Source organism: Nonomuraea antri (assembly GCF_013283785.1).
GTDB classification, from domain to species: domain Bacteria; phylum Actinomycetota; class Actinomycetes; order Streptosporangiales; family Streptosporangiaceae; genus Nonomuraea; species Nonomuraea antri.
Genome location: NZ_JABCPZ010000054.1, coordinates 1 through 50,000, shown reverse-complemented (window position 1 = coordinate 50,000; position 50,000 = coordinate 1). Strand labels below are relative to the sequence as shown.

Here is a 50,000-nt window from a genome sequence, read left to right as displayed (position 1 = left end):
GTTCAAGTTCCTGTCAAATTGACCGGACTTGCTCGATCTGCGGGAATTAAGCCGCGCCCCGTTTCCGGGGCAACCCCTCTAACTTACCAGCCGCTCGACCGATTTGCGAACCGATCTCCAGACCCGCGAGCCACAAGGGATTACCGACATCTGCGACACAACACACCAAAGTCACCGGAGTGAAGGAGGAGGGTTGCGCCGCACCGCGTCGGCTTCTAAAGATTAGCAGCGCTCCCGACCACTCAGGACGCGTTCGTCAACCTTCAAGGCCACAAAACGATCACGCCCGAACATAGACTCCCCACGTGAGCAGCAACACGCCACCAGTGGCGAAGAAGGTTCCGACCGAGCGCACGCATCACGGCGACACCGTGATCGACGAGTACGCGTGGCTAGCCGACAAGGACGATCCCGACACGATCGCCTACCTGGAGGCGGAGAACGACTTTCTGAAACAGCAGACCGCTCACCTTTCAGAGCTGCAGGAGCAGGTCTTCCAGGAGATCAAGGGCCGCACGCAGGAGACCGACCTGTCCGTGCCCAGCCGCAAGGGCGCCTGGTGGTACTTCTCCCGTACCGAGGAAGGCAAGCAGTACGCGGTCTCCTGCAGAGTCCCCGCCCGCAGTGAACAGCCCCCGGAGATCAGGGCCGGCGAACGCCTCGACGAGGAGCAGGTCATCCTCGACGGCAACGAGCTGGCCGGTGACAGCCCGTTCTTCTCCATGGGCACCAGCTCCGTCACGCCCGACGGCACGATGCTGGCCTACTCCACCGACTTCAAGGGCGACGAGCGTTTCACGCTGAGGTTCAAGGACCTGCGGACCGGTGAGCTGCTCCCCGACGAGATCGAGGGCATCTTCTACGGCGGCGCGTGGTCGGCCGACGGCTCGACGTTCTTCTACACCCGCGTGGACGACGCCTGGCGCCCGTACCAGGTGTACCGCCACACCCTGGGCACCACCGAAGACGTGCTCGTCTACCAGGAGGACGACGAGCGCTACTGGGTCGGCATCGGCCTGACCCGCAGCGAGAAGTACCTCGTGCTGGGCGCGGGCAGCAAGATCACCAGCGAGGTACGGCTGCTCGACGCGCTGAACCCCACCGGCGAGTTCCGGCTCGTCCGCCCCAGGACGACCGGCGTCGAGTACGGCCTGGAGCACGCCGGCGACTTCTTCTACGTCCTGCACAACGAGAACGCCGAGAACTTCGAGCTGGCCACGGCCCCGCTCGACGATCCGGCCGCCTGGACCCCGCTGGTCGCGCACCGCGAGGACACCAGGCTGCTGGAGATCGACGCGTTCGCCGACCACGCGGTGGTCCACTTCCGCCGCGACGGGCTGACCGGGCTGCGCGTGCTGCCGTACCGGATGCGGCCGGAGACCGGCGCGCACGCGGCGACCGAGGCCGAGACGGCGGGCACGGTCTGGCGCGACCGCATCGAGGCGGCGACGGAGAACGCCTACGAGATCGACTTCCCCGAGCCGCTCTACGACGTCGGCCCCGCGGGCAACCCGGAGTTCGACACCAAGCGGCTCAGGCTGGGCTACACCAGCATGGTCACCCCGCCCAGCGTCTACGACTACGACCTGACCGCGCACGAGCTGATCCTGCTGAAGCAGCGTCCGGTGCTGGGCGGCTACGACGCGGGCGACTACGAGCAGTTCCGCGACTGGGCCACCGCCGAAGACGGCACCCGCGTGCCGATCTCACTGGTCAAGCGGAAGGACACGGCCAAGCCCGCGCCGACGCTCCTGTACGGCTACGGCAGCTACGAGTCCTCCATCGACCCGGGTTTCTCCGTGGCCAGGCTCTCGCTGCTCGACCGGGGCTTCATCTTCGCCGTCGCGCATGTCAGGGGCGGTGGCGAGATGGGCAGGCGCTGGTACGAGGACGGCAAGCTGACCAGGAAGCGCAACACGTTCACCGACTTCGTGGCGGCGGCCAGGCATCTCAAGCAGTCCGGCTGGAGCGAGCGCGTCATCGCCAGGGGCGGCTCGGCCGGCGGCCTGCTGATGGGCGCGGTGGCCAACCTGGCGCCGGAGGAGTTCGCCGGCGTGGTGGCCGAGGTGCCCTTCGTGGACGCGCTCAACACCATCCTCGACCCTTCGCTCCCGCTGACCGTGATCGAATGGGACGAGTGGGGCGATCCCCTGCACAACCCTGACGTCTACGCCTACATGAAGAGCTACACGCCCTACGAGAACGTGGAGGACGGCAGGCCGTACCCGCCGATTCTGGCCATCACCAGCCTGAACGACACGCGGGTGCTCTACCACGAGCCGGCCAAGTGGGTCGCCAGGCTGCGTGCCACGGCCGCCGGCGGGCCCTTCCTGCTGAAGACGGAGATGGGCGCGGGTCACGGCGGCCGCAGCGGCCGCTACGACGCCTGGCGCGAAGAGGCGTTCGCGCTTTCCTGGATCATCGAGAGAGGTACGTCATCATGACCTACGAGGCCGACGGCGGCCGCTACGAGCGGCAGCCGTACAACAGGAGTGGCCGCAGCGGGCTGCGGCTGCCGGCCGTCTCGCTGGGTCTGTGGCACAACTTCGGCGACAACCGGCCGATCGAGAACTCCCGCGCGATCCTGCGCCGGGCGTTCGACCTGGGTGTCACGCACTTCGACCTGGCCAACAACTACGGCGTGCCGTACGGCTCCGCGGAGCGGAACTTCGGCCGGATCTTCCACGAGGATTTCACGAAATATCGGGATGAGCTGGTCATCTCCACCAAGGCCGGCTACGACATGTGGCCAGGCCCGTACGGCGAATGGGGTTCGCGCAAGTACCTGCTGGCCAGCCTCGACCAGTCGCTGACCCGCATGGGCCTCGACTACGTCGACATCTTCTACAGCCACCGTCCCGACCCCGACACGCCGCTCGAAGAGACGATGGGCGCGCTGGACCGGGCGGTGCGCTCAGGCAAGGCGCTGTACGCAGGCATCTCCAACTACTCGGCCGAGCAGACCGCCCAGGCGGCCAGGATCATGCGCGAGCTGGGCACCCCGCTGCTCATCCACCAGCCGTCCTACTCCATGATCAACCGGTGGATCGAGGGCGGCCTGCTGGACGTGCTGGAGGAGGCGGGCATGGGCTGCATCGTGTTCTCGCCGCTGGCCCAGGGCCTGCTGACCGACCGCTACCTGAACGGCGTGCCCGCCGATTCGCGCGCGGCGACGAGCAGGTTCCTGAACGAGAGCCAGATCGACGTCGAGCTGGCCCGCGACCTGGACGAGATCGCCAGGGGCCGCGGTCAGACGCTGGCCCAGATGGCCCTGTCGTGGACGCTCAGAGACCCCAGGGTGACCAGCGTGCTGATCGGCGCGAGCAGCGTCAAGCAGCTGGAGGACAACGTGGCGTGCGTGGACGGCCCGGCCTTCACCGAGGACGAGCTGGACGCCATCGACAAGATCACCAGCCGGGCGAAGTGATCACAGGGCCTCGTGCCGCTGCAGATAGGTGAACGAGGCCCACCCCGGCAGCACCGGCAGCCAGAACGTGAGCAGCCGGTACAGCAGCACGGCCGAGGTGGCCACCGTCTTGTCCACCCCGGCCACGGTCAGTCCGAAGATGAGCGCGGTCTCGACCGCGCCCAGGCCGCCCGGTGTGGGCGCGGCCGAGCCGATCGCGTTGGCGGTCATGAAGACCACCGCCACGGCGGTGAAGCTGATGTCGTGGCCGAAGGCCGCCACGCAGGCGTCGAGGCAGGCCACGAACGACAGCGTGATCATCAGGGTCCCCACGGAACCCTCGATCATCTTGCGCGGCGACTGCAGCACGTCCAGCAGCCGTGGCAGCACGTTCGAGAACAGGCTGCGCAGGCGCTTGGTGATCATCCGGCGCAGCGGCGGCACCCCGAGCACCACCACGACCAGCACCGCCACCGACAGCAGCGCCAGCACCAGCCCGCGCGACGGTGTGAACGAGGTCGTCGTGTTCGACCCGGTGATGTAGGCGAACAGCAGCAGCAGCCCGATGTGGAAGACCATCATGACGAGCTGCGAGGCGCCCACGCTGGCCACCGCGAGGCCCGGCCTGATGCCGCGTTTTTGCAGGTATCGGGTGTTGATGGCGACGCCGCCCACCGCCGCGGGCGCGACCAGCTTCACGAACGAGGCGGCGAACTGCACCATGACGGTCCGCCAGAGCGGCAGGTGCTCGGGCACGAACCCGCGCAGCATGAGCGCCGCCGCCACGAAGCTCAGGAACGAGGCCGCCAGCGCCAGGCCGGCCCACGCCCAGTTGGCCGTGGTGACCACCTTCACCACGTCCACCTCGCTGAGCTGGGACAACACGATGTACGCGGCGAACGCGCCGGCGATGATCGTGATCAGCGTGCGCGGCCTGAACCGCTCCAGCCGCACCTCTTCGACCTTGCCCTGCGGCTTGAGCGCGACGATCTGCTCGCGTATTCCCGCCAGCAGGGTCTTGTCCCGGCCGAGCGCCGACCTGGTCTCCCTGGTCAGCGCGATGCGCTGGAGCAGCGGCAGCGCGTTGGCCAGCGCGTCGGGCCCGAGCACGGCCGCCGCGGCGCGTACCGAACGCTCCGGGCCGACCCGCAGTGCCAGGTAGGTGACCAGCTGGGCGACGTCGAGCCAGAGCAGCAGGTCGCCGGCGGCGATCTCGCCGCTGCGCGCGTCCATGAGGATGACCCGGCCGGCCCGGTCGAGGTGGATGCTGTCGCCGGTCAGCCGCCGGTGCGCCAGGCGCTGCATCTGCAGCAGCGCGACCTGTTCCCAGATCTGGGCCAGCAGCTCGTCCGTGACGTCCTTGTCTGGCACCTCGTCGAGCGGGCGGGTCTCGATGTGCTCGTAGGCCAGCAGCGCGGCCTCGGTGCCGATCTCGCTGGTGCCCAGCAGCCGGGGCGTGCTCGCGCCGGCGGCCTGCGCGGCGTAGGCCATGAGCGCTTCGCGCTCCAGCTCGGCGCGCAGCGACCTGATCGCCCTGCGCCTGGTCTCGGAGGTGAGTCTCAGCCGCCGCCACAGCCGGTACGGCAGCCCCGCCACCTGCCTGTCGCGGTCGAGCACGGTGACGTCGAGCCCGCTGCCGTCCTTGAGCCCGATGGCGTAGCGGCGGCTGCCCTGGTGGTCGTCCTCGATCCGCCTGGCCGTGACCGGCGAGAACGACAGCTTGCGCAGCGCCGCCACCACGCTGCTGCCCGGCGGCCTGGTGTTCGGGCTGCCGACGCCGTACAGGGTGGCGTAGCCGAAGGCCATGCCGACCAGCACGGTCACGATGGCGCTCGGCAGGGTGATCTGCCTGCCGGAGAAGTAGGCCAGGATGTACAGGGCGATGGTGGTCCACATGAGCATGCGCCAGGTGGGCCGGCGCGAGATGCGTACCGCGGTGGCGTACGCGATCACCGAGGTGAGCAGCGTGTTCAGCGGCTCGATCGCGCGGCCGCCGGTGAGCAGCTGCTGCAGGTCCTCGACGTTGCCCGCAACGATCCACTGCCCGAGCAGGAACGAGCCGGCCATGCCGACGATGGCCGCGATGAGCCCTTCCGCCACGCGCAGCCCGTCGCGGTGGAAGACGCGTTCGACGGCGAAGGCGGCGGGCACGATGAGCACGGCCGCGCCGCCGAGGAAGGCGGCGATGTTGCTGATCCAGGGGACGAACCGAGTGCCCTGGGTGACGTCCGCCTCCAGGCCGTTGAGTGTCTGCTTGGCCACCAGCGCGAGCAGGACGACGCCGGCGAGCACGGCCAGCGTCGCCATGAATCGCAGCAGGTCGGAGGGGCGGCGCAGGCGCTGGGGCAGCAGCGGTTCGACTACGTAGACGTCGCCGTCCGAGCGTGACTCGGCCACGGTGGGATCCCCTTTCGAGAGGTCCTCCGTGTCATCGCGTTCCCTGATTTCGGCCACTGACAGTGATTCTGCACCTTCCCGGCCGCAGCGTACGATCTTTCGTCTCCAGTGTCCCGAATCGTCACCTCAGTCATCGCACCGGGTAAGGACTCGACCAGCTTTGACGTGCCCGCGCGTGGCCGATCCGAAGCGTTGGGACATTCAAGACATGCTCACTCACGCGCTGCTGTTGCTGACCCTTGTCGCACCCGATGCCCGGCTGATCGACACGATCTCGGTGGACGCCGTGATGGGCCACCTCCGGGCCTTCCAGTCCATCGCCGACCGGCACGGGGGCAACCGGGCCGCCGGGCTGCCCGGTTACGACGCGTCGGCCGATTACGTCGCGGCCAGGCTGCGCGAGGCAGGCTACACGGTGGAGCTCCAACCGTTCACCTTCGAGTTCTTCCGCGAGATCAGGCCGGCACTGCTGAAGGGCCGGCGGGCCTTCAAAGGGGTGACGACGCTGCGGTTCTCCGGCAGCGGCGACGTGACGGGACGGCCGGTCGGCGCGGGTGACGGCTGCCAGGCCGCCGACTTCGGGCGCGCGGCGCGCCGCGCGGTGGGCGTCGTGTCGCGCGGTTCGTGCTCGTTCCGGGTGAAGGCCGAGCACGCGGCGCGGGCCGGCGTGGCGGCGCTGGTCGTGGCGAACCAGCGGGGCGAGCAGGGCACGTTCAAGGGTTCGCTGGTCGTGCCGCAGCGGCTGCCGGTGGTGGGCGTGAGCCACGAGGCCGGCCGGCAGGTGCTCAGGCAGGGCGGGGTCAGGGTGGTGACGCGTACCCGTACCGATCGGCGGACCACGCGCAACGTGATCGCGCAGACGGCCGCGACGAGCCCGGGCCGGGTGGTGATGGCCGGGGCGCATCTGGACTCGGTGCCCGAGGGCCCCGGCATCAACGACAACGCCAGCGGCTCGGCGGCGCTGCTCGAACTGGCGATCAGGCTGGGCCGTACGACGCCGGAGCGGCCGGTGCGCTTCGCCTGGTGGGGCGCGGAGGAGCAGGGGCTGATCGGGTCGAAGCACTACGTGGCGCGGCTGAGCGAGCGGCAACGCGAGCGGATCGAGGTGTACCTGAACTTCGACATGATCGGCTCGCCCAACCACACCTACGCCATCTTCGACGGGGACGACTCGGACAAGAAGGGCGCCAAGGCCGGTCCGCCCGGTTCGGCCAGGGCCGAGCGGTACTTCCAGCGCTACTTCGACGCGCGCGGCCTGCCGCACCACGGCACCGACTTCAAGGGCAACTCGGACTACGACCCGTTCCTCAAGGCGGGCATCGCGGTGGGCGGCCTGTTCACCGGGGCCGGCGATCTCAAGACGGCCGAGGAGGCCAGGCGGTACGGCGGCACCGCCGGCCGGGCGAAGGACCCGTGCTACCACGAGGCCTGCGACAAGCTGGCCAACGTGAACGAGAAGGTGCTCGAAGCGACGTCCAACGCGATGGCCCACGTGGTCTCGAAGTACGCCTGGCCCCGCACATAAGCTGGAGGACATGTCGGGTGAACTTCGGGTTTTGGGGGCATGTCCGCTGGACTGCCCGGACACCTGCTCCTGGGTCGTCACGGTCGAGGACGGCCAGGCCGTCAAGATGCGCGGCAACCCCGACCATCCGTACACGCGCGGCGCGCTCTGCGTGAAGGTCAACCGCTACCTGGAGCACACGCGCTCCGACGACCGCATCCTGTACCCGATGCGCCGCGTCGGCCCCAAGGGCTCGGGCCGCTTCGAGCGCATCACCTGGGACGAGGCGCTCGACGAGATCTCCACGCGGCTGCGCGCCATCGTCGACGAGCACGGCGGCGAGGCGATCTGGCCCTACCTGGGCACCGGCTCGCTGGGTTACCTGCAGGGCTGCGAGGGCGTGGCCGGGCGCAGGTTCTGGAACGTGCTCGGCGCCTCCAAGCACTGGCTGAACATCTGCTCGGCGGCCGGCAGCTCGGGCCTGTTCAGGACCCAGGGCACCGCGGGCGGCATGGACCCGGAGAACTTCGCCCAGGCCAAGCTCATCCTGCTGTGGGGCACGAACACGCTGACCAGCGGGCACCACCTGTGGAAGTTCATCCAGGACGGCCGGGCCGCGGGCGCGTACGTGGTGGCCATCGACCCGATCCGCACCAGGACCGCCGACCAGGCCGACCAGCACCTGGCGATCAGGCCGGGCACGGACGCGGCGCTCGCGCTCGGCCTGCTCAACGTGGTGCTGGCGGAGAACGCCCAGGACGAGGAGTACCTGGCCGCGCACACCGAGGGCTGGGAAGAGTTCCGCGAGGAGATACTGAACCACCCGGTGGAGCGGGTGGCCGAGATCACCGGCATCCCCGCCGCGGACATCCACAGCCTGGGGATGCGGCTCGCGCACACCCGTCCGACCGCGATCCGGGCCACGATGGGCATCCAGCGGCACGAGGGCGGCGGCACCGCGATGCGGACGATCGCCGCCATCCCCGGCGTCACCGGCGACTGGCGGCACCCGGGCGGCGGCGTCGCGTACTCCACCAGCGGCCACGTGCGCCTGAACATCGACATGCGCGACGACCTGCTGGCCAAGCCGGTACGCACGCTGGTCATGACCAAGCTGGCGTCCCAGCTGGACGACGTGAAGTGCCTGTGGGTGTACGCGGCCAACCCGATGGCCTCCACCTCCGACACCAACCGCATCAGGCGGCAGCTGGCCAGGGAAGACCTGTTCACGGTGGTCATGGAGCAGTTCCCGACCGACACGGTCGACTACGCCGACATCGTGCTGCCCGCCACCATGCAGACCGAGCACGCCGACCTGCACGCCGGCTACGGGCACATGTACCTGCTGTGGAACGAGCCCGCGGTGCCGCCGCCGGGCGAGTGCCTGTCGACCACCGAGACGTTCCGGCGGCTGGCCGCGCACATGGGGATGACCGAGCCGTCGCTGTTCGCCTCGGACCTGGAGCTGGCCGAGGACCTGCTGTCCGGCGATCACCCGTCGCTGGCGGGCATCACGCTGGACCGGCTGCGCAAGGAGGGCTGGGTGCGGATGAGCTATCCGGAGCCGTTCGCGCCCTTCGCCGACGGTTTCCCGACGCCGTCGGGGCGGATGCGGTTCCCGCGGGCGGGACAGGCGTACGTGCCGTCGATGACCGCCCGCGAGGCGCGTCCGGGGGCGTTGACGCTGATCACCCCGGCCTCGCACACGTTCCTCAACTCCACCTTCGGCAACAACCCGGAGCTGCGCCGGCGGGCCAAGGACCCGGTGGTGCTGGTCAACCCGGCCGACGCGGCCGCGCGCGGCTTGGAGTCCGGCCGCCGGGTGCGCGTGCACAACGCCGGCGGCGAGTTCCTGGCCGACGTCGAGGTCAGCGACCGGGTGGCGCCCGGCGTGGTGGCCTCGCCGAAGGGCCGCTGGCCCAAGCTCAGCCCGGGCGGCGCCAACGCCAACGCGGTCGTCGCCGAGCGCGACGCGGACATGGGCAAGGGGCCCGTCTACCACGACAACTGGGTCGAGCTCAGCCCTTGTGACGGTCCATGAACGTGACGATCCTGTCGAGCACCGCGGGCCCGTGCGGGCTGCCGAACAGGACGGAGGCGTGCATGCTCTCGCCCTCGACGACCATCACCTCGTGCGCCGGTGACTTCGACGCGGCCGCGTCGGCGTCGCGCAGGTCGTCGGCGCCGCCGTAGGAGTCGTGCTCGCTGCCGACCTGCAGCAGCGGGACGGTGAGCTTCGCCGCGTCGGCCGCGTCGATCTCGCCGGAGAGTGCCACCACCCCGGCCACGTTGTCGAGCTCAAGCGCGGCGGTGGCCGCCACGGTGGCGCCGATCGAGCCGCCCATGAGGAACACCCGCTCGACGCCCTTCTCCTTGCCCAGGCGTTCGGCCATGTCCAGGGTGGTGTCCAGGGGCGACATGGTGGACGTCCTGGCGTACAGCAGCACCCGGTAGCCGGCCGCGACCAGGCGGTCTGAGATCGGCCGCCAGGAGCAGACGTTGCCGCGCCGCTCGTAGGTGATGACGACGCCGACCGCGCCCTTGCCGGCGATCACGCCGGGCAGGTCGTCGCCGTGGGTGAAGATCTTCCCGTCCGCCTCGGTGAAGCAGCCGGAGACGTTCGGGCCGGTGGGGACCGGTTTCTGCGTCGGCTGCGTCGGCGGGGTGCTCGTCGCCGGAGAGGTCGAGGACTGGGCGGGGCTCGCCGCCGCGTTCGTTCCAGCCGTGCCCCCGCAACCGGCCAGCGCCGCCACGAGCCCCAGTAAACCCACGATCTTCCGCATACCCAGCCCTTCTCTTCCACTATGTCTAAACTGACATAGCCGTAGGCACAATACCCTTGGCAGGACCATGACCTCAACGCTGGGATTCGCGATACTCGCGGTACTCGCCCGCGGCCCGCGCACCGGATACGACCTCGCGGCGGTGATGCGCCGTCCGGTCAGCTACTTCTGGACGGCCGGGCACAGCCAGATCCACACCGAGCTGCAGAAACTCCGGGCCGCCCGGCTGATCGACTACGAGACCGAGCACGGGCCGGGCCCGCAGGACAAGAAGATCTACCGCCTCACCGACGACGGCCGCGAGGCGCTGCGCGACTGGGTCACCGAGCCGCCGCGCGAGCGGCCCGAGCGCGACGAGCTGGTGCTGAAGACGTACGCGGCGTGGCTGGCCGAACCCGGGCTGGTCAGGCGCATGTTCGCCGACCAGCTCGCCAGGCACGAGGAGCGGCTGGCCCAGTACGAGCGTGACGCGGCGTCCTTCGGCAGCCCGCCCGCCTTCGGCGACCCCGGGTTCGGCAACTACGCGACGCTGCGCTGCGGCCTGAGCTACGAGCGGCATCGGGCCGACTGGTGCAGATGGATGATCGCCCAGCTGGGCGACGGCGGGTGAAGCCTCAGAGCGCCAGCTTGTATCCCTCGTGGGAGGCGACGAAGCCGAGCGAGTCGTAGAAGCGGTGCGCGTCCGTGCGTGACTTGTCCGAGGTGAGCTGCACCATCGCGCACCCGCGTGCGCGGGCCCTGTCGATGCCCCACGCGATCATCTTGCGGCCCAGCCCCTCGCCGCGGTGCGCGGCGGAGACCCTGACGGCCTCGATCTGGCAGCGCTCGGCACCCAGCCGCGAGAGCCCGGCCAGGTAGGTGAGCTGCATCGTGCCCACCACCTTGCCGTCGCGCTCGGCCACGATCAGCTCGTCGTAGGGGTCGGTGTCGATCCGCTCGAACGCGGCCAGGTAGCGCTCGTCGTTCGGATCGCCCTCACGGGCGGCGCCGAGCGGGTCGTCGGCCAGCATCGCCACGATCGCCGGCACGTCCTGCGCCCTGGCCCGGCGGAACAGCAGCGACAACACGTAGTGCGACTCCATGAGCTCCGGGTTGGACGGCAGCGCCATCACCTGGCCGCTGGGCAGGAAGCCCCGGCTCGCGTACAGCGCCCGCGCGGCCAGGTTCCTGTCCACCGCCCAGAGCTCGACCTCCTCGGCCCCGGCCGCCCGCGCCACGTCGACGGCGGCGTCGAGCAGGCGCGCGCCCAGGCCGCGTCCTCTGGCCTCGGGGGCGACCCACATGGACACCAGGTGGCCCCTGCCGTGCTCGAACAGCACGCAGGCCAGGCCGAGATCGGCCTTGGTGTCCTGATCGGCGGCCACCAGCCAGGTGCTGCTCAGCCGCTCCGCCCACTTCTCCGGCGGGAACGCGCTCTCCTTGTCATGGGTGGACGCGAAGGCGTCCGGCGAATCGAGCAGCGCCCGGAGACGGATGTCGCGCAGCCGCTCCCCTTCGTCCGCGTTCAGCCGCACTATGTCGATTTCCTGCATGCCCGAATCATGTCAGGGACGGGTCGGAGACCCGTCCCTCGCCCGTGCGTCCGTCCTAGCAGCCGGCCCAGCCGACGTAGGTGATCGGCCAGTTGACCGTCGTCCACGAGGTCTGGCCGATGGCCACACAGGGTCCGGTGACCAGGATGGGGCCGGTGTAGTGCCGCGCGCGCACGACCACCATGTGCCGGCCCGTGCCGGAGGTGCAGAGGCTGGACGCCCAGTTCGAGCCCTGCTGCGTGGTGCAGCCGGAGGGGGCGGCCATGGCGGGGCCGGAGTTGAGCGCGACGACGCTCAGGCCGAGTGCGGCGATGCTGGACAGGGTGGCGATACGACGACGAAGACTCATGTTGCGTCTCCCAGGGGGGCATGGGATTTTTTTAGGAAAGTTTCCTAAAAAAAAGGGTAGATCGCGGCCCTGCGAAGGTCAACATCCCGGCGGGCACCCCGGCGCACCGGATAGGGGAACAGTCAGGGTCCGTCCCCGATGCTCTCCGGGGGTCCCAAAAGGCACCATGAGGACATGAACGAAATCAGTCGACGCGATGAGGTCTCGCTGTCCGGCGCCGCGCTTCGCGGCGCTCCGTGGAAGGCGGCCGCCGTCGGCGGCGGCGTGGTGACCGTGGCCAGTTTCGGCATGGGGCTGATCACCGGAGGCGGTGACCTGCCGTGGGCCCTGGGGCTGGGCATCAGCTTGTTCGCCCTGATCGCCGCCATCGGCGCGGTGGCCAAGCCGCACGAGGGCGACCGGGTGACCAGGCAGGCCCGCGTGTGGTCGCTGAAGCACCCGTGGAAGTTCGCGCTGCTGCCCGCGGGCATCACGGCGGTGCTGGACTACCCGGTGCAGCTCGTGCTCGACCACGAAGGCGTGTTCGGCTCCGGGGTGCAGGCGCTGTGGCACGGCGCGCTGGTCTACGTGATCGCCGCCATCCTGACCCTCACCATGCAGGGGCGGGCCAAGTCCGCCCGCTGAGACCCCGCCGCCCGGGAGGCGGCGGGGCCAGGCGGGTTCACGGCCGGCTCATAACCGGCTCACGGCTGGGATCACGGCTGGGCGGCCGCGGTCCGCTCCGCCTCGCTGCGGCACACGCAGAACTCGTTGCCCTCGGGGTCGTTCATGACCACCCAGCCGGAGCCGTCGGGGAGCCGGCGGTCGTCGACCACGCTCGCGCCCATCCCGGTCAGCCGCTCGACCTCCTCGTTACGGGTGCGTCCCTCGGTGCCGTTGACGTCCAGGTGCACCCGGTTCTTCACGGACTTGCCCTCGGGCACGCGGATGAACAGCAGGAACGGGTCGTGCGGAGTACGCAGCATGACCTCGTCGTCGCCCGGCTTGTCGCCTTCGCCCAGCGGCCATCCGGTGGCCCTGCTCCACCAGGTGGCGATCTCGTACGGGTCGGCGGCGTCCAGGGTGACGGCATGAATCTCGATCATCCCGCCACCCAATCGCGACACCACCAAAGACGTCAAGCTAGTGTGCGCCCGCGAGGTTGAGCCCGACGACCCCGGCCAGGATCAGCGCGATCGAGGCGACCCGCACCGGCGACACGTCGTCGCCCATCGCGATCATGCCGAGCACGGCCGTGCCGACGGCGCCGATGCCCGTCCAGACGGCGTAGGCGGTGCCGACCTCCAGCGATTTGAGCGCGTACGAGAGCAGGCCGAAGCTGAGCACGGCGGTCACGCCGAACGACACCGACCACCACACGTGGGTGAAGCCGTTGCTGAGCTTGAGCGAGAGCGCCATGGCGACCTCGAAGAGGCCGGCCAGCACGAGAACGATCCAGGCCATGGTGAACTCCAAAGACGAGGCGAACTAGGTCCGTGCGTCGTCTTTGCCTGCCGGGTACGGCGCGTCTCGTCCGGGAGCCTGGGCTCGTCTACGAGAACGCGCCCCTCGCACCGATCATTCCCACCACACCGTGACCCACCGGTCGCGCGGGACCGGCCACATGCCGAGCTCCTGCGCGGTGGCCGCGACCTCCGCCGCCCGCGCGGGGTCGAGGCAGATGCGACGGCACGCGCTGGCGGCCAGCTCCTCCAGCGACGTGAAACGTTCCAGCGGCGCCTCACGCTCCTCCACCCGCACCGCGAAGCCCAGCGCGGCGGCCAGCGCCACGCAGTCCTCCGCGATGGGCCTGACCGGCCTGCTCACCCCGTGGAAGTGCTGCCACAGCGGCGTCATCCAGCTCATCGGGTGCCGGTGCGGCAGTTCGAGCACCACTCTGCCCCGGGTGCGCGCGTCCAGCGCGCGCAGGAACTCGGCCAGGTCGGGGACGTTGTACACGACGTGCGCGGCGATGGTCACGTCGACCACGGGCACCTGGTCGGCCACGTCGGGCCAGCGGCCCTCGACGGCGGTGACCGGGACCCCCAGTTTCTCGGCCCTGATGACCAGCCCGTCGAGCATGGCCGCCGAGGTGTCGACCGCGTACAGGTGGCCGATGCGCCCGCGCAGCGGCAGCGAGGCGGCCCCTGGGCCCGAGCCGACGTCGAGCAGCGTGCCCTGGTCGGGCAGCGCCTCGGCGAGCCTGGACATGGTGGGGCCGTCGTCGGGCTCGGACAACGCCCGGTCGGTACGCGTGCCGAACCGCTCGGGCGAATGACTCCAGGGATCGGCGGGCGCGGCGGCCACGATCTCCGGCGGAATCGCCCAGGATTCCAGTCGCTCCCGCCAGCGGGCGGCCAGCTCTTCGGCGTCCATGGAGACGAGCATGCCATGCATATCCATGGTTACCCGCGGGTAGCATTCCTAGTAAGGTTACTCGCCAGTACTAATGACCTCGGTTCAAGGAGATCCGCACTCATGGGCCACTTCAAGAGCAACGTGCGCGACCTGGAGTTCAACCTCTTCGAGGTGTTCGGGCGACGCGAGATCCTCGGCGCCGGGCCGTTCGCTGAAGTCGACGAGGACGTCGCACGCAGCATCCTGGACGAGGTCAACAGGCTCTCCACCGGAGTGCTCGCCGATTCGTTCGAGGAAGGCGACCGCACCCCGCCCGTCTTCGACGCCGCGACCAGCACGGTCAAGGTGCCCGAAGGCTTCAAGAAGTCGTTCAAGGCGCTGGTCGACGGCGGCTGGGCGCACCTCGACCTGCCCGCCGAGCTGGGCGGCCCGGGCATCCCGCGCAGCCTGGCCTGGGCCACGGCCGAGCTGGTGCTCGGCGCCAACCCCGCGCTGTACATGTACGCCGCGGGCCCCAACTTCGCCTACACGCTGTGGAAGGTGGGCACCGACGCCCAGAAGCGCTTCGCCGAACTGGCGATCGAGCGCAACTGGGGCGCCACGATGGTGCTGACCGAGCCCGACGCCGGCTCCGACGTGGGCGCCGGCCGGGCCAAGGCGGTACGGCAGCCGGACGGCACCTGGCACATCGAGGGCGTCAAGCGCTTCATCACCAGCGCCGAGCACGACATGGCCGAGAACATCTTCCACCTCGTGCTGGCCCGCCCCGAGGGCCACGGCCCCGGCACCAAGGGCCTGTCGATGTTCCTGGTGCCCAAGTTCCACGTGGACCTGGAGACCGGCGAACTGGGCGAGCGCAACGGCGTCTACGTCACCAACGTCGAGAAGAAGATGGGCCTGAAGGTCTCCACGACCTGCGAGCTCACCTTCGGCGACAAGCACCCGGCCGTCGGCTGGCTGGTCGGCGACGTGCACGAGGGCATCAAGCAGATGTTCATGGTGATCGAGCACGCCCGCATGATGGTCGGCACCAAGGCCATCGCCACGCTGTCCACCGGCTACCTGAACGCGCTGGAGTACGCCAAGTCCCGCGAGCAGGGCGCCGACCTGACCAAGATGATGGACAAGAGCGCCCCGCGCGTCACCATCACCCACCACCCGGACGTGCGCCGCGAGCTGATGCTGCAGAAGGCGTACGCCGAGGGCATGCGCGCTCTGGTGCTCTACACCGCCACCTTCCAGGACGCCATCCAGCTCGACCCGGAGGACCGGCACGCGCACGCGATGAACGACCTGCTGCTGCCGCTGGTCAAGGGCGTGGGCTCGGAGCGTTCGTACGAGTTGCTCTCGCGCTCGCTGCAGACCCTGGGCGGCTCCGGCTACCTGCAGGAATACCCGATCGAGCAGTACATCAGGGACGCGAAGATCGACTCGCTCTACGAGGGCACGACCGCGATCCAGGGCCTGGACCTGTTCTTCCGCAAGATCCTGCGCAACCAGGGCGCGGCCGTCGGCACGCTGCTGACCGAGATCAACGAGTTCGCCGCCTCCGAGGCGGGCAACGGCCGGCTCAAGGAGGAGCGCAAGCTGCTCGCCGAGGCCGCCGCCGAGGTCAAGGTCATGGGCGACACGATGGCCGGCTGGGCGCTCGGCTCGATGGAGAAGCCGGACGAGGTGTACAAGGTCGGGCTCAACACCACCAGGTTCCTGCTCGCGCTGGGCGACCTGGTGATCGGCTGGCTGCTGCTGCGTCAGGCCGAGGTCGCGCTGGCCCGGCTGGCCGAGCAGGAGGACCCGTTCTACCAGGGCAAGGTCGGCGCCGCGTCGTTCTTCGCCACCACGGTGCTGCCCAGGCTGGCCGCCGAGCGGCGCGTCCTGGCCGCCACCGGGCTGGACCTGATGGAACTGCCGGAAGAGGCCTTCTGACGCACACCCGAAACGCCCGTTCCCGATGGGAGCGGGCGTTTCGTCGTCCGGGGCGTGATGCCGGCGGTACGTTCGCCGCATGAGCTCTTCTCACCACGATCATCCGCTGCCTCCGCCGCGCGTGGAGGAGGTCTCCGACGGCGTCTACGCCTACATCCAGCCCGACGGGAGCTGGTGGATCAACAACACCGGCTTCCTCGCCGGCCGCCGCGGCGTGATCTGCATCGACGCCTGCTCGACCGAACGCCGTACCAGGGCGCTGCGCGAGGCCGTCGGCAAGGTCAGCGACCGGCCGATCACCACGCTGATCAACACCCATCACCACGGTGACCACACCTTCGGCAACTACCTGTTCCCCGAGGCCACCATCGTGGGGCACGAGGAGGTGCGGGAACGCATCCTGGCCGAGGGCATCCCCGACTACCGGTCCGCCTGGTCGGCCGAGGTGGAGTGGGGCGCGCTGCAGGCCGTGCCGCCGTTCCTCACCTACACCGACGGCATCACCGTGCACAGCGACGAGCTGCGCTGCGAGGTCAGGTACATCGGCCACCCCGCCCACACCACCGGCGACTCGATCGTCTGGATCCCCGAGCGGCGGCTGCTGTTCGCCGGGGACCTGGTGTTCAACGGCGGCACCCCGTTCGTGCTGATGGGCTCGGTGTCCGGGGCGATCGAGGCGCTGGGCACGCTCAGGGAGCTGGGCGCTCAGACGGTCGTGCCCGGGCACGGCGAGGTGTGCGGGCCCGAGGTCTTCGACCGGGTCGAGGGCTACCTGCGTTTCGTGCTGGAGACCGCCGAGCGCGGCCGGGCCGCCGGGCTGACCCCGCTGGACGCCGCCGGGGAGACCGACCTGGGCGAATGGGGCACGCTGCTCGACTCAGAACGCATCGTCGGCAACCTCCACCGCGCCTACGCCGAGCTCGACGGACGTCCGCCCGGCGCGCCGATCGACCTGGCCGCGGCCGTGCTCGACATGATCGCCTTCAACGGCGGCCGGCCGCTGTCGTGCCTGGCGTGAAAGGCCGGGGGTGTGATCGCCGATAGCCGGGTATGACCGTGGGCATACTCGCCGTTTGCCTGGAGGTCGTCATGGGTGTCGGGGTCAGCATCTTCTTCCTCACGCTCGGCGCCATCCTGAGATTCGCCATCGAGCCCGACGTGTTCGGCAAGAGCGTGCACATGGACGTGATCGGCCTGATTTTCATGATCGTCGGTGGTGTGGGCATCGTGCTGAGCGTCGTGCTGGCCCCCAGGCGGGGCCGCACCTCCGACGACAGGCTGATGCACCGCGAGAACAACCCGCCGGAAATCTGACGCCGATCGCTCGGAAGGGTCTGCCGGGAGCGGGCAATCACAGGTGTCCGTGTTCCCAGGCAAAGGAGACCCTTGCGTGCTCGCACCTCCTGACGGGCCCGTCGTCGAGCCCGAACGGTTCGCCACCGTCTTCGACGCGCATTACGAGGAGATCCGGCGCTACCTCGGCCGGCGTCTCGACCTCGACATCGCCGAGGACCTCGCCGCCGAGACGTTCCTCATCGCCTTCCGCCGCCGCTCCTCCTTCGACGCCGCTCAGGGCGGCGTCCGAGCCTGGCTGTACGGCATCGCCACCAACCTGGTCCACCGGCACCGCCGGGCCGAGGTACGCCGCTACCGCGCCCTGGCCAGGACCGGGCCGCCACCCGACGACGACGGCCACGACCAGCGGGTCGTCGAACGGGTCGCGGCCGGGGTCACCGTCCAGCGCCTGTCCGCCGCGCTGGCCGGGCTGTCACCGGGCGAGCGCGACGTGGTGCTGCTCGTCGCGTACGGCGATCTGACCTACGACGAGGTCGCCGCGGCGCTCGGCGTCGCCTACGGCACCGTCGCCTCCCGGCTGAGCCGGGCCAGGACCAAGCTGCGCAACACGCTGGGAGTTGAGGTGTGATGAAGGAGTTCCAGCTCATCGACGACGTGATGCCGGACGTGCCGCCCGCGGGGCACGCCACGATGGCGGCGGCCAGGGCCAGGGCACTCGGCTCGCCGAGCCGCCGCTCCCGGCTGCCCAGGGGGCGGCTGCTGCTGGCCGCGGCTGCGGTCGTCCTGGTGGCGGCCGGCGGCCTGATCGCGCTTCCCAGGCTGGGCGGCGAGACCGACACCACCGTCATGACCGAGCCCGGGCCCGCCGCGCTGCTGGAGACCGTGGCGGACCGCCTGGCCGCCCGGCCACCGGCCACGGGGGCCTGGTGGCGGCGCGAGACGCTGGAGGTGTACCGCAGCCGCCCGGACGGCGCCGGCTACACCGTCGAGCAGCGGGCCAGGGAGGTCGTGTGGCGCGACGGCCGCGGCCGCGAGCGCAGGGAGCGCACCACCCTGTCCGTCCGTCCGCTCACCCCGGCCGACGAGCAGGCGTGGCGGGCGGCGGGCGCGCCGTCGCTGTGCCGGGCCGACCAGGACTGCCGGCTGGGCAAGACGCGGGTGCTGCCGCTGACCCAGGGCGCCGGATACCCGGTGGGACCGATCGCGCAGCTCCCGACCGAGCCCACGGCGCTCAAGGCGGCGCTGCTGAAGGTGTATCCGGAGGGCGCGCCGGAGAGCCAGGACAGCTTCATGTGGAACCTGTACAAGTGGCTGCTGCTCGACACCGACATCACCCCGGGCACCAGGGGCGCCGTCTACCGGCTGATGGCCGCCATCCCCGGGACCCAGGTGGCCGACGGGGTCGCGACCGTGGAGGGCCGCGTCGGGCTCGCGCTGCTGGAACCGCGCGAACCCGTTCGCCAGCAGATCATCATCGACAGGGACAGCGGGGACCTGCTGGCCGTGCAGGACGTCCTGGTCAAGCCCGACCCGCGGATGAAGGAGGTCGACGTCGGCCAGGTGTATCAGTCGTACCTGGTCACGCGGGCCGAGTGGACCGCGGAAGGCCCTAAAGACTGAGCTGGACGGCCGCCCTGGAGGCCAGGATCGGCTTGATGTGCTCCGCGATCACCGCCTGGTGCTGGGGGTGATCGCGGTAGGCCAGGAAGTCGTCCACGCTGTCGCAGTCGGCGACCACGGCGAAGTCGTGGTTGCCCGGGGTGATGCCCGCGTCGGGACCCACCGTGTACGCGCGGAGCTGCGGGATCGCGGCGGGGAGCTTGCGCAGCTCGGTCGCGACCGCGGCCTTCTGCTCGGCGGTGGCGTCTTCGGTCCAGGTGAACAGGACGACGTGGCGAATCATGCGATCAGCTTAGCGACGCCGTACTCGCGTTCCGGTCTGGACATCCCGGCGGTTCCATGGTTATTCTCAGATCGAGACTTACTCAATCCGAGAAAGACTGATGATGGAAGACTTCCTCTCCACCTACGACCCGCACGACTACGCGCCGGTGGCCGTGACGGTCGACGTGGTCGCCCTGACCATCAGGGACCGCCGCCTGCACGTGCTCATCGTCGAGCGCGGCGTGCCGCCCTACGAGGGGGCGTGGGCGCTGCCCGGCGGGTTCATCAGGCCCGAGGAAGACCTGACCGCGGCGGCGGTGCGCGAGCTGGCCGAGGAGACCGGGCTCGACGCGCGTCCGTCCCACATCGAGCAGCTCGCCAGCTACGGCGACCCCGGCAGGGACCCGCGCATGCGCGTGGTGTCGATCTCCTACCTCGCCTTCGCCCCCGACCTGCCCGACCCGAGCGCAGGCACGGACGCCGCCTCTGCGGTCTGGCTGCCGGTCGACGAGCTGCCGCCGCTGGCCTTCGACCACGCCCGCATCCTGGCCGACGGGGTCGAGCGGGCCCGCTCGAAGCTGGAGTACACCCCGCTGGCCACGGCCTTCGCCGGTGAGCTGTTCACCATCACCGACCTGCGGCTGATCTACGAGACCGTCTGGGGCACGCCGCTGCACGCGGGCAACTTCCACCGCAAGGTGCTGTCGGTGCCCGGCTTCGTCGAGGGCACCGGCGAGACCACCGAGACCGGCGGGCCGAGGGGCGGCCCGCGCGCCAAGCTCTACCGCGCCGGCGACGCCCGCCTGCTCCACCCGGCCCTGCTGCGGCCCGCCCGTGAGGAGGAGATCCGGTGAGCCCGGCTCCTGGCCGCGACCCGACGAACGTGACGACCCGGGCTGAAGCCGAGGCGATCGTCGTCGGGGCTCGATCGGCCGTCGAAGTGTTCGGCACCGGCTCCCCCACGAGCGTCTACCGGCGGCTGGCCCGGCTGCTCCACCCCGACCTCGGGCCGGGGTGCGAGGAGGCGTTCGGGCGGCTGGTGTCGCTGTGGGAGGCCTACAACCGGGGCCAGCTGGTCGGCGGATACCGGATCGGGCCGCCGCTGCACGCGGGCGGCACGGCCATGCTCTACCCGGCCACGTCCGCCCGGGCGGGCGGCACGTACGGCACGGGCGACATGTACGACGCGGTGCTCAAGGTGGCGCGCGACCCCGCGGACAACCACCTGCTCACCGCGGAGGCCGCCGCGCTCAGGACGATCGCCACGCACGGCGACCCGCGCTTCCTGCCGTACGTCCCCCGGCTCGTCACCCACTTCAGGCACCGGACGGGCGGCACCACCAGGCAGGCCAACGTGATCAGCCGGGCGCCGGGCGGGTTCGTCCCGCTGACCCGGGTCACGCCCGGTCTCGACCCCCGCGACGCGGCCTGGATCTGGCGGCGGCTGCTGGTGGCCGCCGGTCTCGCGCATCGCGCCGGCACCACGCACGGCGCCATCGTGCCCCGTCACGTGCTCATCCATCCGATCGACCACGGGCTCGTCCTGGTCGACTGGTGCCGCGCCGGCGCCACCGACCAGGCAGACGACATCCGGCTGCTCACCCGGTGCGTGGCCGGCCTGATCGGCGACCATCCGCGCCCGATGGCCGCCTTCATCCACGGCTGCCTGCGGCGGCCGCCGTCCGACGCCTGGGCGCTGCTCGCCGAGCTCGACGATCTGCTCGGCGCGCTCTACGGGCCGCGTGTCTACCGGCCCCTGCACCTCTAGCCCCCATCACCTCTCAAGGAGGACATCATGGGCAGCGGAATCTGGTCCACCGACGTCTACGCCTCGGCCGCCGCCTACCGCGAGGCCGCCGGCATCAGCGCCTTCGCCTACAGCGAGAGCGGCGCCCGCACCACGCATCCCGACCTCGACCCGTACGGCGTCACGCGGGAGAGCCGCGACTCCGACGAGCATCCGAACTCGCTGGCCATCGCCGTGCTCTTCGACGTCACCGGCTCCATGCGGTACGTGCCGCGCGGGCTGCAGGCCAAGCTGCCCGACCTGCTCGGGCTGCTGCTGCGCCGCGGTTACGCGGTCGACCCGCAGATCATGTTCGGCGCGATCGGCGACGCCACCTGCGACAGGGCGCCGCTGCAGGTCGGCCAGTTCGAGTCCGACAACCGCATGGACGACCAGCTGGGCCGGATCCTGCTCGAAGGCGGGGGCGGCGGGCAGAAGCGGGAGTCGTACGAGCTGGCGATGTACTTCATGGCCAGGCACACCTCGATCGACTGCCACGAGAAGCGCGGCAAGCGCGGATACCTGTTCATGATCGGCGACGAGATGCCGTACCAGCAGGTGTCACGCAAGCAGGTCGAGCACCTGATCGGCGACCGGCTGCCCGGCCCCGTCGACCTCGCCGCCGTGGTCGCCGAGCTGACCAGGAAGTACGACGCGTACTACATCATGCCCGCAGAGACCATGCACGCCGGAGACCCCGAGGTGCTGGGGATCTGGCGGCGGCTGCTCGGCCAGAACGTGCTCGAACTCGACGACCTCGACGCGGTCAGCGAGACCATCGCGCTGACGGTCGGGCTCGGCGAGGACGCCATCGGCCTGGACGACGGCCTGGCCGACCTGGCGGACCTGGGCTCGACGGCCGGGGCGTCGGTGTCGAAGGCGCTGGCCAAGCTCGACCGGGGCCGGCTGGTGACCTCCGATCCGCTGCCCGGGCTCGACTGATGAACGACCACGTCATCGTCGTCGATCTCGGATACGGCGACGCGGGCAAGGGCACCGTCGTGGACTGGCTGTGCGCGACGCGGCCGGTCCACGCGGTGATCAGGTTCAACGGGGGCGCGCAGGCCGGGCACAACGTGGTGCTGCCCGACGGCAGGCACCACACGTTCGCCCAGTTCGGCTCGGGGACGCTGCGCGGCGTGCCGACGCACCTGTCACGCTTCTCCCTGGTCGACCCGCTGGCGCTGGCCGCCGAGGCGGCCCATCTGGCACGGATCGGGGTGCCCGATCCGCTCGGGCTGATCACCGTGGACCGCGACGCATTGCTCGTCACGCCGTACCACGTGGCGGCCGGACGGCGGCGGGAGCTGGAGCGCGGCGAGGGGCGGCACGGGTCCTGCGGCATGGGCATCGGGGAGACCATGGCGTACTGGCTCGCGCACGGCTCGCGCGCCCCCTTCGCCGGCGACCCGCCCCAGGTGCTGGCCGCCAAGCTGCGCGAGCTGCGTGACACGCTGGGCGTCACCGGGCCGCCGGTGGCGGACTGCCTGGCCGCCTACCGGACGTTCGCCGACCGCGTGCGCCTGACGGACGGCTCGCACACCGCGAAGCTGATCAACGCGGGGGCGATCGTCTTCGAGGGGGCGCAGGGGGTGCTGCTGGACGAGCGGCACGGGTTCCAGCCGCACACCACCTGGAGCACGACGACGTTCGCCAACGCGCTCGACCTGCTGGACGGGGCCGGGGCGGCGCGGCTGGGCGTGCTGCGCACGTACACGACCAGGCACGGGGCGGGCCCGCTGGTGACCGAGGACCCGGCGCTGCGCCTGCCCGAGCCGCACAACGTGGCCGGGCCGTGGCAGGGGCCGTTCCGGCTCGGGCACTTCGACGCCGTCGCACACCGGTACGCGCTGCGGGTGGCGGGCGGGGTGGACGGGCTGGCGCTGACACACCTGGACGCGCCGGTGTCGCGGATGTGCGTCGCCTACGACGCGGAACCGTCGTTTCATGAGCCGGATGTCACCGAGCGGCTGTCGCGGGCGCGGCCGATCTACCGCGACGGCGTGACCGACTGGACGTCCGCGGTGTCGGACGCGCTGGGCGTGCCGGTGTGGCTGGAGTCGCACGGGACGCAGGCCGGCGACAAGAAGGCGCTCGTGACCTGGTGAACGCCAGGCCGTGTGAGGAGCGCCGGGTCACCTGGTGGGTGAACGCCGGAAGGGGCGGACCCCTTCCGGCGTCGGGCCGTCAGCTCCAGGCGAGCATCCGGAGCGGGTCTTCCAGCATGGCGCCGACGTCACGCAGGAACAGCGACCCCAGCTCGCCGTCCACGATGCGGTGGTCGAACGACAGCGCCAGCGTGGTGACCTTGCGCACGGCCAGCTGGCCGTCCACCACCCACGGCATGTCCCGGACCTGGCCGAAGGCGAGGATCGCCGATTCGCCCGGGTTCAGGATGGGCGTGCCCGCGTCGACGCCGAAGACGCCGACGTTCGTGATCGTGAACGTGCCGCCCGCCATCTCGGCCGGCTGCGTGCGGCCCGCCCTGGCGGTCTCCGTGAGCCGGCCGAGCTCCGCGGCCAGGTCGGGGAGCGACAGGTCGTGGGCGTCCTTGACGTTGGGCACCACCAGGCCGCGCGGCGTGGCGGCCGCGATGCCCAGGTTCACGTAGTGCTTGATGACGATCTCCTGGGCCGACTCGTCCCAGGAGGAGTTGATCATCGGGTGGCGTCTGGCCGCCGTCAGCACGGCCTTGGCCACCAGCAGCAGCGGCGAGACCTTGACGTCCGCGAACTCGGCCAGCGTGCGCAGGCGCTTGACGGCCTCCATCGTCTCCGTGACGTCCACCTGGAGGAACTCGGTGACGTGCGGGGCGGTGAAGGCGCTGGCGATCATGGCCTGCGCGGTCATCTTGCGCACGCCCTTGACCGGGACGCGTTCCTCCCGCTGCCTCGGCTGCGCCGGGGCGGTGGGCGCGGGCTGCGGGAGCAGCCCCTGTGCGGCGGCGTGGACGTCTTCGCGGGTGACCGAGCCCTGGGGGCCCGAGCCCGTGATGCCGGCGAGGTCCACGCCGAGGTCCTTGGCCAGCTTCCGCACCGGCGGCTTGGCCAGCGCGCCCGGAGCCGCGGGCGCCTGGCTCGCCGGAGCCGCCGCTGGTCCACTCGGCGGCGGAGCCTGAGCCGGGACGGTGGCCGCAGGAGGGCCGTCCACCTCCACCCTGGACGGGTTGGCCACCGGGTTGGCGCGGATCGCGTCCGGGGCCGGCTGCTTGCGCGGACGGCGCTTGGTGGTGCCGGTCTTGACGCCGTAACCGACCAGGACCGCCTGGCGCTCCTCCTTCGGCGCCGGGCTGCCGTGCGCGCCCGGCTCGACCGCGCCCTCGGCGGGCGGCCGCGGAACCATGTCGTCGGCCAGCGCCTGCACCCGTTCCGACGGCTCACCGGCCGCCGCGGCCTCCTCCTGCTCCGGCTGGGCCTGCGCTGGCTGGGCCTGCGCCGGTTGGGCCTGTTCCGGTTGGGCCGCGCCGCCTTCGCCGGTGTCCACCGCGATGATGGGGACGCCGACGTCCACCGTCTGGCCCTCGTCGGCCATGAGGCCGGCGACCACCCCGTCCCACGGGATGGGCAGCTCGACGATCGACTTGGCGGTCTCGATCTCCACCACGATCTGGTTGACCTTGACCGCGTCGCCCGCCTTGACGTGCCAGCGGACGATCTCCGCCTCGGTCAGCCCCTCGCCCACGTCGGGGAGCTTGAACTCGCGTCGCATGAAGCGGATCCCCCTCTCAGTAGCCGAAGGAACGGTCGACGGCTTCGAGCACCCTGTCCAGGTCGGGCAGGTAGTGCTCCTCCAGCTTCGACGGGGGATACGGGGTGGAGAAGCCGCCGACGCGCAGCACGGGCGACTCCAGGTGGTAGAAGCACTGCTCGGTGATGCGTGCCGCCAGCTCGGCCCCGAAACCGCTGTTGACCGGCGCCTCGTGCACCACCACGACCCGGCCGGTACGCCGTACCGAGTCCATGACCAGCGGCTCGTCGAGCGGGTTGAGCGAGCGCAGGTCCACGACCTCCAGGCTGCGGCCGTCGTCCTCGGCCGCCGTGGCGGCCTCCAGGCACGTCTTGACCATCGGCCCATACGCCAGCAGCGTGACGTCGGAGCCGGGACGCACCACCTTGGCCTTGTCGAGCGGCGTCCACCAGTCGGTGTCGGCGGTGTCGATGTCGGCCTTCTCCCAGTAGCGGCGCTTGGGCTCGAAGAAGATGACCGGGTCGTTGCTGCGGATGGCCTGCTGGATCATCGTGTACGCGTCGGCCGGGTTCGAGCAGGAGACCACGCGCAGCCCGGCCGTGTGCGTGAAGTACGCCTCGGGGGACTCGCTGTGGTGCTCGACCGCGCCGATGCCGCCGCCGCACGGGATGCGGACGACCACCGGCAGCCTGATCGCGCCCAGCGACCGCATCGGCATCTTGGCGAGCTGCGTGATGATCTGGTCGGCGGCGGGGAACACGAACCCGTCGAACTGGATCTCGCACACCGGCCGGTAGCCGCGCAGCGCCAGGCCGATCGCGGTGCCGATGATGCCGGACTCGGCCAGCGGGGTGTCGATGACGCGGTCCTCGCCGAAGTCCTTCTGCAGGCCGTCGGTGACGCGGAACACGCCGCCCAGCTTGCCGACGTCCTCGCCCATGATGAGGACCTTGGGGTCGTCCTCCATGGCCTTGCGCATGCCTTCGTTCAGCGCCTTGGACAGGCTCAGAACCGTCACTTGAACCCCTCCAAGTACGCGGCGAACTGGGTGCGCTCCTGGTCGATCAACGCGTGCGGCTCGGTGTAGACGTGGTCGAAGATGTCGAGCGGCTCGGGATCGGGCATGGCCAGGCAGCGCCGGCGCAGGTCGGCGCCGAGCTGGTCGGCCTCGGCGTCGACGGAGTCGAAGAACGCCTGGTCGGCCAGCTCGTTCTTGAACATGTACGACTTGACCCGCTCGATCGGGTCCTTGAGCTTCCACGCCTCCAGCTCGCTGGCGACGCGGTAGCGCGTCGGGTCGTCGGTGGTGGTGTGGGCGCCCATCCGGTACGTGAACGCCTCGATGAGCGTGGGCCCCTGCCCGGTACGCGCCGCTTCGAGCGCCTTGCGGGTGACCGCCAGGCAGGCGAACACGTCGTTGCCGTCGACCCTGATCCCGGGGAAGCCGAAGCCGGAGGCGCGGCGGTAGAGGGGGATGCGGGTCTGCTTCTCCAGCGGCTCGGAGATGGCCCACTGGTTGTTCTGGCAGAAGAAGACGATGGGCGCGTTGAACACGCTGGCCCAGATGAACGATTCGTTCACGTCACCCTGCGAGGTGGCGCCGTCGCCGAAGTAGACGATCGTGGCGGCGTTGGCGTCGTCGCGCTGGATGCCCATCGCGTACCCGACCGCGTGCAGCGTCTGGCTGCCGATGACGATCGTGTACAGGTGGAAGTTGTGCTCCTTGGGGTCCCAGCCACCGTGGTTCACGCCGCGGAACAGCCCGAGCAGTTTCACCGGGTCGACGTCGCGGCACCAGGCCACGCCGTGCTCGCGGTAGGTGGGGAAGGCCATGTCGGTGTCGGTCAGCGCGCGGCCGGAGCCGATCTGCGCGGCCTCCTGGCCGAGCAGCGAGGCCCAGATGCCCAGCTCGCCCTGGCGCTGCAGCGCGACGGCCTCCAGGTCGATGCGCCGGACGAGGACCAGATCGCGGTAGAGGGACCTGATCTCTTCCGGGGACAGGTCGATGTCGTAGTCGGGGTGCTCGACCCGCTCTCCCTCCGGGGTGAGCAACTGGACGAGCTCCGGGGGTGCTTCTGCACCACGAGAGGCGTCGAGTGTCACGTGCCACTCCTGTGCGGTCGGGGCCGGTCTCGATGGGGTTGCCACCTCAGGCCGGCCTTTCGAGCGACGGACCATGTGGTACTGGTTCGTACGCGTTTGGGGACATGGTGGCAGACGTCACAGCCCTCAGCGCAAGCCCCATGCCCTCCCCGTTCCCGTTGTACTGCCGCCCACACGCGCCGGTAGGCTGTCGTTTCGCCCGCGACCCGCGCCGGTAGGCTGACGAGGCCCACCACCGTCACACCCCTAGGAGCACGCACGTGGCCCGCGTCATCGTCGACGTCATGCTGAAGCCGGAGATCCTCGACCCGCAGGGCCAGGCCATCGCCAGGGCGCTGCCCAGGCTCGGCTTCTCGGGCGTCTCGGCGGTCCGGCAGGGCAAGCGGTTCGAGGTCGAGCTCGACGGGCCCGCCGACGAGGCCGCGATTGCGGACGTCCGGAAGATGGCCGAAACCCTGCTGGCCAACACGGTCATCGAGGACTTCACCGTCCGCGTCGAGGACTAGCACGGGTGTGGCTTGCGGGGTAGAACGGCACATTTGATCCCCAGAAATACCCCTGGCCGCTTAAAGTCTGGTTCCGGCATGCCACAATGCCACGGGCTTGCCAACACTAAATAACAACAACGTGATTTTGCGGTTAGCCCCGATTTCTCAGGGAAACCTACTCCAGGTGACATTCTGGCGCCCGGAGGAGCCCGGTGGATATTGAGTTCTCGTTGGCACTGCCTCGGGATGCGATCGGCATACCGATGGTCAGGCGAGTGCTTGGCGATGCCATGCGCTCACTCAACGTGAGCGAGTCGTGCATCGCCGACATGCTGCTCGCCGTCTCCGAGGCGTGCTCCAACGCGGTACGCCACGGCGGCCCCGCCAACCGCTACGAAGTTTCCGCGGCCATCGGCTATGGACACTGCGACGTACGCGTCGCCGACAACGGCGAGGGCCTGCCCTCGATGCCCCTGCACTTCCCGCCCCCTGACACCGAGAACGGGCGCGGGCTGTTGATCATGCGCTCGGTGGTCGACGAGATCTCGTTCGGCATCACGCCTGGCCGGGGAACTACCGTGCATCTTCGTAAGCAGCTGGACTGGGACGACGACGCCTCCGCCCGTCCTCGGGAGCTGGCCGCCGTCTGAGGGGCTGGCCTTTCAACGGCTAGGGCTTCGCGTAGAGACGCGCTACGCGCGGATGGGCGCTCAGGCAGCGCCTCCCAGGGGCTCCGCCCCTTCGACCCCGAAAAGCATCGTCCTCGCTCCGCTCGGGCGCCTTTCCCAGGGGCTGCCGCCCAACGCCCCCACAAGTGCCCGGCCCCGGCAACGTATACGAGACCAGGGCAACTCCACGCCCGGCGGACCAGCTGGTGAGCCGAACTCGCGACCCTGGCGATCGAGCCTTCGAACGGAAGCCGACAGCACGCCGCGCAGATCTTCGTGACGCCTTCGGCGAAGTCGTCACGCAAGCTGGAGGTGAACAGATCGATGTCTTCACTCGGTCGTTCCAGCACCCCATACGCCTGCACCGCATAGCCCCCGCCAAGGCGAACCCATGCATCGCTGCCGCGGACGGGGCAATGTGGTCAGACGATGGTGAAAGTCGTCCATCAGGCCGCTTGAGTCCGGAGCTCGGGGAAACGATCGAGCCACAGCGCCTTGACCCGTGGCGGCAGAACCAACTCCGGCCACAGTCGACGCAGGAGCGAGGCGTTGAGGTAGCGTCGCAGGTCGTCAGGGGTCGCGCTTTCACGAATCACCCGCATGTACATCAGTCGGGCATCAGTGAGCTGGTCCAAGTCGTAGCTTCGCCGCGGCCCCCAGTCGAGGCGCAGCGGCAGCACGACGATGCCGCTGGTCGGCCCTGTGAGTTCGTCAAGTGTGGCCGACACGGCGTAAGGGCGGAGCGCACCGTATCCCCTTGCGTTCATGCTCTCCAGCGTGACCGACCCAGCGCTCACCGTGGTCGCCGGGTGCGCAGAAATTTCCTGTGGGTTCCATGTTGGGCCGTGGAGGTGATCCTCCCTGATACATACATGGCCATGACGTCACCGACAGCCCAGCATTTGAATGTGCTCTCCACTGTTTACGTGGTCGAGCACCAGCCACAGGCCACCTTGCCCCAGAACGACGACTGGATCGCGCTGGTTCGTGCTCCGGACGGCGGGCTGACCGTCATCCGTGAGGCCCGGCCCGCAGATTCGGATGAGCGCTGGATCGGCTTCTACAGCGGAGCCACCGCGCACGGCCTGGACGTGCCCGGGATGCTGGCGGCAATGGTGCAACCGCTGGCCCAGGCGGCGATCTCGGTGTTCGTCGCCTCGACGTTCCACGCGGACCTGGTCCTCGTCCCGGAACACAGCAAGCACCAGGCCGTCACCGTGCTGCGGGAGGCCGGGCATCAGGTGAGCGGCGAATGAGCCCGTCCGGTCACAGCACCGGATGACGAAGCTGCCAGGGCTGCAAGTTCGGGCTGCTCACCCCGGTGGGACAAGTTGGTCTCTGCTGACCTGGAACTCCGTCTGCCCCTCCGCGGCGGCGACGCCCCATGGCTTGTCGGTCGAGATCACCAGGGCCTCCCTGCCGTCCGGCCCTGTCACCGCCGCCACGATTTCGCAGGCGATCTCGACCTCCTGCGGATAGGCCGCCTCCGGAGTCAGCCTGTTCCCGTCGTCGAAGATGGGAGCCTTGTCGAAAATGGACCACCGGCGACCATGGACGTCGGTCATTCGGACCTCCACCCAACCCGGCCACGGCTCGTCACTCACCCACCGAACGGCCTCGCACCTCAACCTCGCCCACGCCACTCATACAGAATGCGCACCTGCCACACGCCGGCCAATATGTGTGGCATCACGGAATGCGAGCCGGCTCCGGGTTCGTGGACGAGGAGCCCGCTTCCGAAGCTCCGAAAGCGCCGAGCCATAGGGCTTTGTCCCGCAGCGGGATCGGCTCTGGCCAGTGCCGTCGAAGCGGCGAGGCGTTGAGCAGGAGTCGCAGGAAACAGGTTGGGGGCCACCGCGATGCGCATGCAGCCAGAGGCCCCCCTACCGCAGGCCGGCCTCCACGGGGCCGCGCGACGGCGTCTCACCTCACATCCCCGACCGACCTGTCTCGCGTTGAACGCCTGCTCGAAGGAGAATGACAGTTGATCATGGACGTTCCTGACATAAACTGGAGGACAATCCTGATATAAATCGGGGGACAGTTCGCGCTTTTCCCCCGAAAGCCCAGTTCAACGAGGGGACGGCATGGACCAGGACGTGCTCGTCAGTCGCAACCTCCAAGACGTCATCCGCCGCCGCCTGACAACGCGCCCGGTCGTGATCCTCACGGGCCCGCGCACGGTCGGGAAGAGCACTCTCCTCCGTACGTGCGCTCAGCTGCACAAGGTGCCGGTGATCGACCTGGACGAGCCGGGCGTCCGGAAATCCGTGGCCGCCGATCCCAGCCATTTCGCCGCGACTCCGGCCGAGCCCGTGTGTTTCGACGAGTTCCAGCACGTCCCGGAGATCCTGTCCGCGATCAAGGCAGAGCTCAACCGCGACCTGCGGCCGGGCCGGTTCATTCTCACGGGATCCACGCGTTACAGCGCCTTGCCCCGCATGGGGCAGGCGCTCACCGGACGCGCCCACGTCATGACCATCTGGCCGTTGTCCCAGGGTGAGCTGCTCGGCCGCCGAGAGAACTTCCTGGACGCCGTGTTCTCAGATCCGCAAAGCCTCCTGGCCGGGCCGCCCTCGCAGACTTCGCGTGCCGACTACGAATCGATGATCCTCACCGGCGGATTCCCGATCGCGCTCGATCTGCCGCCGTCGGAGCGCGGCGCGTGGTTCAGAGATTTCGTCTCGATGGTGATCGATCGGGACGTGCTCGAAATCAGGAAGGTGCGCCAGCGTCAGGTGCTGCCCGTCATCCTGCATCATCTCGCTGCCAGGACGGCGAGCACGGTCAAGGCGGCCGCCATCGGTTCCGCCGTGGGGCTGGACCAACGCCTGGTCGGCGACTTCATCGGCCTGCTCGAAGCGGTCTTCCTCATTCACCGGTTGAACGCCTTCGGCCGTACGCTCACCAGCAAGGTCGCCAGATCACCGAAGGTCCACCTGATCGACAGCGGACTCGCCGCTCACGTGCTGGGCATCTCGCAGAGGAAACTGAACCGTCGTGACCCCGCGGCCCTCACCGAGTTCGGGCGAGTGGTGGAGACGTTCGCGGTGAACGAACTCATGAAGCAGGCGGGCTGGTCGGACGAACTGGTCGAGTTCAGCCACTTCCGCACGAGAGACCAACGAGAGGTGGATCTCGTGATCGAGTCACAGGAAGGGGATGTGGTCGGCATCGAGGTCAAGGCGAAGGCCTCGATCGAGGAGCGGGATTTTCAGGGGTTGCGGCTGTTGAGGGACAAGCTCGGGCCGAGCTTCGTCGCCGGGGTGCTGCTCAACCTGGGGCAGCAGTCGTTCCGCCATGACGACCGGCTCTTCGTGATGCCGCTCGACCGTCTCTGGACCCCGTAACAGCGCCTGGCTGTCCCTCATGTCCTTTTCCGGGCTTTCGGGGGTTCCGGGGGTTCCGGGAGACCGTCATCAGCGGGCTGGTGGCCGGCCGCCGTGGTTCGTGCCGGATCAGGTGCGTTCGACCGCTGCGGATTCGCCGAACCTGGGCCTGGCGAAGGGAATTTGCCTGGGAATCCTGCCGAAGCGAACGCCATCCCGCAGGCCTCGGGAATCCAGCGTGTCATGGGACAGGCATGTCTCGGCAACCCGGCCCGGCTTGGAAACCGGCAGAGCTTGGAAACGGGCCCGTTTCCGGAAACCGGCAGGGCTCGGGAAACGGGCCTGGCTCCGGAAGTCTGGTCGTCACGCACTCGATCGGTTCTCTGGCCAAAGGTTCGCGGGTATCGCCGGGCACTTGTGGGGCGTTGGGCGGCAGCCCCTGGAAAGGCGCCCGAGCGAAGCGAGGACGATGCCTTTGGGGGGCGGAAGCCCTTGCCTGTCGGCTGGCGCGGGGAGGCGATGAGGAACATTTGGGCGCACCCGATAACCTGAAGTCACCGCCGCCGCCCGCCCCGTAGAGATGGTGGCCGCGTAACTCCTCGGAGGGGACGACTGTCATGAGCGCTGCCCGTGTGGGCGTAGTCACGTTTCCCGGCACACTCGACGACCAGGACGCCGCCAGAGCCGTACGCCTCGTGGGCGCGGAGGCGGTTCCGCTGTGGCACGCCGATCACGACCTCAAGGGGGTCGACGCGGTTTTCCTGCCCGGCGGGTTCTCGTACGGCGACTATCTGCGGTGCGGGGCCATCTCGCGGTTCGCGCCGTTGATGGAGGAGCTCATTCCGGCGGCCAGGGCGGGGCTGCCCGTGCTCGGCACGTGTAACGGGTTCCAGATCCTGTGCGAGGCGCACCTGCTGCCCGGGGCGCTGACGCGCAATGGTTCGCTGCACTACGTCTGTCGTGACCAGCGGGTCAGGATCGAGCAGAACGACACCGCCTGGACGAACTCGTTCGATCAGGGCCAGGAGATCGTCCTGCCGATCAAGCACGGCGAGGGCCGGTACGTGGCGTCCGACGAGACGCTGGCCGAGCTGGAGGCCACCGGACGGGTGGTCGTGCGGTACGTCGGCGGCAACCCGAACGGGTCGCTGAACGACATCGCGGGCATCCGTAACGAGGCGGGCAATGTGGTGGGCCTCATGCCGCACCCCGAGCACGCGGTCGAGGAGCTGGTCGGCGCGCCGAGCACCGATGGCCTCGGGTTCTTCACGTCCATTCTCAAGAAGCTGGTGAACGCGTGACCGACAGCGTGAAGCGGGCCGCAGAGACGCCCGACGAGCCGATGCCCTTCGCCGAGCTGGGCATGAAGCAGGACGAGTACGACCGGGTCAAGGAGATCCTGGGTCGCCGTCCGACCGGCTCGGAGCTGGCGATCTACAGCGTGATGTGGTCCGAGCACTGCTCGTACAAGTCGTCGAAGGTGCATCTGCGGCAGTTCGCCACCAAGGCTCCCAAGTCCGAGGCGCTGCTGGTCGGCATGGGCGAGAACGCGGGCGTCGTGGACATCGGCGACGGCTGGGCGGCCACGTTCAAGATCGAGTCGCATAACCACCCCTCCTACGTCGAGCCGCACCAGGGCGCGGCCACGGGTGTCGGCGGGATCGTCCGCGACATCATGTCGATGGGCGCGCGTCCGATCGCGGTCATGGACGCGCTGCGCTTCGGCGGCGCCGACGCCGTCGACACGCGGCGGGTGCTGCCCGGCGTGGTCGAGGGCATCAGCCACTACGGCAACTGCCTGGGCCTGCCGAACATCGGCGGCGAGGTCGTCTTCGACCCGTGCTACATCGGCAACCCGCTGGTGAACGCGCTCTGCGTCGGCCTGCTGCGCAAGGACCAGATCAAGCTGGCCACCGCGCCAGGGCCGGGCAACAAGGTGGTGCTGTTCGGCGCGTCCACCGGCCCCGACGGCATCGGCGGCGCGAGCGTGCTGGCCTCGGCCACGTTCGAGGACGAGTCGCAGGCCAAGCGGCCGGCCGTGCAGGTGGGCGACCCGTTCATGGAGAAGCTGCTCATCGAGTGCTGCCTGGAGCTGTACGCGGCCGACGTGGTCGTCGGCATCCAGGACCTCGGCGCGGCCGGCGTCTCCTGCGCCACCACCGAGCTGGCGGCCAAGGGCACCGGCGGCATGGACGTCGACCTCAACCTGGTCCCGCTGCGCGACCCCTCGCTCCGGCCTGAGGAGATCCTCATGAGCGAGTCGCAGGAGCGGATGATGGCCGTGGTCCGGCCGTCCGACATCGCGGCGTTCATGGCGATCTGCGAGAAGTGGGACGTCCCCGCCACCGTCATCGGCGAGGTCACCGACACCGGCCGCCTGGTGATGACCTGGGACGGCGAGATCATCGTGGACATCCCGCCGGGCACCGCCGCCGACGAGGGCCCCGTGTACGAGCGTCCGTTCCACGAGCCGGCCGGCCAGGCCGCGCTCAACGCCGACACCCCCGACTCGCTGGCGCGCCCGGACGACCTGCGGGCCACGCTGCTGCAGCTCCTCGGCTCGCCGAACCTGGCCTCCAAGGAGTGGGTGACGTCCCAGTACGACCGGTACGTCCGCTCCAACACCGTGCTGGCCCAGCCGGCCGACGCGGGCATGCTGCGCATTTCGGAGGCCATCGAGGGCGCCGAGCCGACGACCCGGGGCATCGCGCTGTCCACCGACGGCAACGGCCGTTACGCCAAGCTCGACCCGTACGCGGGGGCGCAGCTCGCGCTGGCCGAGGCGTACCGGAACGTGGCCGTGACCGGCGCCGAGCCGCTGGCCGTCACCAACTGCCTCAACTTCGGCTCGCCCGAGGACCCCGAGGTGATGTGGCAGTTCGCCGAGGCCGTGCGCGGGCTCGCGGACGCCTGCAAGACCCTGGGCGTGCCGGTGACCGGCGGAAACGTCTCCTTCTACAACCAGACGGGCGCCACCGCCATCCACCCGACGCCGGTGGTCGGCGTGCTCGGCGTCATCGAGGACGTGGCCAAGCGGGTGCCGTCCGGGTTCGTGGCGGAGGGGCTGCGCATCGCGCTGCTCGGCGACACGCGCGCGGAGTTCGGCGGCTCTGAGTGGGCGCACGTCGCGCACCACCACCTCGGCGGCCTGCCGCCGCAGGCGGACCTGCCGGCCGAGCAGGCGCTGGCCAAGGTGCTGGTCGAGGCCGCGGCCCGGGGGCTGCTCGAAGGCTCGCACGACCTGTCGGACGGCGGCCTGGCGATCGCGCTGGCCGAGTCCTGCCTGGCGCGCGGCGTCGGGGCCACGGTCTCGCTGTGCGGCGACGACGCGTTCACCGACCTGTTCAGCGAGTCGGCGGCGCGGGCCCTGGTCACGGTGCGTCCCGAGCACTTCGACGAGTTCGCCGCGCTGTGCGGCCGCCACGAGGTGCCGTGCTACGGGCTCGGCTCGACGGGCGGGGCTTCGCTGGTGGTCGAGGGGGTGCTGGAGGTGCCGGTCGAGGACCTGCGCGAAACGCATTCTGCGGCACTGCCGGCGCTGTTCGGCTGACGCACACGAAACACGAAGAGGGCCGGTACGGGGATCCGTACCGGCCCTCTTTCGTGAATCAGGCCTTCTTCACGCAGACCACGTACACGGAGCCGCTGACGCTGGTGCCGTTGTCGCCACCATGCCTGTCCTCGTCATCGTTGCCCTTGCCGTTGTCGTCCTTGGCCACGGTGACGGTCCAGCCGTCGACGCCGGAGAGCACGCTGCTCATCACGACCGCGTTCTTGAGCGTGCCGAAGGTGAAGCCGCCACCGGTCGCGAAGTCGCCGCTCTTGCAGGAGGCCTTGACCGAGCCGAGCCCACTCAGGGACGCGAAATTGGAGTAGATCGTGAAGCCGCCGCCCGTGCCCGGGTCACCCTTCGGGCCCTGGGGACCGGCAGGACCCTGCAGGCCGCGCTCGCCGCGCTCGCCGCGATCGCCGTCGTCGCCCTTCTCACCCCGGAAACCCCGCGGGCCGCGATCGCCGTCGTCGCCCTTGATTCCCTGGAGGCCGCGGTCGCCCTTGTCACCCTTGGCGCCCGGCGTGCCGTCCTTGCCCGGCGTGCCATCCTTGCCCGGCGTGCCGTCCTTGCCGGGCAGGCCCTGCTTGCCTTCCTCACCCTTCAGACCCTGCGGTCCCTGCGGGCCGGTCTCGCCCTTGAGCCCCTGGGGACCCGTGGCGCCCCTGGGGCCGGTCGCGCCGGTGTCGCCCTTCGGACCCTGGACGCCCTGCGGACCCTGCTTGCCCTGCGGCCCGGTGTCGCCCTTGGGACCCTGCACCCCGGCCGTCACGCCCGTGCTCGTGCCGCCGCCGATGACGACCCGCTCCTCCGTCTTACGGCACGGAGTCGTCGGGTTGACGATGCGGGCGTAGCGGGTCTTCTTGTGCACACACGCGTGCACCTCGTTCGAGGCCGACGAGGCGGTGGCGACGCCACCGATGGCGAGGAGCGAGGCGGCCAGCGCTCCGACTGTGGCGAGGGTGAGCGTGCGCCCCCCGCGAACCTTCATGGCCACGGTTTTCCTTCCAAAGGAACGGGTGTTGCTGAGGTTGTTCATGTGATTCACGTTTGAACCGTTCCAAAGGGTGACAGGAACTACGTAACGTATTTGTCACGACGCATTCCGTTACTGACCTGGTTGACGGATTGTTGTCCACACAGGTGTGTCAAACCCACCGCGAGCACACGAAAGGGCCGATACGCCTTCGTATCGGCCCTTCGTTCGGTTGGATCAGCCCTTGTTCAGGCAGACCACGTACATGCTGCCGGCCGAGCTGTTGCCGATGCTGTCCACCGAGACGGTCCACTCGGTGGTCGACTGCGGCGCGCTCATCGTCACCCGAGCGCTGATCTTGGTGAGCGCGTAACCGCCTCCGGTGGCCAGGTCGGTGCCGTCGCACGCGAGGACGTGCTTGCCCTCGCCGCCCAGCGTGAGGTGCTTGTTGTAGACCTTGACGTTGGCCTGGCCGTCCTTGCCGTCCTTGCCGTCCTGGCCGTTCTTGCCGTCGACGCCGTCCTTGCCGTCGATGCCGTTCTTGCCCGGATCGCCCTTCTCGCCCTTCAAACCCTGAGGGCCGGCCACGCCCTGCTTGCCCTGCGGACCCTGCGGGCCCGTGGCGCCCGTGTCGCCCTTCGGACCCTGAACGCCCTGGGGCCCCTGCTTGCCCTGCGGGCCGGTGTCGCCCTTCGGGCCCTGGACGCCGGCCGTCACGCCGGTCGACCCGCCGATGACGATCCGCTCCTCCGTCTTGCGGCACTTCGTACCGGGGTTGACGATGCGGGTGTACCTGGTCTTCTTGTGCACGCAGGCATGCACCTCGTTCGAGGCCGACGAGGCGGTGGCGACGCCACCGATGGCGAGGAGCGAGGCGGCCAGCGCTCCAACTGTGGCGAGGGTGAGCGTACGCCCACCGCGGACCTTCATGGCCACGGCTTTCCTTCCAGAGGAACACGTGTTGCGGGGGATGAATATGAGGTTCACGTGCGAGTCACCCGGCCGGATGACAGGAGTCGCATAACGCGATCGTCACGAAGCTCAGGGTTGATGATCGTATTGAGGGCTTCGCCCGCCCATGTAGGTAAAACGACGCATTGGCGGGGCCGATCTCGCGTGCATAATCGGGTCTGTGCCGTCCCCCAGCCCTTACCTTCCTCCGGCCAGGCAGCCAGTGCGGGCCGTGGTCTGGGCCATCCATCTCTCCGTGCCCATGCTCGGGCTGTGGCTGCTGCTCGCCCAGGTGGAGCTGAACGTCGTCTGGCAGCACAACGCCAGTCACTTCTGGATGATCCTCGTCGTGGCCGGCATCAACGTGGTGCTCGGCACGCTCATCAGCGAGGCGTCGCGGCGGCGGCAGGACGCCCGGCTGTTCCTGGTGTCCATGGTGTTCCTGAGCAGCGCCGGGTTCTTCCTGCTGCACGGGCTGGCCACGCCGCGCATCTTCCTGCCCACCGGGTCGCTGGGGTTCGACCTCGGCCAGCAGGCCGGGCTGACGATCGCGGCCGCATTCGCGTTCGCCTCGGCACTGCCGCTGGGGGCGCGGGCCGCCGCGGCCGTGCTGGAGTACCAGCATTTCGTCCGGGCCGCGCTGGTCGGGGTCATGCTGGCGTGGGGTGTCGCGTCGCTGGTTCCGGGGCTGACCGCGCTGAGCCTGCCGCCGCTGGCGTCGCCGGTGAACTGGCTGGCCTACGCCTCGATCCCGGGCCTGCTGCTGTACGGGGCGGCCAGCGTGATGATGTTCCTGCTGCACCGGCGGCGGCCGTCGGCCATGCTCATCAGCCTGATCACCGCCTACGCCCTGCTGGCCGAGGCCATGATCGCCGGCATGTCGCAGCTGAACTGGCATCTGAGCTGGTGGGAGTGGCACGTCCTGCTGACGCTGGCGTTCGTGTTCGTGGCCTACAGCGCGTACCTGCAGTTCAGGCGTGAGGGGTCGAGCGCGGGGCTGTTCGACTCGGTGACGTTGTCGACCACGGTTGCGCGCATCAGGCAGGAGTACGACCAGGCCCTGGAGGAGCTGGTCGACCACGTACGCAACGGCGAGCCGCAGGCGGCCACCCGCCTGTCGGGCAAGTTCCAGCTCAACGAGGGCCAGGCGGCGGTGCTCGACCGGGCCGGGCAGGCGCTGGCCAGGGAGCGCGAGCTGTCGGAACGGCTGTCCGCGCTGGTGGACGTCAGCGCGCAGACCCGGGTCGGGCTGCCGGAGAACCAGCTCCTGTCCAGCGCGCTCGACCGGGTGCGCCAGGCGTACGGCGACGTCAGGATCGGCCTGGTGTCGGAGGGCAGGACGCAGATCGGCTCACGCGAGTACCGGTTCACCGGGAACACCCCGATCAGGCGTGACCACCTGCTCGCCTTCCCGCTCACCGTCAAGGGCCACCTCGCCGGCGTGCTGGAGGTGCCGGTCGGCCGCAGCCACCAGGACGAGGCGCTGGCCGCCACCCTGGCCGGCCAGCTGTCGATCTGCCTGGAGAACGCCCGCCTCTACCAGGAGCTCGACACGCTCTTCCGCCAGTACATGTCCCCCGACGTGGCCAACCGCCTGCTGGCCGATCCGGCGCAGGCCGAGCTGGGCGGCCAGCTCAAGGAGCTGACCGCGCTGTTCGCCGACCTCAAGGGCTTCACCACGTTCTCCGAGCAGGTCACGCCGGGTGAGATCGTCGAGATGCTGAACCGGTATCACACGGCGGCCGTCCCCTGCATTCTGAACAACGGCGGGACGATCGTGCAGTTCGTCGGCGACGCGCTGCTGGCCCTGTTCAACGCCCCGGCCACGCAGCACGACCACGCCAGGGCCGCCTGTCAGGCCGCGCTGGCCATGCAGCTGGCGGCGGCGGAGGTGGCCGAGGAGATGGCCTGGAAGCGGGTGGACGACGTCCAGTGGCCCACGTTCCGGGTCGGCGTGAACACCGGGCCCGCGCTCGTCGGCAACATCGGCAGCCCGGAGCTGCGCGGCTTCAACGCCATGGGCGACTGCGTGAACGTGGCGGCCAGGCTCCAGGCGCTGGCCGAGCCGGGCACGGTGGTGATCGGCGAGACGACGCTCAAGCAGCTCGGCCGCGGCGTCACGGTGAACCCGCTGGGCAGGCTCAACCTCAAGGGCAAGGAAGAGCAGGTCGCCGCTTACGTATTGACTGGAATGCAATAGAAGGACCTAACTCATGCGGCCATAATCGGCGGCATGGACGCAGAGCCAGGCGAGTTCCTCACCCTGCTCACCCCCGAAGAGATCGACGCGCTGCGCGCGGCCGGACGGCCGCGACGCTGGGAGCGCGGGACCACCGTCATGACCGAGGGCGACACCTCGGACTGGGTGCTCCTGCTGACCGAGGGCCGGGTGAAGGTGTCGTCGCACACCACCAGCGGCACCGAGGTCGTGCTGGCCGTGCGCGGTCCCGGCGCGCTGATCGGTGAGATGTCGGCCGTCGACGGGTCACCGCGCTCGGCCACGGTGACCGCGCTCGAACCGATCGCGGGCATCGTGGTGCGCGACTTCCCGGCGTTCCTGGCCACGCACGGGCGGGTGGCCGTCCTGCTCATGCAGCTCATCACCGGCAAGCTGCGCGACTCGGACAGGAAGCGGATCGAGTACGGCGCCTTCGACACGACGGGACGGGTGGCCACGCGGCTGCTCGAACTGGCCGACCGCTACGGCGAGCAGACCAACAGCGGCGTGCGCGTGGCGCTGCCGCTGTCGCAGGACGAGCTGGCCGGCTGGACCGGCGCCTCCCGCGAGGCGGTCAGCAAGGCGCTGCGCACGCTGCGCGACCGCGGGCTGATCGAGACCGGCCGGCGGCGCGTGGTGATCCACGACCTGGAGGGCCTGCGCAAGCGCGCCAGGTGACGGGCGGCACCCCCTGGGACAAAGCGGACGTACGTCGTACGTCATAGTGGGAGTCATGGTCGCGGTCACCCCCGAAGAAGACAGCCGCCTCCGACTCCGCTATGCCTGGCGCGTCTGCTCGGTCGTCAGCCTGGGGCTCATCCTCATCGGCATCGCCGGCAGCACGCTGAACGTCGCGCTGCCCACCGTGGTGCGGCACTTCTCGGCGTCCCCGCTGGAGTCCGGCTGGATCCTGCTGTCGTATCTGCTGGTCAGCACGGCGAGCCTGGTGTTCTTCGGCCGCGTGGCCGACCTGCTCGGCCGGCGCGGGGTGTATCTCACCGGGTTCGCGCTGTTCACCGTCGCCTCGTTGCTGGCCGGGCTCTCCCCCGACGTCTGGTTCCTCATCGGGATGCGGGTGCTGCAGGCGGTCGGCGGGGCGATGATCCTGGCCAACGGCACCGTGCTCATCACCGACGCCTTCCCGCCCGAACGGCTCAGCCAGGGCATGGGCGTCTACATCGGGACCTTGTCGGTGGCCCAGCTCGCCGGTCCCACGGTCGGCGGCCTGATCGCGGAGACCGCGGGCTGGCAGTGGATCTTCTGGGTGAACGTGCCCGCCGGGGTGATCGCGCTCGGCTGGGGCGCGCTGGCCTTGCGCAGGATGCCGACCAGGCCGAAGGAACCGGTGGACGCGCTGGGCAACGTGCTGCTGTTCGCCGCGCTGTCCGCGGTGATCCTGGCGCTGTCGGAGGCCGGCTCCGGCGGGCTGTCCAGCCCGATCGTGCTGGCCGGCGCGGCCACCTTCCTGGTGCTGCTGCCGCTGATCTGGCTGGCCGAGCGGCGGGCGCCGAACCCGGTGCTGAACCTGACGCTGTTCGGCGGACGGCTGCTGACCTGCGCGAACCTGGCCTCGTTCGGCAACGCGCTGGCCCGCTCGGCGCTGATCCTGGTGGTCGCGCTCTACTTCCAGGCGGCCAGGGGGCTGGACGCGTTCGAGGCCGGGCTGAGCGTGCTGCCGGTGCCGCTGGGCATCGGGCTGGCCTCACCCATCGCCGGGGCGCTCGGGCGGAAGGTGTCGCCGTACGCGGTGTCGATCGGCGGGGCGGCGATGACCTCGCTCGGGCTCGGCACGCTGATGCTGACCGCCGACCCGGCCACGCCGTACTGGATCATCGGGATCGGGCTGTTCGTGGCCGGTTGCGGCAGCGGCACGTTCCTCACCGGCAACACCACGCTGGTCATGCGCGCGCTGCCGAGCGGCAGCCTGGGCGTGGTGAACGGGTTCCGCGTCATGATCATGAACATCGGCGTGGTGCTCAGCGTCGGCCTGTCGCTCAGCGTCCTGACCAGCTCGGTCGGCCCGGAACTACGGGCCCAGGTGTACGCCGCGACGCTGGCCGAGCTGTCGCCGGTGGCGGTCGGCCAGCTCATGGACGGCTTCCAGCGGGCGTACGCGGTGCTGTTCACGGTGGCCGTGGCGAGCGTCGTACTGGCCGCCCTGGCCCGCCGGCCACGCCGGTGACGTATTACAAAACGTGTTACACTCATTCCATGGGAACGCTCAATGTCCGCACTGATGAGGCGATGGAAACCGCCCTTCGTGCGCTCGCGGGAGAGACACGAAGCCGCTCCGAGGCCGTGCGCTACGCCATACTCCACACGTACAAGGAAATGCTGCTGAAGCAGGCGGCGGCCGATGCCGACCGGTTGCGGAACGACCCTGACGACCAGAGCGAGATGCTGGCCATCCAGCGCTTCATGGGCGTTTCCGAGTGATATTCCGAGGCGCGATCTACGAGATCAAAGCGCTTCCAGGTGCACAAGGACACGAGCAGCAAGGTCGTCGCTACGCCGTGATCATCCAGTCGGACCGTTTCTGCACGAGCACGATAACCGTGGCACTGACGTCCACGAGCGCGGGGCCCGCCATCTACCGGCCTGAGATCGAGTTCGATGGCAGGAAGTCGCGCATTCTGACCGACCAGATCTACTCGATCACGGAATCGAGACTCGGCGACTTCAAGGGCGCGCTGGAAGCGCACGAAGCCGCCGAGCTCGACCGTGCGCTGATGCTGAGACTCGGCCTGATCTAGAGCGCGGTCGCCAGCCGGGCCTCGACGTCGCGGTAGCGGGAGACCGGGACGAGGTGCACGCCGGCGAACGCGCCGGAATCGCGGATGGCCAGCACCTGCTCGCAGGCGGCGGCCACCCCCGCCATCCGGTCCAGTGACACGCGCCTGACGAGGTCCTCGGGGATGTCGATGTCCGGGATGGCGGCGGCCAGCCGGCGGGCGTGGTTCTCGCTGGCCAGCACCATGACGCCGGCGTAGACGGGCACGTCGACCGGCTGCGACTCGCGCCACCGCAGCTGTGCCTCCACCGAGTAGCTGACCTGGGAGAACAGGAAGTCGGCCGACCGCTTCCAGGCCGGCAGCGGGCGCAGCGCGGCGGCGGCGCCGACGCGGAAGCCCGGCGAGAACGCCCTGGCCTCCTCGATCATGGAGCGCACGGTCAGGTCGCTGGTCCGGTTGCCGCTCGTCGGCTTGTCGCCGTAGACGAAGAGGAAGCTCTCGACCCCGTACGCGGCGGCCGTGAGCAGGTCGCGGCGGAAGCCCAGCAGGTTGCGGTCACGGGAGTTGAGACAGGCGATGCCGCGCCCGCCCATGGCCTGCACCTCGTGCGCGACTGCCACGCTCGACACCGTCGCCCGCCCGATGTGGTTGTCGGGGATCAGGAACGAGTGCGCGATCGTGCTGAGCGTGCCGATCTGGTGTCGGACGTGCTTCAGATCGGGCGCGGTCGGTGGTTCGATCTCGCATACCAGCTCGAACGTCATGCCCCCGACTCTAGACGTTTCGCCGCCAGCGCCTCTATGCCGCTCATCACCAGCTCGACGCCGAACGAGTCGTACAGGCCGGGGTCGAGCGCGCCGGCCATCGGCGTGGCCATCTCCACCAGGTGCGGATACTTCTCCACCGGCAGCGACTGCAGCCCGAGCCGTTTCACCCGCACCAGCTCCGCGATCTCCGCCGGGGTGTGCGCGGACTGGAAGTGCACCGGCGCGTCGGCGATGGCGATCACGCTGGTCAGCAGGTACTTGGAGATCAGGCAGCTCTCCTCGACGTCGAACCCGGCGGTGCGGGCCAGGCCGAGCGCCAGGTCCCATACGGCCAGGAAGTTCGGCACGGCCGTCTGGTCGACCTGCTCCAGCACGGCCTTGGCGCACGGATGCGCGCGCAGGGTGCCGATCAGCCCCACGGTCAGCTCGCGCAACCTCACCTGCCAGGGACGTTCGTCGGCCGGCTCCGGCACGAAGTCCGCGATCAGGTGGTCGGCCATGCCGACGAGCAGCTGGTCCTTGTTCTTGAAGTGCCAGTAGAGGGCCATGGGGGTGACGCCCAGGTCGGTGGCCAGACGCCGGATCGTCACCGCGTCGATCCCGTCGGTGTCACCGATCTCCAGCGCCCGTTCCACGATCGACCGCGCGGTCAGCTTTCCCATCACGGTTGACAACTATACGCCGTACAAGTTCAACTATACGACGTACAAGTACGGCGTATAGGAGGAAATTTCATGCGTTGGTGGGCGTTGGGGGCCGTGACACTCGGCACCTTCATGACGTACCTGGACAACAATGTGGGCAACGTGGCCCTCCCGACGATCCAGCGGGAGCTCGGCCTGACCATCTCCGGCCTGGAGTGGATCGTCAGCTCGTACATCCTGGTGTTCGCGGGCCTCATGCTGGCCGGCGGCCGGCTCGCCGACGTCTTCGGCGCCCGGCGCGTGTTCCTGTCCGGCCTGGCCGTCTTCACGTTCGCCTCGCTGGCCGCCGGGCTGGCCACCAGCGGGTCGCTGCTGATCGCCGCGCGCGCCGTGCAGGGCGTCGGCGCGGCGCTGCTGACCCCCACCGCGCTCGCGCTGATCACCCAGCTCTTCCCCGACCCCGCGGAACGCGGCCGGGCGGTGGGCATCTGGAGCTCGGCCGGGGCGCTGTCGATGGCGCTCGGGCCGGTGACCGGCGGGTTCATCAGCGAGCACCTGCACTGGGGCTGGATCTACCTGATCAACGTGCCGATCGGCGTGGTGACGTTCGGACTGGCGCTGTGGGCGGTACGTCCCGACCTCGCCCGCGTGCGGCACAGCCTCGACCTGCCCGGGCTGTTCACCTCCGCGCTGAGCCTGTTCGCGCTGACGTACGCGCTCATCGAGGGCGAGGCCGCGGGCTGGACCTCGCCGGAGATCCTGGCCGCGTTCGGCGTGTCGGGGCTGGCGGCGGCGGCGTTCCTGCTGGCCGAGTCGCGGGCCGCGGAGCCGATGATCGACCTGTCGCTGTTCCGCGCCCGGGTGTTCAGCGGCGGGCTGCTGACCATGGGCATCTGGTCGTTCGGCGTGTTCGGCATCTACTTCTTCAGCGCCCTGTGGCTGCAGAACGTGCTCGGCTTCTCCCCCACCGAGGCGGGCGCCGCCTTCGTGCCGATGGCCCTGGTCATGGGCGTGGTCGCGATCCTGTCGCAGCGGGTCAGCGCGCTGCTGGGCATGGGGCGCACGGTCGCGCTCGGCATGGCGCTCATGGCGGTGGCGATCTACCTGCTCGCCGGGGTCGGCGCCGACGGCACCTACGCCGACGTCGCCCCCTGGTTCGTGCTGTACGGACTCGGCGCCGGCCTGCTGGTGCCGCTGACCGCGGCGATCCTGGACGGGATGCCCAAGGGCAGGTCCGGCGTGGCCTCAGGGGTGCTGAACGTCTCGCGCGAGGTGTTCGGGCTGCTCGGCATCACCGTGCTGGGCGCGTTCATGACCTCCAGCCAGAGCGCGAGCGACCAGCCGCCGCTGGTCGCCTTCCTCGACGCCTACCAGTTCACGCTGGTGATCGCGGCGGCGGTGGTGCTGGCCGGGATCCCGATCAGCCTGTACGCGCTCCGCCGTCCCCCGCGCGAGCTCAGGAAGGACGACGCTCACGCCGCCACCGTGACCGCCGGGTCCTCGAACTGAGTGCGGTACAGCTCCTCGTAGCGGCCGCCGGCCGCGAGCAGCTCGGCGTGGGTGCCGCGCTCGACCACCCGGCCGTCCTCGATCACCAGGATGAGGTCGGCGGCCCTGATGGTGGACAGCCGGTGCGCGATCACCACGGCGGTCCTGCCTTCCAGCGCCTCGCCCAGCGCGGCCTGCACGGCGGCCTCGGAGGTGGAGTCGAGCGCCGCGGTGGCCTCGTCCAGGATGACCACCCTGGGCCTGGCCAGCAGCAGCCTGGCGATGGTCAGCCGCTGGCGCTCGCCGCCCGACAGCCGGTAGCCGCGCTCGCCCACGACCGTGTCGAGCCCGTCGGGCAGCGATTCGATCAGGGCGGCCAGGCGGGCCCTGGTCAGGGCGTCCCAGATCTCCTCCTCGCTCGCCGAAGGGCGGGCCAGCAGCAGGTTCGCCCTGATCGTCTCGTGGAACAGGTGGCCGTCCTGGGTGACCATGCCGAGCGTGTCGCGGATGGAGTCGGCGGTCAGGTCGCGCACGTCCACGCCGCCGAGGCGCACCGCGCCCGAGTCGACGTCGTAGAGCCTGGGCAGGAGCTGCGCGATCGTGGACTTGCCCGCGCCGGACGAGCCGACGAGCGCCACCATCTGCCCGGGCTCGGCCGTGAACGACACCCCGTGCAGCACCTCCTCGCCACCCCGGTTGTCCAGGACGGCGACCTCCTCCAGCGAGGCCAGCGAAACCTTGTCGGCCGACGGGTAGGCGAAGCGCACGTCGTCGAACTCGACCGAGATCGGGCCTTCGGGGACCTCGCGGGCGCCCGGCTTCTCCTTGATGAGCGGCTCCAGGTCGAGCACCTCGAAGACCCGCTCGAAGCTGACGACCGCGCTCATCACGTCCACCCTGGCGCTGGCCAGCGAGGTCAGCGGGGCGTACAGGCGGGTCAGCAGCAGGGCCAGCGCCACGACCGCGCCGGGTTCGAGCTGGTCGCGCAGGGCGTAGAAGCCGCCCAGGCCGTACACCAGGGCCAGCGCCAGCGCGGAGACCAGCGTCAGCGCGGTGACGAAGACCGACTGGTTCATGGCGGTGCGCACGCCGATGTCGCGCACCCGCCTGGCGCGGGCGGCGAACTCGGCCGACTCGTGCGCGGGCCGGCCGAACAGCTTGACCAGCGTCGCGCCGGGGGCGGAGAACCGCTCGGTCATCTGGGTGCCCATGGCCGCGTTGTGGTCGGCGGCCTCGCGCCTGAGCCTGGCGATCCTGGTGCCCATGCGCCGGGCCGGCAGCACGAACACCGGCAGCAGCAACAGCGCGAGCAACGTGATCTGCCAGGAGATGCCGATCATCACGGTGAGTGTCAGCACCAGCGTCACCAGGTTGCCCACCACGCTGGACAGGGTGTCGGTGAAGGCCCGCTGCGCGCCGATCACGTCGTTGTTCAGCCGGCTGACGAGCGCGCCCGTCCGCGTCCTGGTGAAGAACGCGATCGGCATGCGCTGCACGTGGTCGAAGACGGCGGTGCGCAGGTCCAGGATCAGCCCCTCGCCCAGCCCCGCCGACAGCCACCGGTTCACCAGCCCGAGCCCGGCCTCGACGATCGCCAGGCCCGCGATCAGCGCCGCGGTCGAGCCGACCACGCTGAACGGGTCACCGTTGACGATCGCGTTGACCACCTGACCGGCCAGCAGCGGCGCCACCACCGCCAGCGCCGCCATCACCACGCTCAGCACCAGGAACAACGCGATGCGTCTGCGGTGCGGACGGGCGAAGGCGGCGATGCGGCGGAGCGTCGCCCGCGACAGCGGGCGACGCTCCTTCTGCTGGTTGTTCAACGAATACAGCTGATGCCAGGCGGTCACTTCCATGCTCATGACATGGAATCTAGTTCCTCAAGTTAACTTGAGGTCAACTGATTAAATCCGCTCAAGAGCCGATCTTGTGCCCCCGGCCGTGCCAGACCACCGCGACCGACGGGCGCGGCTGGCCGCCCTCGCCGTCGGGCCAGCGGCTGGCCGGGTTGTCCGGGGTCGCGCCGTCGACCTCGCCCGGGTGCTGCACCGCGACGAACACGCTGCGCTGGTCGGAGGTGACCATCGGGCCGCAGGTCTCCGCGCCCAGCGGCACCGTGAGGAACTGGCGCAGGTACCCGCGCTCGCGCCCCTGCACCGGCATGACGAACAGGCCGTCGTTGCTGCCGAGCTGGTTGCCGTCCGTGGAGATCCACAGGTTACCGTCGCGGTCGAAGGCCAGGTTGTCCGGGCAGGAGATCGGCGAGACCTTGGTCTTGTCGTAGCCGGCGAAGTACGTGTTCGGGTCGTTCGGGTCGCCGCAGACCAGCGGCAGCGACCAGGCGAACGTCGAAGCGCCCGCGTCGTCGCGCCGCTCGACGATCTCCAGCACGTGGCCGTGCTTGTTGGAGGCGCGCGGGTTGGCCTCGTCCACCTGGGCCGCGGTGCGGTTGGAGTTGTTGGTCAGCGCCACGTAGACACCGCCGGTGACCGGGTTGCGCTCCATGTCCTCGGGACGGTCCATCTTCGTCGCCCCGACCTTGTCCGCGGCCAGACGGGTGAAGACGTAGACCTCCTCGGCCGTCATGCCGGGCACGTGCGACCGGGTGCCGGAGGCCAGCGGGATCCACTCGCCCGAGCCGTCGAACAGGCCGTCGGAGGGCAGCTTGCCGGTGCCGTCCAGTTCGGTGGCCGGGCTGTCGCCGGTGAACCTGGCCACGTACAGGGTGCCCTCGTCCAGCAGCCTGCGGTTGTGCCGGTCGAAGCCGGGGATGTAGCGGTCCTTCGAGACGTACTTGTAGATGTACTCGAAGCGGGAGTCGTCACCCATGTACACGACCAGGCGGCCGTCGCGGGCGATCGTGGTGTTGGCGGCCTCGTGCTTGAACCGGCCGAGCGCGGTGCGCTTGATCGGGGTCGAGTCCGGGTCGAACGGGTCGATCTCCACGATCCACCCGAACCTGTTCACCTCGTTCGGGTGCTTGGCCAGGTCGAAGCGCTCCTCGACCCGGTCGAAGCGGCGGCTGCTCGACGAGACGCCGGTCGGGATCCCGTAGCGGGCGTTGCCCGGGTTCGCGGGGCCGTTGACGAAGTACTGGTCGAAGTTCTCCTCGGCGGTCAGCACCGTGCCCCACGGGGTGGTGCCGCCGGCGCAGTTGTTCAGCATGCCCAGCGGCGTCGTGCCGGCCGGGTCGGCGGCGGTCTTCAGCAGCGCGCCGCCGGCGGCCGGGCCGGAGAAGCGCATCGGGGTCTGGGCGGTGATGCGGCGGTTGTAGCGGCGGCGGCCCTTGGTGGTCAGACGCCACTCGCCGGTGTTGCGCACCCGCTCGACCTCGACGACCGAGCCGCCGTGCGCGGCCAGGCCGATCCTGATCTGCTCCTCGGTGGCCGCCGCGCCGTTGGTGTAGCCGCGGAACATCAGCCGCTCGTCGCTGTACTCGTGGTTGACCCAGAGCAGGCCGCGGTGGTGGCCCATCGGGAACAGCGTGACGAAGTCGCAGTTGTAGCCGAACTGCTTGCCCTGCGCGTCGGCGCTCTGGGCGTCGAAGTCGAACGCGGGCGCGTCGGGCAGGACCGGGTCGCCCCAGCGCACCACCACGGAGGAGCGGTAGCCGTCCGGGATGCGCAGTGCGTCGTCCTTGTTCGGCGGGACGGGCGTGAAGCGCAGGTCACCGCGTCCCCAGAAGCCGGCGGTCTCGGGCTCGGCGGCGGCCGCCTGGGGGTCGTCGGCCAGCGCGGGCACCGCGCCCGCCACCCCGGCGCCGGCCACCAGCGCGCCCAGGGCGCCGGCGCGCAGCACGCCGCGGCGCGACAGCGCCTGCTTGACCACGTCACCGAAGTAGGCGTTTCCGCTGGTGTTGGACACCTCGTGCGCGCACGCGTTGCCACAACGGAACTGACAGGTCAGCGCGGATCGGCCACCTTTGTGCGGGGTGGAAAGCAGCGGCAGCATGCGCCGGCCGTCCCCGTTGGGGTTCGACACAGGTCCTCCAAGAAAGTGCGCGTTCGTACGGCGGGGACGTTACGGTCACCGAAGAAACCGCAGGTGAACGAGGACCTCCGCCTCGATGAACGCTGTTCGGGAGACAATGGTCGGGTGCCACCACGCAAGATGGACCGGGAAAAGCTGAGAACGGCCCTCGACGCCCAGCTCGTCGCACTGGACGAGCCCGCCTACGACGGCCCGGCCGACGCGCTGCCCGACGCGCTGGTCGCGGCCGTGCTGGCCGCCTACGACCGGGGGCTCAAGCCGGAGCGCGACGCGGGCCGCCAGGCCGTGCGCCACCTGCTCGACAAGCTCGCCGCCGCCGCGCCCGGCCGCACGGTCGAGGTACGCGTGCCGCCGTACGCGGCCGTGCAGGCCATCGAGGGCCCGAGACACACGCGCGGCACCCCGCCGAACGTGGTCGAGACCGACCCCAAGACCTGGATCGAGCTCGCGCTCGGCCGGCTGACCTGGGCCGAGGCCATGGCGAAAGGCGCGGTCTCGGCCAGCGGGGCGCGCGCCGACCTGTCGGCGCACCTGCCGCTCTAACGGCCCCGGTTCATCCAGGGGAACTTCTCCTCGAAGCACCGGTCGGCGAGCTGTCCTGGGAGCTGGCCGCATTCCTGCACGACGTTCCAGAACCAGATGGCCACGATCGCGAACAGGATCAGCGACAACACGCTGATCACGATCCCGGCGATCGCCCGGCCCCGGCCCGCGCCCCTGCTGAGCGCGACGCCGCCGAAGACGATCGACAGGATGGCGGTGATCAGGCCGGTGAAACAGACGAACACCAGGAACGGGCTGGCCACGCCGAGCACCAGCGAGGCGGTGGCCAGGCCGCTGCCCGGCCGGCCGTCCGACCAGTTCTGCTGGTACGGGCCGGGCGGCCCGTAACCCGGGGCGCCTGGCTTGCCGTCATAGCCGGGCTGCTGAGCTCCATAGCCGGGCTGGCCGGGCTGCTGGGCGCCGTAGCCGGGCGGGCCCGGCTGCTGCGGCCCGTATCCCGGGGCGCCGCCGTACGGGCTCGACGGGGTGGTGCCGGGCACGTTGCCCTCGGGGGACTGCGCCGCGTACGGGCCGCCGTACTCCCTGGCCGGCTCGCCCTCCGCCGGAGGGGTGGGCTCGTCGGGGGCGGAGAACGTCGGGGCGCCCGGCTGCTCGTAACGCGAGGGGCCGGTGGCGGCCGGCGGCTCGTGGCCGGACGGGGTG

General features: G+C 70.0%; 47 protein-coding genes, 2 pseudogenes and 1 riboswitch. Of the genes and pseudogenes, 28 read left to right on the top strand and 21 right to left on the bottom strand.

Annotated elements, in window-relative coordinates; translation table 11 throughout:
• Positions 1-305: 305 nt before the first annotated feature.
• Both HII36_RS58695 and mgrA read left to right on the top strand, forming a co-directional pair.
• Positions 306-2,444 carry a S9 family peptidase gene (locus tag HII36_RS58695; protein WP_173524687.1) on the top strand — a complete coding sequence of 713 codons (2,139 nt, stop codon included), beginning with the start codon at positions 306-308 and terminating at the stop codon, positions 2,442-2,444.
• The gene (mgrA, locus tag HII36_RS19735; RefSeq protein ID WP_173524686.1) at positions 2,441-3,427 is read left to right on the top strand and encodes an L-glyceraldehyde 3-phosphate reductase; all 987 of its coding nucleotides are present in this window, start codon (positions 2,441-2,443) and stop codon (positions 3,425-3,427) included. The genes HII36_RS58695 and mgrA overlap by 4 nt, the downstream gene beginning before the upstream one ends.
• Here the strand turns inward: mgrA and HII36_RS19730 are convergent, their stop codons facing one another.
• Positions 3,428-5,803 (bottom strand): lysylphosphatidylglycerol synthase transmembrane domain-containing protein, encoded by a 2,376-nt coding sequence (locus HII36_RS19730; RefSeq protein WP_173524685.1) that lies wholly within the window; start codon positions 5,801-5,803, stop codon positions 3,428-3,430.
• A gap of 208 nt (positions 5,804-6,011) precedes the next feature.
• Between HII36_RS19730 and HII36_RS19725 the strand changes: the two genes are divergently transcribed.
• Together HII36_RS19725 and HII36_RS19720 are read left to right on the top strand one after the other, a co-directional pair.
• Positions 6,012-7,328, top strand: coding sequence for a M20/M25/M40 family metallo-hydrolase (locus tag HII36_RS19725; protein ID WP_173524684.1), 1,317 nt, complete (start codon positions 6,012-6,014; stop codon positions 7,326-7,328).
• A gap of 10 nt (positions 7,329-7,338) precedes the next feature.
• Positions 7,339-9,348, top strand: a complete 2,010-nt coding sequence (locus HII36_RS19720; protein WP_173524683.1) for a molybdopterin-containing oxidoreductase family protein — start codon at positions 7,339-7,341, stop codon at positions 9,346-9,348.
• Here HII36_RS19720 and HII36_RS19715 read toward each other — a convergent pair.
• Positions 9,326-10,090 (bottom strand): alpha/beta hydrolase, encoded by a 765-nt coding sequence (locus HII36_RS19715; RefSeq protein WP_173524682.1) that lies wholly within the window; start codon positions 10,088-10,090, stop codon positions 9,326-9,328. The genes HII36_RS19720 and HII36_RS19715 overlap by 23 nt on opposite strands.
• A gap of 67 nt (positions 10,091-10,157) precedes the next feature.
• Here HII36_RS19715 and HII36_RS19710 point away from each other — a divergent pair, with 67 nt between their 5' ends.
• Positions 10,158-10,700, top strand: a complete 543-nt coding sequence (locus HII36_RS19710) for a PadR family transcriptional regulator (protein ID WP_173524681.1) — start codon at positions 10,158-10,160, stop codon at positions 10,698-10,700.
• Positions 10,701-10,704: 4 nt separating this feature from the next.
• Here HII36_RS19710 and HII36_RS56705 read toward each other — a convergent pair whose 3' ends face one another.
• From HII36_RS56705 to HII36_RS19700, 3 genes and pseudogenes are all read right to left on the bottom strand, one after another.
• Positions 10,705-11,172, bottom strand: coding sequence for a GNAT family N-acetyltransferase (locus HII36_RS56705; RefSeq protein ID WP_236003664.1), 468 nt, complete (start codon positions 11,170-11,172; stop codon positions 10,705-10,707).
• A 42-nt stretch (positions 11,173-11,214) separates the two neighbouring features.
• Positions 11,215-11,622, bottom strand: a pseudogene (locus HII36_RS56700) (GNAT family N-acetyltransferase); the annotation flags it as partial.
• 55 nt (positions 11,623-11,677) lie between these two features.
• On the bottom strand, positions 11,678-11,971 hold the full coding sequence (locus HII36_RS19700) for a hypothetical protein (RefSeq protein ID WP_173524679.1): 294 nt from the start codon (positions 11,969-11,971) through the stop codon (positions 11,678-11,680).
• Positions 11,972-12,145: 174 nt separating this feature from the next.
• Here HII36_RS19700 and HII36_RS19695 point away from each other — a divergent pair, with 174 nt between their 5' ends.
• Positions 12,146-12,595 carry a hypothetical protein gene (locus HII36_RS19695; RefSeq protein WP_217369700.1) on the top strand — a complete coding sequence of 150 codons (450 nt, stop codon included), beginning with the start codon at positions 12,146-12,148 and terminating at the stop codon, positions 12,593-12,595.
• Between the two features lie 71 nt (positions 12,596-12,666).
• Here HII36_RS19695 and HII36_RS19690 read toward each other — a convergent pair whose 3' ends face one another.
• From HII36_RS19690 to HII36_RS19680, 3 genes are all read right to left on the bottom strand, one after another.
• Positions 12,667-13,056: a VOC family protein gene (locus HII36_RS19690; protein ID WP_173524678.1), complete on the bottom strand. Its 390-nt coding sequence runs from the start codon at positions 13,054-13,056 to the stop codon at positions 12,667-12,669.
• A 37-nt stretch (positions 13,057-13,093) separates the two neighbouring features.
• Entirely contained in the window at positions 13,094-13,414 is a 321-nt protein-coding gene (locus tag HII36_RS19685) for a DMT family transporter (protein WP_173524677.1), read from the bottom strand.
• A gap of 31 nt (positions 13,415-13,445) precedes the next feature.
• A riboswitch (guanidine-III (ykkC-III) riboswitch) is annotated at positions 13,446-13,503 on the bottom strand.
• Positions 13,504-13,528: 25 nt separating this feature from the next.
• On the bottom strand, positions 13,529-14,326 hold the full coding sequence (locus HII36_RS19680) for a class I SAM-dependent methyltransferase (RefSeq protein WP_236003659.1): 798 nt from the start codon (positions 14,324-14,326) through the stop codon (positions 13,529-13,531).
• 102 nt (positions 14,327-14,428) lie between these two features.
• On the opposite strand from HII36_RS19680, the gene HII36_RS19675 reads away from it, so the two are divergent.
• From HII36_RS19675 to HII36_RS19655, 5 genes are all read left to right on the top strand, one after another.
• Complete coding sequence (locus HII36_RS19675; RefSeq protein ID WP_173524675.1) at positions 14,429-16,234, top strand: acyl-CoA dehydrogenase; 1,806 nt, start codon at positions 14,429-14,431, stop codon at positions 16,232-16,234.
• Positions 16,235-16,313: 79 nt separating this feature from the next.
• Positions 16,314-17,252, top strand: a complete 939-nt coding sequence (locus tag HII36_RS19670) for an MBL fold metallo-hydrolase (protein ID WP_173524674.1) — start codon at positions 16,314-16,316, stop codon at positions 17,250-17,252.
• A gap of 71 nt (positions 17,253-17,323) precedes the next feature.
• A complete protein-coding gene (locus HII36_RS19665; protein ID WP_173524673.1) occupies positions 17,324-17,548 on the top strand; it encodes a DUF6458 family protein in 225 nt (74 codons plus the stop codon).
• 76 nt (positions 17,549-17,624) lie between these two features.
• Positions 17,625-18,158, top strand: coding sequence for an RNA polymerase sigma factor (locus tag HII36_RS19660; RefSeq protein ID WP_173524672.1), 534 nt, complete (start codon positions 17,625-17,627; stop codon positions 18,156-18,158).
• Positions 18,155-19,150 carry a hypothetical protein gene (locus tag HII36_RS19655; protein ID WP_173524671.1) on the top strand — a complete coding sequence of 332 codons (996 nt, stop codon included), beginning with the start codon at positions 18,155-18,157 and terminating at the stop codon, positions 19,148-19,150. The genes HII36_RS19660 and HII36_RS19655 overlap by 4 nt, the downstream gene beginning before the upstream one ends.
• On the opposite strand, the gene HII36_RS19650 is transcribed toward HII36_RS19655, so the two are convergent.
• Entirely contained in the window at positions 19,140-19,433 is a 294-nt protein-coding gene (locus HII36_RS19650) for a Dabb family protein (protein WP_173524670.1), read from the bottom strand. The two genes, HII36_RS19655 and HII36_RS19650, sit on opposite strands and share 11 nt — an antisense overlap.
• Positions 19,434-19,533: 100 nt before the next feature.
• Here HII36_RS19650 and HII36_RS19645 point away from each other — a divergent pair, with 100 nt between their 5' ends.
• Genes HII36_RS19645 through HII36_RS19630 form a run of 4 tightly spaced genes read left to right on the top strand, consistent with a single transcriptional unit; the run spans position 19,534 to position 23,308 of the window.
• Positions 19,534-20,268, top strand: coding sequence for an NUDIX hydrolase (locus tag HII36_RS19645; protein ID WP_407940814.1), 735 nt, complete (start codon positions 19,534-19,536; stop codon positions 20,266-20,268).
• Positions 20,265-21,182: a molecular chaperone DnaJ gene (locus HII36_RS19640; RefSeq protein WP_217369699.1), complete on the top strand. Its 918-nt coding sequence runs from the start codon at positions 20,265-20,267 to the stop codon at positions 21,180-21,182. The genes HII36_RS19645 and HII36_RS19640 overlap by 4 nt, the downstream gene beginning before the upstream one ends.
• 27 nt (positions 21,183-21,209) lie before the next feature.
• Positions 21,210-22,142: a hypothetical protein gene (locus HII36_RS19635; RefSeq protein WP_173524669.1), complete on the top strand. Its 933-nt coding sequence runs from the start codon at positions 21,210-21,212 to the stop codon at positions 22,140-22,142.
• Positions 22,142-23,308 (top strand): adenylosuccinate synthetase, encoded by a 1,167-nt coding sequence (locus tag HII36_RS19630; RefSeq protein ID WP_173524668.1) that lies wholly within the window; start codon positions 22,142-22,144, stop codon positions 23,306-23,308. The genes HII36_RS19635 and HII36_RS19630 overlap by 1 nt, the downstream gene beginning before the upstream one ends.
• Positions 23,309-23,387: 79 nt before the next feature.
• Here HII36_RS19630 and HII36_RS19625 read toward each other — a convergent pair whose 3' ends face one another.
• From HII36_RS19625 to pdhA, 3 genes are read right to left on the bottom strand one after another with little or no spacing between them, the layout of a single operon-like run.
• Positions 23,388-24,908: a dihydrolipoamide acetyltransferase family protein gene (locus HII36_RS19625; RefSeq protein ID WP_173524667.1), complete on the bottom strand. Its 1,521-nt coding sequence runs from the start codon at positions 24,906-24,908 to the stop codon at positions 23,388-23,390.
• A gap of 16 nt (positions 24,909-24,924) precedes the next feature.
• Positions 24,925-25,905 carry an alpha-ketoacid dehydrogenase subunit beta gene (locus HII36_RS19620; RefSeq protein ID WP_173524666.1) on the bottom strand — a complete coding sequence of 327 codons (981 nt, stop codon included), beginning with the start codon at positions 25,903-25,905 and terminating at the stop codon, positions 24,925-24,927.
• The gene (gene pdhA / locus HII36_RS19615) at positions 25,902-26,990 is read right to left on the bottom strand and encodes a pyruvate dehydrogenase (acetyl-transferring) E1 component subunit alpha (protein WP_173524665.1); all 1,089 of its coding nucleotides are present in this window, start codon (positions 26,988-26,990) and stop codon (positions 25,902-25,904) included. The genes HII36_RS19620 and pdhA overlap by 4 nt, the downstream gene beginning before the upstream one ends.
• A gap of 260 nt (positions 26,991-27,250) precedes the next feature.
• Here pdhA and purS point away from each other — a divergent pair, with 260 nt between their 5' ends.
• Positions 27,251-27,496 (top strand): phosphoribosylformylglycinamidine synthase subunit PurS, encoded by a 246-nt coding sequence (gene purS, locus HII36_RS19610; RefSeq protein WP_173524664.1) that lies wholly within the window; start codon positions 27,251-27,253, stop codon positions 27,494-27,496.
• A 245-nt stretch (positions 27,497-27,741) separates the two neighbouring features.
• Entirely contained in the window at positions 27,742-28,128 is a 387-nt protein-coding gene (locus HII36_RS19605) for an ATP-binding protein (RefSeq protein WP_173524663.1), read from the top strand.
• Positions 28,129-28,592: 464 nt separating this feature from the next.
• On the opposite strand, the gene HII36_RS19600 is transcribed toward HII36_RS19605, so the two are convergent.
• Positions 28,593-28,913, bottom strand: coding sequence for a hypothetical protein (locus tag HII36_RS19600; RefSeq protein WP_173524662.1), 321 nt, complete (start codon positions 28,911-28,913; stop codon positions 28,593-28,595).
• Between the two features lie 78 nt (positions 28,914-28,991).
• On the opposite strand from HII36_RS19600, the gene HII36_RS19595 reads away from it, so the two are divergent.
• Positions 28,992-29,402 carry an ACT domain-containing protein gene (locus tag HII36_RS19595; protein ID WP_328807787.1) on the top strand — a complete coding sequence of 137 codons (411 nt, stop codon included), beginning with the start codon at positions 28,992-28,994 and terminating at the stop codon, positions 29,400-29,402.
• Positions 29,403-29,459: 57 nt separating this feature from the next.
• Here HII36_RS19595 and HII36_RS19590 read toward each other — a convergent pair whose 3' ends face one another.
• Positions 29,460-29,711 carry a hypothetical protein gene (locus HII36_RS19590; RefSeq protein ID WP_173524661.1) on the bottom strand — a complete coding sequence of 84 codons (252 nt, stop codon included), beginning with the start codon at positions 29,709-29,711 and terminating at the stop codon, positions 29,460-29,462.
• 522 nt (positions 29,712-30,233) lie between these two features.
• On the opposite strand from HII36_RS19590, the gene HII36_RS19585 reads away from it, so the two are divergent.
• From HII36_RS19585 to purL, 3 genes are all read left to right on the top strand, one after another.
• A complete protein-coding gene (locus HII36_RS19585) occupies positions 30,234-31,496 on the top strand; it encodes an ATP-binding protein (protein WP_173524660.1) in 1,263 nt (420 codons plus the stop codon).
• Positions 31,497-32,092: 596 nt separating this feature from the next.
• Positions 32,093-32,776: a phosphoribosylformylglycinamidine synthase subunit PurQ gene (gene purQ / locus HII36_RS19580; RefSeq protein WP_173524659.1), complete on the top strand. Its 684-nt coding sequence runs from the start codon at positions 32,093-32,095 to the stop codon at positions 32,774-32,776.
• Positions 32,777-32,817: 41 nt separating this feature from the next.
• The gene (purL, locus tag HII36_RS19575; RefSeq protein ID WP_173524692.1) at positions 32,818-35,025 is read left to right on the top strand and encodes a phosphoribosylformylglycinamidine synthase subunit PurL; all 2,208 of its coding nucleotides are present in this window, start codon (positions 32,818-32,820) and stop codon (positions 35,023-35,025) included.
• Positions 35,026-35,083: 58 nt separating this feature from the next.
• On the opposite strand, the gene HII36_RS19570 is transcribed toward purL, so the two are convergent.
• Both HII36_RS19570 and HII36_RS57920 read right to left on the bottom strand, forming a co-directional pair.
• The gene (locus HII36_RS19570) at positions 35,084-36,016 is read right to left on the bottom strand and encodes a collagen-like protein (protein ID WP_173524658.1); all 933 of its coding nucleotides are present in this window, start codon (positions 36,014-36,016) and stop codon (positions 35,084-35,086) included.
• Positions 36,017-36,238: 222 nt separating this feature from the next.
• On the bottom strand, positions 36,239-36,931 hold the full coding sequence (locus tag HII36_RS57920) for a collagen-like protein (protein WP_173524657.1): 693 nt from the start codon (positions 36,929-36,931) through the stop codon (positions 36,239-36,241).
• 202 nt (positions 36,932-37,133) lie between these two features.
• On the opposite strand from HII36_RS57920, the gene HII36_RS58690 reads away from it, so the two are divergent.
• Genes HII36_RS58690 through HII36_RS19540 form a run of 5 tightly spaced genes read left to right on the top strand, consistent with a single transcriptional unit; the run spans position 37,134 to position 41,923 of the window.
• Complete coding sequence (locus HII36_RS58690; protein ID WP_328807786.1) at positions 37,134-39,152, top strand: adenylate/guanylate cyclase domain-containing protein; 2,019 nt, start codon at positions 37,134-37,136, stop codon at positions 39,150-39,152.
• 33 nt (positions 39,153-39,185) lie between these two features.
• Positions 39,186-39,848, top strand: a complete 663-nt coding sequence (locus tag HII36_RS19555) for a Crp/Fnr family transcriptional regulator (RefSeq protein WP_173524656.1) — start codon at positions 39,186-39,188, stop codon at positions 39,846-39,848.
• A gap of 55 nt (positions 39,849-39,903) precedes the next feature.
• Positions 39,904-41,352: an MFS transporter gene (locus HII36_RS19550; protein ID WP_173524655.1), complete on the top strand. Its 1,449-nt coding sequence runs from the start codon at positions 39,904-39,906 to the stop codon at positions 41,350-41,352.
• 29 nt (positions 41,353-41,381) lie between these two features.
• Positions 41,382-41,606 carry a hypothetical protein gene (locus HII36_RS19545; protein ID WP_217369698.1) on the top strand — a complete coding sequence of 75 codons (225 nt, stop codon included), beginning with the start codon at positions 41,382-41,384 and terminating at the stop codon, positions 41,604-41,606.
• Complete coding sequence (locus tag HII36_RS19540; RefSeq protein WP_173524654.1) at positions 41,603-41,923, top strand: type II toxin-antitoxin system PemK/MazF family toxin; 321 nt, start codon at positions 41,603-41,605, stop codon at positions 41,921-41,923. Before HII36_RS19545 ends, HII36_RS19540 begins: the two co-directional genes overlap by 4 nt.
• On the opposite strand, the gene HII36_RS19535 is transcribed toward HII36_RS19540, so the two are convergent.
• Positions 41,920-42,666 carry a methylenetetrahydrofolate reductase gene (locus HII36_RS19535; RefSeq protein WP_173524653.1) on the bottom strand — a complete coding sequence of 249 codons (747 nt, stop codon included), beginning with the start codon at positions 42,664-42,666 and terminating at the stop codon, positions 41,920-41,922. The genes HII36_RS19540 and HII36_RS19535 overlap by 4 nt on opposite strands.
• Entirely contained in the window at positions 42,663-43,331 is a 669-nt protein-coding gene (locus HII36_RS19530) for a TetR/AcrR family transcriptional regulator (protein WP_236003660.1), read from the bottom strand. Before HII36_RS19530 ends, HII36_RS19535 begins: the two co-directional genes overlap by 4 nt.
• Before the next feature lie 72 nt (positions 43,332-43,403).
• Between HII36_RS19530 and HII36_RS19525 the strand changes: the two genes are divergently transcribed.
• Entirely contained in the window at positions 43,404-44,822 is a 1,419-nt protein-coding gene (locus HII36_RS19525; RefSeq protein ID WP_173524651.1) for an MFS transporter, read from the top strand.
• Here HII36_RS19525 and HII36_RS19520 read toward each other — a convergent pair.
• Entirely contained in the window at positions 44,786-46,666 is a 1,881-nt protein-coding gene (locus tag HII36_RS19520) for an ABC transporter ATP-binding protein (protein WP_173524650.1), read from the bottom strand. The genes HII36_RS19525 and HII36_RS19520 overlap by 37 nt on opposite strands.
• A gap of 52 nt (positions 46,667-46,718) precedes the next feature.
• Complete coding sequence (locus HII36_RS19515) at positions 46,719-48,755, bottom strand: PhoX family protein (RefSeq protein ID WP_173524689.1); 2,037 nt, start codon at positions 48,753-48,755, stop codon at positions 46,719-46,721.
• Positions 48,756-48,914: 159 nt separating this feature from the next.
• Here HII36_RS19515 and HII36_RS19510 point away from each other — a divergent pair, with 159 nt between their 5' ends.
• A complete protein-coding gene (locus HII36_RS19510) occupies positions 48,915-49,337 on the top strand; it encodes a sterol carrier family protein (RefSeq protein ID WP_173524688.1) in 423 nt (140 codons plus the stop codon).
• Here the strand turns inward: HII36_RS19510 and HII36_RS19505 are convergent.
• Positions 49,334-50,000, bottom strand: a pseudogene (locus tag HII36_RS19505) (hypothetical protein); the annotation flags it as partial. The gene HII36_RS19510 and the pseudogene HII36_RS19505 overlap by 4 nt on opposite strands.

Bases quoted from the DNA above. Each gene is read 5' to 3' on its own strand.
- HII36_RS19720 (WP_173524683.1), top strand. From the start codon at position 7,339: ATGTCGGGTGAACTTCGGGTTTTGGGGGCATGTCCGCTGGACTGCCCG.
- HII36_RS19700 (WP_173524679.1), bottom strand. From the start codon at position 11,971: ATGAGTCTTCGTCGTCGTATCGCCACCCTGTCCAGCATCGCCGCACTC.
- HII36_RS19600 (WP_173524662.1), bottom strand. From the start codon at position 28,913: ATGAACGCAAGGGGATACGGTGCGCTCCGCCCTTACGCCGTGTCGGCC.
- HII36_RS19525 (WP_173524651.1), top strand. From the start codon at position 43,404: ATGCGTTGGTGGGCGTTGGGGGCCGTGACACTCGGCACCTTCATGACG.
- HII36_RS19695 (WP_217369700.1), top strand. From the start codon at position 12,146: ATGAACGAAATCAGTCGACGCGATGAGGTCTCGCTGTCCGGCGCCGCG.
- HII36_RS19710 (WP_173524681.1), top strand. From the start codon at position 10,158: ATGACCTCAACGCTGGGATTCGCGATACTCGCGGTACTCGCCCGCGGC.
- mgrA (WP_173524686.1), top strand. From the start codon at position 2,441: ATGACCTACGAGGCCGACGGCGGCCGCTACGAGCGGCAGCCGTACAAC.
- HII36_RS19530 (WP_236003660.1), bottom strand. From the start codon at position 43,331: ATGGGAAAGCTGACCGCGCGGTCGATCGTGGAACGGGCGCTGGAGATC.
- HII36_RS19670 (WP_173524674.1), top strand. From the start codon at position 16,314: ATGAGCTCTTCTCACCACGATCATCCGCTGCCTCCGCCGCGCGTGGAG.
- HII36_RS19535 (WP_173524653.1), bottom strand. From the start codon at position 42,666: ATGACGTTCGAGCTGGTATGCGAGATCGAACCACCGACCGCGCCCGAT.
- HII36_RS19555 (WP_173524656.1), top strand. From the start codon at position 39,186: ATGGACGCAGAGCCAGGCGAGTTCCTCACCCTGCTCACCCCCGAAGAG.
- HII36_RS56705 (WP_236003664.1), bottom strand. From the start codon at position 11,172: ATGGAGTCGCACTACGTGTTGTCGCTGCTGTTCCGCCGGGCCAGGGCG.
- HII36_RS19625 (WP_173524667.1), bottom strand. From the start codon at position 24,908: ATGCGACGCGAGTTCAAGCTCCCCGACGTGGGCGAGGGGCTGACCGAG.
- HII36_RS19630 (WP_173524668.1), top strand. From the start codon at position 22,142: ATGAACGACCACGTCATCGTCGTCGATCTCGGATACGGCGACGCGGGC.
- purL (WP_173524692.1), top strand. From the start codon at position 32,818: ATGCCCTTCGCCGAGCTGGGCATGAAGCAGGACGAGTACGACCGGGTC.
- HII36_RS19605 (WP_173524663.1), top strand. From the start codon at position 27,742: ATGGTCAGGCGAGTGCTTGGCGATGCCATGCGCTCACTCAACGTGAGC.
- HII36_RS57920 (WP_173524657.1), bottom strand. From the start codon at position 36,931: ATGAAGGTCCGCGGTGGGCGTACGCTCACCCTCGCCACAGTTGGAGCG.
- HII36_RS19725 (WP_173524684.1), top strand. From the start codon at position 6,012: ATGCTCACTCACGCGCTGCTGTTGCTGACCCTTGTCGCACCCGATGCC.
- HII36_RS19715 (WP_173524682.1), bottom strand. From the start codon at position 10,090: ATGCGGAAGATCGTGGGTTTACTGGGGCTCGTGGCGGCGCTGGCCGGT.
- HII36_RS19510 (WP_173524688.1), top strand. From the start codon at position 48,915: ATGGACCGGGAAAAGCTGAGAACGGCCCTCGACGCCCAGCTCGTCGCA.
- HII36_RS19570 (WP_173524658.1), bottom strand. From the start codon at position 36,016: ATGAAGGTTCGCGGGGGGCGCACGCTCACCCTCGCCACAGTCGGAGCG.
- HII36_RS19690 (WP_173524678.1), bottom strand. From the start codon at position 13,056: ATGATCGAGATTCATGCCGTCACCCTGGACGCCGCCGACCCGTACGAG.
- HII36_RS19520 (WP_173524650.1), bottom strand. From the start codon at position 46,666: ATGAGCATGGAAGTGACCGCCTGGCATCAGCTGTATTCGTTGAACAAC.
- HII36_RS19585 (WP_173524660.1), top strand. From the start codon at position 30,234: ATGGACCAGGACGTGCTCGTCAGTCGCAACCTCCAAGACGTCATCCGC.
- HII36_RS19590 (WP_173524661.1), bottom strand. From the start codon at position 29,711: ATGACCGACGTCCATGGTCGCCGGTGGTCCATTTTCGACAAGGCTCCC.
- HII36_RS19635 (WP_173524669.1), top strand. From the start codon at position 21,210: ATGGGCAGCGGAATCTGGTCCACCGACGTCTACGCCTCGGCCGCCGCC.
- HII36_RS19645 (WP_407940814.1), top strand. From the start codon at position 19,534: ATGATGGAAGACTTCCTCTCCACCTACGACCCGCACGACTACGCGCCG.
- HII36_RS19515 (WP_173524689.1), bottom strand. From the start codon at position 48,755: ATGCTGCCGCTGCTTTCCACCCCGCACAAAGGTGGCCGATCCGCGCTG.
- HII36_RS19675 (WP_173524675.1), top strand. From the start codon at position 14,429: ATGGGCCACTTCAAGAGCAACGTGCGCGACCTGGAGTTCAACCTCTTC.
- HII36_RS19665 (WP_173524673.1), top strand. From the start codon at position 17,324: ATGGGTGTCGGGGTCAGCATCTTCTTCCTCACGCTCGGCGCCATCCTG.
- purQ (WP_173524659.1), top strand. From the start codon at position 32,093: ATGAGCGCTGCCCGTGTGGGCGTAGTCACGTTTCCCGGCACACTCGAC.
- HII36_RS19545 (WP_217369698.1), top strand. From the start codon at position 41,382: ATGGGAACGCTCAATGTCCGCACTGATGAGGCGATGGAAACCGCCCTT.
- HII36_RS19650 (WP_173524670.1), bottom strand. From the start codon at position 19,433: ATGATTCGCCACGTCGTCCTGTTCACCTGGACCGAAGACGCCACCGCC.
- HII36_RS19680 (WP_236003659.1), bottom strand. From the start codon at position 14,326: ATGGACGCCGAAGAGCTGGCCGCCCGCTGGCGGGAGCGACTGGAATCC.
- HII36_RS19685 (WP_173524677.1), bottom strand. From the start codon at position 13,414: ATGGCCTGGATCGTTCTCGTGCTGGCCGGCCTCTTCGAGGTCGCCATG.
- HII36_RS19550 (WP_173524655.1), top strand. From the start codon at position 39,904: ATGGTCGCGGTCACCCCCGAAGAAGACAGCCGCCTCCGACTCCGCTAT.